This window comes from Soonwooa sp. (assembly GCF_032062245.1).
In the GTDB taxonomy this organism is placed as follows: domain Bacteria; phylum Bacteroidota; class Bacteroidia; order Flavobacteriales; family Weeksellaceae; genus Soonwooa.
The window spans coordinates 1-57,671 of the sequence record NZ_DAMBQF010000015.1; the positions used below are offsets into that span (position 1 = coordinate 1).

Annotated in this window: 45 protein-coding genes, 5 tRNA genes and 1 other RNA gene (1 of these 51 running past the window's edge); 11 read left to right on the forward strand and 40 right to left on the reverse strand. The window is 36.0% G+C overall.

Annotation, left to right across the window (positions count from 1 at the left end; translation table 11 throughout):
* The first annotated feature begins 533 nt into the window (after positions 1–533).
* Both RT037_RS08555 and RT037_RS08560 read left to right on the forward strand, forming a co-directional pair.
* Positions 534–1,661 carry a serine hydrolase domain-containing protein gene (locus tag RT037_RS08555; RefSeq protein ID WP_313030013.1) on the forward strand — a complete coding sequence of 376 codons (1,128 nt, stop codon included), beginning with the start codon at positions 534–536 and terminating at the stop codon, positions 1,659–1,661.
* 66 nt (positions 1,662–1,727) lie between these two features.
* Complete coding sequence (locus RT037_RS08560; RefSeq protein WP_313030015.1) at positions 1,728–3,431, forward strand: OmpA family protein; 1,704 nt, start codon at positions 1,728–1,730, stop codon at positions 3,429–3,431.
* Between the two features lie 55 nt (positions 3,432–3,486).
* Here RT037_RS08560 and RT037_RS08565 read toward each other — a convergent pair whose 3' ends face one another.
* From RT037_RS08565 to rpoB, 4 genes are all read right to left on the reverse strand, one after another.
* Positions 3,487–4,755, reverse strand: a complete 1,269-nt coding sequence (locus RT037_RS08565) for an ectonucleotide pyrophosphatase/phosphodiesterase (RefSeq protein WP_313030018.1) — start codon at positions 4,753–4,755, stop codon at positions 3,487–3,489.
* A gap of 463 nt (positions 4,756–5,218) precedes the next feature.
* Positions 5,219–5,524: a DUF3467 domain-containing protein gene (locus RT037_RS08570; protein ID WP_312321753.1), complete on the reverse strand. Its 306-nt coding sequence runs from the start codon at positions 5,522–5,524 to the stop codon at positions 5,219–5,221.
* A gap of 89 nt (positions 5,525–5,613) precedes the next feature.
* A complete protein-coding gene (rpoC, locus tag RT037_RS08575; RefSeq protein ID WP_313030022.1) occupies positions 5,614–9,879 on the reverse strand; it encodes a DNA-directed RNA polymerase subunit beta' in 4,266 nt (1,421 codons plus the stop codon).
* 109 nt (positions 9,880–9,988) lie between these two features.
* Positions 9,989–13,816 (reverse strand): DNA-directed RNA polymerase subunit beta, encoded by a 3,828-nt coding sequence (gene rpoB, locus RT037_RS08580; protein ID WP_313030023.1) that lies wholly within the window; start codon positions 13,814–13,816, stop codon positions 9,989–9,991.
* Positions 13,817–14,637: 821 nt separating this feature from the next.
* Between rpoB and RT037_RS08585 the strand changes: the two genes are divergently transcribed.
* Complete coding sequence (locus tag RT037_RS08585; RefSeq protein ID WP_312321758.1) at positions 14,638–15,450, forward strand: tail fiber domain-containing protein; 813 nt, start codon at positions 14,638–14,640, stop codon at positions 15,448–15,450.
* 83 nt (positions 15,451–15,533) lie between these two features.
* Entirely contained in the window at positions 15,534–21,194 is a 5,661-nt protein-coding gene (locus RT037_RS08590; RefSeq protein ID WP_313030026.1) for a hypothetical protein, read from the forward strand.
* Positions 21,195–21,384: 190 nt separating this feature from the next.
* Here the strand turns inward: RT037_RS08590 and RT037_RS08595 are convergent, their stop codons facing one another.
* From RT037_RS08595 to RT037_RS08735, 29 genes are all read right to left on the reverse strand, one after another.
* Positions 21,385–21,945, reverse strand: coding sequence for a hypothetical protein (locus RT037_RS08595; RefSeq protein WP_313030029.1), 561 nt, complete (start codon positions 21,943–21,945; stop codon positions 21,385–21,387).
* 5 nt (positions 21,946–21,950) lie between these two features.
* The gene (locus tag RT037_RS08600; RefSeq protein WP_313030032.1) at positions 21,951–24,332 is read right to left on the reverse strand and encodes a hypothetical protein; all 2,382 of its coding nucleotides are present in this window, start codon (positions 24,330–24,332) and stop codon (positions 21,951–21,953) included.
* Positions 24,333–24,410: 78 nt separating this feature from the next.
* The gene (locus RT037_RS08605) at positions 24,411–25,076 is read right to left on the reverse strand and encodes a hypothetical protein (RefSeq protein ID WP_313030034.1); all 666 of its coding nucleotides are present in this window, start codon (positions 25,074–25,076) and stop codon (positions 24,411–24,413) included.
* A 109-nt stretch (positions 25,077–25,185) separates the two neighbouring features.
* Entirely contained in the window at positions 25,186–25,554 is a 369-nt protein-coding gene (rplL, locus tag RT037_RS08610) for a 50S ribosomal protein L7/L12 (RefSeq protein ID WP_079667294.1), read from the reverse strand.
* A gap of 48 nt (positions 25,555–25,602) precedes the next feature.
* On the reverse strand, positions 25,603–26,172 hold the full coding sequence (gene rplJ, locus RT037_RS08615; RefSeq protein WP_313030039.1) for a 50S ribosomal protein L10: 570 nt from the start codon (positions 26,170–26,172) through the stop codon (positions 25,603–25,605).
* 12 nt (positions 26,173–26,184) lie between these two features.
* Positions 26,185–26,877, reverse strand: a complete 693-nt coding sequence (gene rplA, locus RT037_RS08620; protein WP_312323392.1) for a 50S ribosomal protein L1 — start codon at positions 26,875–26,877, stop codon at positions 26,185–26,187.
* Between the two features lie 5 nt (positions 26,878–26,882).
* Complete coding sequence (gene rplK, locus RT037_RS08625) at positions 26,883–27,326, reverse strand: 50S ribosomal protein L11 (protein WP_313030042.1); 444 nt, start codon at positions 27,324–27,326, stop codon at positions 26,883–26,885.
* 155 nt (positions 27,327–27,481) lie between these two features.
* Positions 27,482–28,600 carry a DUF6080 domain-containing protein gene (locus tag RT037_RS08630; protein ID WP_313030046.1) on the reverse strand — a complete coding sequence of 373 codons (1,119 nt, stop codon included), beginning with the start codon at positions 28,598–28,600 and terminating at the stop codon, positions 27,482–27,484.
* 128 nt (positions 28,601–28,728) lie between these two features.
* Positions 28,729–29,274 (reverse strand): transcription termination/antitermination protein NusG, encoded by a 546-nt coding sequence (gene nusG, locus RT037_RS08635; protein ID WP_312323386.1) that lies wholly within the window; start codon positions 29,272–29,274, stop codon positions 28,729–28,731.
* An 11-nt stretch (positions 29,275–29,285) separates the two neighbouring features.
* Positions 29,286–29,492: a preprotein translocase subunit SecE gene (secE, locus tag RT037_RS08640; RefSeq protein WP_079667288.1), complete on the reverse strand. Its 207-nt coding sequence runs from the start codon at positions 29,490–29,492 to the stop codon at positions 29,286–29,288.
* A gap of 14 nt (positions 29,493–29,506) precedes the next feature.
* Positions 29,507–29,577 (reverse strand) — tRNA-Trp (locus RT037_RS08645).
* 53 nt (positions 29,578–29,630) lie between these two features.
* Positions 29,631–30,815 (reverse strand): elongation factor Tu, encoded by a 1,185-nt coding sequence (gene tuf, locus RT037_RS08650; RefSeq protein ID WP_312323385.1) that lies wholly within the window; start codon positions 30,813–30,815, stop codon positions 29,631–29,633.
* Between the two features lie 184 nt (positions 30,816–30,999).
* Positions 31,000–34,101: a CusA/CzcA family heavy metal efflux RND transporter gene (locus RT037_RS08655; protein WP_313030054.1), complete on the reverse strand. Its 3,102-nt coding sequence runs from the start codon at positions 34,099–34,101 to the stop codon at positions 31,000–31,002.
* Positions 34,102–34,219: 118 nt separating this feature from the next.
* Complete coding sequence (locus RT037_RS08660; RefSeq protein WP_313030057.1) at positions 34,220–35,305, reverse strand: efflux RND transporter periplasmic adaptor subunit; 1,086 nt, start codon at positions 35,303–35,305, stop codon at positions 34,220–34,222.
* A gap of 2 nt (positions 35,306–35,307) precedes the next feature.
* Positions 35,308–36,549: a TolC family protein gene (locus RT037_RS08665; RefSeq protein ID WP_313030060.1), complete on the reverse strand. Its 1,242-nt coding sequence runs from the start codon at positions 36,547–36,549 to the stop codon at positions 35,308–35,310.
* Positions 36,550–36,786: 237 nt separating this feature from the next.
* Complete coding sequence (locus tag RT037_RS08670) at positions 36,787–38,079, reverse strand: ATP-binding protein (protein ID WP_313030064.1); 1,293 nt, start codon at positions 38,077–38,079, stop codon at positions 36,787–36,789.
* A 66-nt stretch (positions 38,080–38,145) separates the two neighbouring features.
* Entirely contained in the window at positions 38,146–38,829 is a 684-nt protein-coding gene (locus RT037_RS08675) for a response regulator transcription factor (RefSeq protein WP_313030067.1), read from the reverse strand.
* Between the two features lie 150 nt (positions 38,830–38,979).
* Positions 38,980–39,531, reverse strand: a complete 552-nt coding sequence (locus RT037_RS08680) for a hypothetical protein (protein WP_313030069.1) — start codon at positions 39,529–39,531, stop codon at positions 38,980–38,982.
* A 42-nt stretch (positions 39,532–39,573) separates the two neighbouring features.
* Positions 39,574–39,939 (reverse strand): hypothetical protein, encoded by a 366-nt coding sequence (locus RT037_RS08685; protein WP_313030072.1) that lies wholly within the window; start codon positions 39,937–39,939, stop codon positions 39,574–39,576.
* Positions 39,940–40,177: 238 nt separating this feature from the next.
* A tRNA-Thr gene (locus tag RT037_RS08690) sits at positions 40,178–40,249 on the reverse strand.
* A 48-nt stretch (positions 40,250–40,297) separates the two neighbouring features.
* A tRNA-Gly gene (locus RT037_RS08695) sits at positions 40,298–40,370 on the reverse strand.
* Between the two features lie 76 nt (positions 40,371–40,446).
* Positions 40,447–40,527, reverse strand: a tRNA-Tyr gene (locus RT037_RS08700).
* Positions 40,528–40,541: 14 nt separating this feature from the next.
* Positions 40,542–40,615 (reverse strand) — tRNA-Thr (locus RT037_RS08705).
* 239 nt (positions 40,616–40,854) lie between these two features.
* Positions 40,855–41,145 (reverse strand): HPF/RaiA family ribosome-associated protein, encoded by a 291-nt coding sequence (locus RT037_RS08710; RefSeq protein WP_313030074.1) that lies wholly within the window; start codon positions 41,143–41,145, stop codon positions 40,855–40,857.
* Positions 41,146–41,201: 56 nt separating this feature from the next.
* On the reverse strand, positions 41,202–42,083 hold the full coding sequence (locus tag RT037_RS08715) for a tyrosine-type recombinase/integrase (RefSeq protein WP_313030078.1): 882 nt from the start codon (positions 42,081–42,083) through the stop codon (positions 41,202–41,204).
* An 85-nt stretch (positions 42,084–42,168) separates the two neighbouring features.
* The gene (gene rpsU, locus RT037_RS08720; RefSeq protein WP_079667281.1) at positions 42,169–42,366 is read right to left on the reverse strand and encodes a 30S ribosomal protein S21; all 198 of its coding nucleotides are present in this window, start codon (positions 42,364–42,366) and stop codon (positions 42,169–42,171) included.
* Positions 42,367–42,689: 323 nt separating this feature from the next.
* Positions 42,690–43,673 (reverse strand): pyruvate dehydrogenase complex E1 component subunit beta, encoded by a 984-nt coding sequence (locus tag RT037_RS08725; RefSeq protein WP_313030081.1) that lies wholly within the window; start codon positions 43,671–43,673, stop codon positions 42,690–42,692.
* 109 nt (positions 43,674–43,782) lie between these two features.
* Positions 43,783–44,202 carry a DUF2147 domain-containing protein gene (locus tag RT037_RS08730; RefSeq protein ID WP_313030083.1) on the reverse strand — a complete coding sequence of 140 codons (420 nt, stop codon included), beginning with the start codon at positions 44,200–44,202 and terminating at the stop codon, positions 43,783–43,785.
* A gap of 130 nt (positions 44,203–44,332) precedes the next feature.
* Positions 44,333–46,252: a sulfatase-like hydrolase/transferase gene (locus tag RT037_RS08735; RefSeq protein ID WP_313030085.1), complete on the reverse strand. Its 1,920-nt coding sequence runs from the start codon at positions 46,250–46,252 to the stop codon at positions 44,333–44,335.
* A gap of 99 nt (positions 46,253–46,351) precedes the next feature.
* On the opposite strand from RT037_RS08735, the gene RT037_RS08740 reads away from it, so the two are divergent.
* From RT037_RS08740 to RT037_RS08755, 4 genes are all read left to right on the forward strand, one after another.
* Positions 46,352–47,086 carry a CDP-alcohol phosphatidyltransferase family protein gene (locus RT037_RS08740; RefSeq protein WP_313030087.1) on the forward strand — a complete coding sequence of 245 codons (735 nt, stop codon included), beginning with the start codon at positions 46,352–46,354 and terminating at the stop codon, positions 47,084–47,086.
* Positions 47,087–47,169: 83 nt separating this feature from the next.
* Positions 47,170–47,934, forward strand: coding sequence for a 3'-5' exonuclease (locus RT037_RS08745; RefSeq protein ID WP_313030090.1), 765 nt, complete (start codon positions 47,170–47,172; stop codon positions 47,932–47,934).
* 38 nt (positions 47,935–47,972) lie between these two features.
* The gene (locus RT037_RS08750; RefSeq protein ID WP_312323863.1) at positions 47,973–48,581 is read left to right on the forward strand and encodes a fumarylacetoacetate hydrolase family protein; all 609 of its coding nucleotides are present in this window, start codon (positions 47,973–47,975) and stop codon (positions 48,579–48,581) included.
* 127 nt (positions 48,582–48,708) lie between these two features.
* Positions 48,709–49,152: a universal stress protein gene (locus tag RT037_RS08755; protein ID WP_312323862.1), complete on the forward strand. Its 444-nt coding sequence runs from the start codon at positions 48,709–48,711 to the stop codon at positions 49,150–49,152.
* 72 nt (positions 49,153–49,224) lie between these two features.
* Here RT037_RS08755 and RT037_RS08760 read toward each other — a convergent pair whose 3' ends face one another.
* Positions 49,225–49,458: a hypothetical protein gene (locus RT037_RS08760; RefSeq protein ID WP_312323860.1), complete on the reverse strand. Its 234-nt coding sequence runs from the start codon at positions 49,456–49,458 to the stop codon at positions 49,225–49,227.
* A gap of 43 nt (positions 49,459–49,501) precedes the next feature.
* On the opposite strand from RT037_RS08760, the gene RT037_RS08765 reads away from it, so the two are divergent.
* Entirely contained in the window at positions 49,502–50,410 is a 909-nt protein-coding gene (locus RT037_RS08765; RefSeq protein WP_313030094.1) for a DUF6427 family protein, read from the forward strand.
* Between the two features lie 2 nt (positions 50,411–50,412).
* Complete coding sequence (locus RT037_RS08770; protein ID WP_079667271.1) at positions 50,413–50,994, forward strand: DUF3109 family protein; 582 nt, start codon at positions 50,413–50,415, stop codon at positions 50,992–50,994.
* A 10-nt stretch (positions 50,995–51,004) separates the two neighbouring features.
* Here RT037_RS08770 and rnpB read toward each other — a convergent pair.
* From rnpB to RT037_RS08795, 5 genes are all read right to left on the reverse strand, one after another.
* Positions 51,005–51,311, reverse strand: an RNA gene (rnpB, locus tag RT037_RS08775) — RNase P RNA component class A.
* 46 nt (positions 51,312–51,357) lie between these two features.
* On the reverse strand, positions 51,358–51,873 hold the full coding sequence (locus tag RT037_RS08780) for a hypothetical protein (protein WP_312323738.1): 516 nt from the start codon (positions 51,871–51,873) through the stop codon (positions 51,358–51,360).
* Positions 51,874–51,962: 89 nt separating this feature from the next.
* A complete protein-coding gene (locus tag RT037_RS08785) occupies positions 51,963–54,254 on the reverse strand; it encodes a TonB-dependent siderophore receptor (protein WP_313030101.1) in 2,292 nt (763 codons plus the stop codon).
* A 185-nt stretch (positions 54,255–54,439) separates the two neighbouring features.
* Entirely contained in the window at positions 54,440–55,516 is a 1,077-nt protein-coding gene (locus RT037_RS08790) for a PorV/PorQ family protein (RefSeq protein ID WP_313030104.1), read from the reverse strand.
* Entirely contained in the window at positions 55,516–56,421 is a 906-nt protein-coding gene (locus RT037_RS08795) for a DMT family transporter (protein WP_313030107.1), read from the reverse strand. The genes RT037_RS08790 and RT037_RS08795 overlap by 1 nt, the downstream gene beginning before the upstream one ends.
* Before the next feature lie 70 nt (positions 56,422–56,491).
* Here RT037_RS08795 and RT037_RS08800 point away from each other — a divergent pair, with 70 nt between their 5' ends.
* Positions 56,492–57,277 (forward strand): TerC family protein, encoded by a 786-nt coding sequence (locus RT037_RS08800; protein WP_313030110.1) that lies wholly within the window; start codon positions 56,492–56,494, stop codon positions 57,275–57,277.
* A 165-nt stretch (positions 57,278–57,442) separates the two neighbouring features.
* Here RT037_RS08800 and RT037_RS08805 read toward each other — a convergent pair whose 3' ends face one another.
* Positions 57,443–57,671: the final stretch of a response regulator transcription factor gene (locus RT037_RS08805; RefSeq protein ID WP_312322656.1), read on the reverse strand. It continues 443 nt past the right edge of the window; 229 of the gene's 672 nt are visible here — the last part of the coding sequence; its start codon lies off the right edge, out of view; it ends in the stop codon at positions 57,443–57,445.

Below are 57,671 nucleotides of genomic sequence, written 5' to 3' on the forward strand. Positions count from 1 at the left end.
TTTTACAATACAAAATGAGGGTATAATTCTGTCCAACGTTTGGGGAGACTTACAGCTAAAAGTGTTTCCTGAAACAAATCGAGCGCATCTATATCAAAATAAATTTTATTTGCTTTATCGTAAAAAAACTTCCAGGCAGCAGTATCATTAAGTTTTTCGGTGTTTGTTCTAGCGAGGTTAATGTAATATTGACTTCTAGCAAAGTTTTCAGTTTTTAATTGATTTGCGATTTTAAGACTTAAATCAACTATTTTACTTTTTTTTTAAAGTGACAACCAAACTATCAGTTAGTGCAGATATTGGACTTTGCGAATTGACACACAGAAATAGTAAAATCAATATTAAAATTGATATTTTTTTTAAAAAAAATATCATAAAATAATTATTTATCATCTGATAAAATTAAACAAAATTATTTTTTGATATTAATTTCTATTCATTTTTAAAGCCAAAAGATTTTTTAACTTTAAAGCAATAATATGTTGGTCAATCAAATTAAAAAATAAGTATTTCCGTAGAAAACACAGTAGAATATGAAAAAACAGTTGCTTTGGATTTTATTGATTTTTACTTTTTTTGGAGCATGTAAAAAAACTGAAGAAGTCGAAGCTCAAAAAATTATTGATCAAAAACGCATTGAAGACAGTATTTCGCTCGTCAAAAAATCAGCGGAAATCACACCGCTTTTAGATTCAATTATTTTAAAAAATAAGTTTAACACCATTGTGTCTGTAGATTGGGATAACAAAAAAATCTATGAACGCGCCAATGGTTTTTCTAATTTTAAAACTGAAACAAAAATTGATAACCAAACACTTTTTCCCATTGCGTCGAACAGTAAGCAGTTTGCTGCTGTTTTAATCCTACAACTTCAGGAGCAACAAAAACTTAATATCGAGGATAAAGTGTCAAGGTATCTACAAAATTATAAGACAAAAACTTATCAAGAAATCACGATTGCTCAATTACTACATCACACTTCTGGCATTAATTTTACTGGAGAGCGACTTCTTTTCAAACCAGGGAGAGCAATGCATTATTCTAATGATGGTTACAAAAGTCTAGGCGATATTGTTGAGAATCTTACTGGAAAATCTTACGATGATAATGTAGTGGCACTCTTCCAAAAATTAGGAATGACACATTCTTCAACAGGAAATCTCTTTAATGGAAACAATTTTGCAAGTGCACATCTTGGCAGTTTAAAACAAAATGAAGAAGTCCCAAACATGCCAAAACGTCTGGATAAAAATAGTATTTCGATTGCAGCTGGTGGAATTTTGTCAACAGTTGATGACCTTCATCTTTGGAATAGATCTTTGTATAACGGAAAAGTATTGAGCGATTCGGCATTTCAAACTTTTGTAAAGCCTGCCAAAACTTTTGATCACTATATTTTAGGAAAGGTAAAATACGGTTGCGGAATTATGATTCACGAAGAAGACCCGAAAACTTACTTACACACCGGCTATGTTAAAGGCGCACCTTCTTTGGTGATGTATTATCCCGAATCCAAAACTTCAGTTGTTATTCTATCCAATATAGCTAACGAAAAGCTTGGTAAAAAAGCCATCTACAAAAGTCATCGCAAGATAAGAGCAAAAATAGATTCTTTACAAATGCTTTGGACAAAAGAAGAAACAAAAAATTCAAATAACTAAACTGATTTACAAAATATAGATACTACAGGTGGTAGAAAAAACTGTATTTTTACAAAAATTATTTCTGTGAAAAAAATCTATACTTTTTTATTGTTAAGCTGTTCACTTATTGTTACAAAAGCGCAATATTATGGCGACTATGACAATAACTTCCGAATCGGAATCTATGGCGGAATTGACGCACCTTCTTTGGATAACAAAACGCCATTTATCAATTATAAAACAGGTTTTAATGTCGGCGCAAATGTTGACTATTTCTGGACTTGGTTCGGGTTGGGCGCAGATTTTAATTATCTAAGTAATTCTACAAAAAGCACCTACCCTACTGATAATTTATTTTTAAACAATATTAAATTAAATAACATTCAGCTTTCAGAAAATTCTCTCAATCGAATGTTTGTCGGTATTGGTCCTAATTTTAAACATGATTTTTCTGATGAGCTTTCGATGATTTTCAAACTTCGTGGTGGCATCAGTATTTTGAAGAATGGCGATATCAAATTGACAGGAATCGCAAACAATCAAAATATTGCGCTTAGCGAGCATAATAGTTACGATGTGTCAAGTGTTGCGAGCGCAAAAGCACAACTGGAGTTTAATTATTTTTTCACTGAAAATCTTGGGTTCAATTTTGGTGCCTATTATCTTCAGCATTTCCAAATTAAAGAAAACGGAACAGGTACAATCGCAGGCTATTATCCATATTCGGAGGTTAATGGACAAAACAATCTCAACACACAACAAGGCTTCCAAGGTCGTAGCACGCTGGAGCACGAGGCGCATTCTGTCGGGGCTTTCGCTGGTTTGGTGTACCGTTTCGGAAACACATACAATAACAAAAAGTCCAAAGTTGCGACGGGCACTTACAAAATGGAAGTTTTAGTAAAGGATAAATATTCAGGCGAAGTACTTCCAAATTCGGAGGTTGTATTATTTAACAGCCAAGGTCAACGCGCTTATTATGGCACTTCTAATAAAGACGGAAAGGTGACCTTCAACAATGTAAAACCTGATGATTACGAGCTTAAAGGAAAATATCGCGACATTAATTTGGTCACAAAAAAAATTGAAAAGACAACTATTTTCACATTAACACCTTTGTATTTCGAATTAGAAAATGAGGATGAAAGATTCTTTATCGAAGGAAAAGTGACTGATTGTAACACAAAAAAAGCTTTACCTTATGCTAATGTTAGTCTTAAAAATGAAAAGACTTCGGAGGTTAAAAACCTAAAAACTTCGGCGAACGGAACTTTCAGTTTTATGGCTTCAAAAGAGGAATTGTATAGCATCTATGGCAAAAAAGGAAACTACTTTTCACAAACCGAAAATCTTGACGGCAAAAAGAATGATCGAACTAAAAAAATGTTTATCAATCTTCAAGTTTGTATGGAGGAAGCGACTTGTGACAAAGCGATTAACTTGCAAAACATTAATTACGATTTTGATAAAACCACAATTCGTGAGGATGCAAAACCAGAACTTGACAAACTTTATCAGTTCTTGGCAGAAAATCCTACGATAAAGCTTGAATTATCGTCACATACCGACTCCCGCGGTTCTGAAGATTATAACCTAAAGCTATCACAAGGTCGTGTCGATTCGGCGGTTAATTATTTAGTATCAAAAGGACTTAGCCGAAGTCGCGTCATCGCAAAAGGTTATGGCGAAACGAAATTATTAAATGAATGTAAAAACGATGTTAACTGCTCCGAAGAACAACATCAACACAACAGAAGAACAGAGTTCAAAGTTATTTGTGCTAAATAAATATAATTGAAAAGCCTTTCAGGGTTTGGAACCCTGAAAGGCTTCTTTTAAAAAATTATTTCAAAATCTTATCTGCTACTTTTTCTTTACCGTCAATTGGTGAAGTGATTTTAAGACCTAAAATCTTCGTCACAATTGGATAAACATTAACATTATCAAAATGCGAAATCTCAAAATCAGATTTGAAAGCTGGTCCCCAAGCTCGGAAAACGGCACGCATTTCAGGAACTTTTTTAGGATCAAAACCATGTTTTCCGATGCTTGTTGTCTTAGCTTTTTCAAGGAAAACTTTTGGCGCATTAGGAACTAAGAGGATATCACCTATCCTATCAAATACGTCATCTTTTTTACCATAATGCAATCGGCTTGGGAAGCAAGATTCTTTATAAACTTTATAATCACCGGTTTTGTTTCTTTTAAGTTCTCTATAAACGAGTTTGAACTCATCAGGATTTTTAACTTTTACGCGCAACAAAGTATTGCTATTAAAGTAATCGAAACGCGATTTATCTTTCAGAATTTCGGGAATGTCGATAGCATTTTCTTTATCAACCTTTATCATTCCATGATCGGACACGAAAACGAAATTCACATTTTTAAATCCAAGATTATTGACTTTGGTAACCAAATCTCCAATTGCTGCATCGACAGATTTTACAGCCTCTTCCGTTTCTTTAGAATCTGGTCCGTGATGATGCCCATTCGCGTCAACTTCGGGAAAATACATCGTAATAAAATGTGGACGTTGCGCTTCTGGAAGTTTGAGCCAATTAAGAACAATGCTTATTTTTTGCTCATTATTAAATTTTTCGTGGTAGTTGTAATAATAAGTAGGTCGCGTTTTCCCCGCATCGGACTGAGAACTTACCCAAAACAAAGACGCAGACAAAAGTCCTTGCTCTTCAGCTAAACTCCAAAGTGGTTTTCCGCCGTACCAAGAACCATCGCTAACGATTTTTCCGTCATTCATTTTGTAGGCTTCGTTTCTTTTGTAGTCATAAAAAAAATTGTCTACCAAACCGTGATGCGCAGGATACAAACCTGTGATTAAGGTGTAATGATTCGGAAATGTTATTGAGGGAAAACTCGGATTCATGTAATCGGCTGAAACGCCTTGTTTTGATAATCTATTGATATTGGGTGTCGCATATTTTGTAGGATAATCGTACCTAAAACCATCCACCGAAATCATAATAACATAAGGTTTATCTTGAAAATCTGCTACGGTATTAACACGATTAGGAACTACAATTTGTGCTGTGTCTTTTTGTGCGCTTATAAATGCGAAGAGCAACACATTTAGGAAAAAAAATAACTTCTTCATTTTGTTAAAAATAATGAACAAATGTAGTTTTGATTTTTGAAATTTGAGTTAAATAATGGTCAATTTTTATAATTAACCTCTGATTGAAATAAAGTACTTTTCTTTAAACGAGTCTTCACTTTGAATAAAAATTTGAAAGATTTTGTATCGAGAACTTTTTAATACAAGTTCTCGATACGATTTTTGCAAAATCTACTCGAACTGACGTTAATTCTTTATTCTGAACTCAGGTTAATTATCCCGAATCTGCGTGAGGGCGAAGCGCATTGTGGAGCTCGTGATGTGAGGGGGCAGAGCGCAGCGGAGCCGTCCGGGCATCACAGCGACTGCGCGTAGACCGACACTGGCGGCGAGAGAGGCGCGAGCGCAGCGAGCGTCCGAACGAGCCGTCATGTGGCACGCCCAAAATAAAAAAGTCCCGTCTCTTGGTAGAATCGGGACTTATCATATGTTAAGAAAAATCTTAAGCTTGTACGTTGTTACTTCCTAATACGAAAGGTTCAACTTCTTTGATTTCTCCGTATTGTTGCTCGTAGTTAGCGATGTTTTGTTGTAACGCAGCTAATACTCTCTTCGCATGAAGTGGAGCTAAGATTACTCTTGATCTTACGTTAGCTTGTTGTACACCTGGCATCAATTGGATGAAATCCATTACGAACTCTGATGGAGAGTGGTTAACTAATGCTAAGTTACAGTATACACCAGCAGCTACCATTTCGTTAAGTTGGATGTTGATGTTGTTAGGATCTTGATTTTGATTGTTGTCCATTTTAAATTTTGTTTTTGTTTAATATTTAAAGTTTCAGGTTTGCAAGATATGACTTTCATCTTGAAACCTGAAACTAAAAACTAAATATTTTAGTTGATGTCTTCGAATTCTTTTTTAGAACCAACGATTACGTTTTGATATTCTTTAAGACCTGTACCTGCAGGGATTCTGTGTCCTACAATTACGTTTTCTTTAAGACCTCCTAAGTAATCTACTTTACCAGACACTGCTGCCTCGTTAAGTACTTTAGTCGTTTCCTGGAAGGATGCTGCTGACATGAATGACTTAGTCTGTAACGCTGCTCTTGTAATACCTTGTAATACTGGCGTTGCTGTTGCAGGAAGTGCTTCGCGTACTTGTACTAAAGCTAAGTCTTCACGCTTCAACTTAGAGTTTTCGTCACGTAACTCTCTAGCTGTGATCATCTGACCTGGTTTTAAGTCTTTAGAATCTCCAGCGTCAACAACTACTTTAAGTCCAAATACTCGGTTATTTTCTTCTAAGAAGTCATACTTGTGCTCTAAGGCTCCTTCTAGGAACTGCGTATCGCCACCATCTACAATCGAAACTTTTGTCATCATCTGACGAACGATAATTTCGAAGTGTTTGTCGTCGATTTTTACACCTTGCAAACGGTAAACCTCTTGGATCTCGTTCACTAAGTATTCTTGTACCGCAGTTGGCCCTTTGATGTGTAGGATATCGTCTGGCGTAACTGATCCGTCTGATAATGGAGAACCAGCTGTTACGAAGTCATTCTCCTGTACCAAAATTTGGTTAGAAAGTTTAACTAAGTATTTCTTGATTTCACCAGTTTTAGCTTCTACAACCAATTCGCGGTTACCTCTCTTAATCTTACCATAAGATACTACACCATCGATTTCTGTAACAACCGCTGGGTTAGATGGGTTACGAGCTTCGAACAATTCGGTAACTCTCGGAAGACCTCCGGTGATATCCCCCGCTTTTGCAGATTTTCTTGGGATCTTAACTAAGACTTTACCAGCCTTAATTTTCTCTCCGTCGTTAACCATAAGGTGGGCACCAACTGGAAGGTTGTAAGCTTTTTGTTCAACACCTTTAGAGTCTACAACTTTAAGTGTTGGTACAGCTTTCTTATTTCTAGATTCAGAGATAACTTTCTCTTCGAATCCTGTTTGTTCATCAATCTCAAGAGCAAATGAAACCCCTTGGATAATATCTTCGTATTCTACTTTACCAGCAGTTTCCGCAATAATTACCGCGTTATATGGATCCCATTTAGCGATCATTGTTCCTTTAGAAACTTTCTCACCTGGTTTTACAAATAATGATGAACCATAAGGTAAGTTAGCAACCATGATAGGTGTACGAGCTTCATTATCCATTACCAAACGGAATTCTGTTGAACGAGACACAACGATTTCTGCTGTATTTCCGTCTTCGTCTTCCGTAGTAATAGTTCTAACTTCGTCCATCTCAACGATACCATCACGTTTTGCAACGATAGAAGGATTTTCTGAAATGTTACCTGCAGTACCCCCTTGGTGGAAAGTTCTCAATGTTAACTGTGTACCTGGCTCACCAATAGATTGTGCAGCGATTACACCAACTGCTTCACCCATGTGGATCATCTTACCTGTTGCAAGGTTACGTCCATAACACTTAGAACAGATACCTTTTTTAGCTTCACAAGTTAATGGAGAACGTACTTCTACAGACTCGATACCAGCAGTTTCGATTGCTTTAGCCAATGCTTCGTTAATCAATTCTCCAGCTTCTGCGATTAATTCGTCAGATTCTGGATCGTAGATATCGTGAAGTGACACTCTACCTAAGATTCTTTCAGAAATCTTCTCAACGATTTCGTCATTTTTCTTAAGTGGTGTAACTTCTGTACCTCTTAATGTTCCACAATCTTCTTCAGTAATGATAACATCCTGAGCAACGTCAACCAAACGACGTGTTAAGTAACCAGCATCGGCAGTTTTAAGAGCGGTATCCGCAAGACCTTTACGAGCACCGTGGGTAGAGATAAAGTACTCCAAAATCGAAAGACCTTCTTTAAAGTTCGCGATAATTGGGTTTTCGATAATCTCAGCACCAACAGAACCAGCTTTTTGTGGTTTTGCCATCAAACCTCTCATACCTGATAACTGACGGATCTGTTCCTTAGAACCCCTAGCACCAGAATCAAGCATCATATATACAGAGTTGAAACCACCTTGGTCAGTTTTCATTCTGCTCATGATCATTTCTGTTAAAGAGGCATTGGTATTAGTCCAAACGTCAATAACTTGGTTATAACGTTCTGTATCGGTAATAAGCCCCATGTTATAGTTAGCCTTAATTTCGTCAACAGATTCGATAGCCGAAGCAATCATTGTTTTCTTCTCAGCAGGAACTACGATGTCACCTAATGAGAAAGAAAGACCTCCTTTGAATGCGTTAGAATAACCTAAGTCTTTCATATCATCCAAGAATTTAACAGTTGTAGGGAAGTCTGTATCTGCAAGGATTCTACCGATAACGTTTCTAAGAGACTTCTTAGTCAACAATTCATCGATATAACCTACTTGCTTAGGAACAATTTGGTTGAAGATAATTCTACCAACAGTTGTTTCGATTAGTTTAGTAACCAATTCGCCATCAACTTTTACTGGTAGTTTGCATCTTACTTTAGCATTCAAAGAAACTTGTCCTTCAGCGTAAGCAATTTCTGCTTCTTCTGGAGAATAGAAAGCAAGACCTTCACCTTTAACTTTCATAGTTTCTGTAGAATCCAATTGTTTTGTCATGAAGTAAAGACCCAAAACCATGTCCTGAGAAGGTACCGTAATTGGAGAACCGTTCGCAGGGTTTAGGATGTTTTGAGAACCTAACATCAATAACTGAGCTTCCAAAATTGCTTCTGGACCTAAAGGTAAGTGTACCGCCATCTGGTCACCATCGAAATCGGCGTTGAATGCCGTTGTTACCAATGGGTGAAGTTGGATTGCTTTACCTTCGATCATCTTAGGCTGGAATGCTTGGATACCCAAACGGTGAAGCGTAGGTGCACGGTTCAAAAGAACTGGGTGACCTTTCATCACGTTTTCTAGGATATCATAAACTACAGGCTCTTTTCTGTCGATAATTCTCTTAGCAGATTTTACTGTTTTTACAATTCCTCTCTCGATTAGTTTTCTAATGATGAATGGTTTGTAAAGCTCAGCTGCCATATCTTTTGGAAGACCACACTCGTGCAATTGTAGGCTAGGCCCAACAACAATTACCGAACGAGCAGAGTAGTCAACACGCTTACCTAATAAATTTTGACGGAAACGACCTTGCTTACCTTTCAATGAATCTGAAAGCGATTTCAATGGTCTGTTTGATTCCGACTTAACTGCAGAAGATTTTCTTGTGTTATCAAATAATGAATCAACCGATTCTTGAAGCATACGCTTTTCGTTTCTTAAGATAACTTCTGGGGCTTTGATCTCCAATAATCTCTTAAGACGGTTGTTTCTGATGATAACTCTTCTATAAAGGTCGTTAAGATCCGATGTTGCAAAACGTCCACCATCCAACGGAACTAATGGTCTTAATTCTGGTGGTATAACTGGAAGAACACGCATCACCATCCACTCTGGACGATTGATCATTCTTGTATTAGCACCTCTAAGGGCTTCAACAACATTTAATCTTTTTAATGCTTCAGTTCTTCTTTGCTTAGAACCTTCGTTGTGAGCTTTGTGACGAAGATCGAATGACAATGCGTCTAGGTCGATTCTCTTCAACAATTCTTCAACAGCTTCGGCACCCATTTTAGCAACGAATTTGTTAGGGTCAGAATCGTCAAGATATTGATTCTCCACAGGAAGCGTTTCTAGAACATCTAGATATTCTTCTTCTGTAAGGAATTCTTTATCCTCGAAATCTGAACCGTCTGCTTTTTTAGCAATACCTTGTTGGATCACTACATATCTTTCGTAGTAGATGATCATATCTAGCTTCTTAGAAGGAATACCTAATAAGTAACCGATTTTGTTAGGTAAAGAACGGAAATACCAAATGTGTGCAACTGGCACAACAAGTCCGATATGTCCAATTCTTTCACGTCTTACTTTTTTCTCTGTAACTTCTACACCACAACGGTCACATACGATACCCTTGTAACGGATACGTTTGTATTTTCCACAAGCACATTCGTAGTCTTTTACAGGACCAAATATTTTTTCGCAGAACAAACCATCTCTTTCTGGCTTGTGCGTACGATAGTTAATTGTTTCTGGTTTTAGAACTTCCCCTCTAGATTCTTGAAGAATAGATTCTGGTGAAGCTAAACCGATAGTGATTTTACTAAATCTACTTGATTTATTTTTATTTGACATTTGTTAAATTTTAGATTAAAAGATTAAAAGATTGAAAGATTACTTTCTTTCCTTTTTATCTTGGAGATTAATTAATTTCTTTAATTTTTTAATAATTAAATCTTTTAATTTACTCCTCCAATCTTACGTCAAGTCCAAGACCTTGTAACTCGTGAAGTAATACGTTGAAAGATTCTGGAATACCTGGTTCTGGCATTGCCTCTCCTTTCGCGATCGCTTCATACGTTTTCGCTCTACCAATCACGTCATCCGACTTAACAGTCAAGATTTCTCTAAGGATATTAGATGCACCGAATGCTTCTAATGCCCAAACCTCCATCTCTCCGAAACGCTGACCACCGAATTGCGCTTTACCTCCTAACGGCTGTTGCGTAATTAATGAGTAAGGCCCGATAGAACGTGCGTGCATCTTATCATCTACCATGTGTCCTAACTTAAGCATGTAGATTACCCCAACTGTTGCCGGCTGTGTAAATCTCTCACCTGTACCACCATCGAATAGATAAGTGTTACCATAAGCAGGAAGTGATGCTTTGTCTGTGTATTCAGTAATCTGATCTAGCTCTGCACCATCAAAGATTGGTGTTGCGAACTTCAATCCTAACTTCTTACCAGCCCAACCAAGAACGGTTTCGTAGATCTGACCAATGTTCATACGAGAAGGTACCCCAAGTGGATTCAATACGATATCTACTGGTGTTCCGTCTTCTAAGAATGGCATATCCTCTTCACGAACGATTCTTGATACGATACCTTTGTTACCGTGACGACCTGCCATCTTATCACCAACGTTTAGTTTACGTTTTTTAGCGATATAGACTTTCGCCAACTTCATGATACCTGCAGGAAGTTCGTCTCCGATAGAAAGTGCGAATTTTTCTCTATTTTTCACACCTTGGATATCGTTATACTTAATTTTATAGTTGTGGATTAATTGTTTGATTAATTCATTCTTGTCAACATCAACTGTCCAGTCAGAACCACTAATGTTAACATAATCCTCAACGCTTGTCAATAACTTCTGAGTGAATTTAACACCTTTACCGATTACTTCTTCATCCAAGTCATTTTTAACACCTTGTGAAGTTTTTCCTGATACTAAAATGTTAAGTTTTTCGATCAAAGTATTTCTTAAATCATCGAATTTAGCTTTGTAAGTATTTTCGATTTCTTCAAGTTTGATTTTCTCTTCAGATCTTTTCTTTTTGTCTTTAATGTTTCTAGAGAACAACTTCTTGTTGATAACAACACCTCTTAAAGAAGAGTCAGCTTTCAACGAAGCATCTTTAACATCACCAGCTTTATCACCGAAGATTGCACGAAGAAGTTTTTCTTCTGGTGTTGGATCTGACTCACCTTTTGGTGTAATCTTACCAATCAAAATATCACCAGGCTTAACTTCTGCGCCGATACGGATCATTCCGTTTTCGTCAAGGTCTTTAGTAGCCTCTTCAGAAACGTTAGGGATATCTGCTGTCAATTCTTCCATACCTAATTTGGTATCACGAACTTCTAGCGAATACTCATCAACGTGGATTGACGTAAACCAGTCCTCACGAACTACTTTTTCGTTAATTACGATTGCATCCTCAAAGTTGTAACCCTTCCAAGGCATGAAAGCAACTACCAAGTTTCTACCCAAAGCTAATTCTCCGTTTTCAGTTGCGTAACCGTCACAAAGGACTTGACCTTTCTCAACAACGTCACCAACTCTTACGATTGGTTTCAATGTGATTGTTGTAGATTGGTTGGTTTTTCTAAACTTAGTTAAGTTATAAGTTTTAGTACCTGTATCGAAAGAAACTAGATCTTGATCTTCGCTTCTGTCATATTTAATAGTAATCTTGTTAGCATCAACATATTCTACAGTACCAGTACCTTCAGCATTGATTAAGATTCTAGAATCTCTAGCAACTTGCTTTTCTAGACCTGTACCAACGATAGGTGCTTGTGGTCTAAGTAGAGGAACGGCCTGACGCATCATGTTAGATCCCATCAACGCACGGTTCGCATCATCATGCTCCAAGAAAGGAATCAATGAAGCCGAAATACCAGAAATCTGGTTAGGTGCAACGTCGATAAGGTCAACTTGCGCGGGCTCAACAACTGGATAATCACCATCTAGACGTGCAATAACACGATCTGTAGAGATTTCTCCATCATCCTTCATCTCAACGTTCGCTTGTGCGATTACTTTATCTTCTTCGTCTTCTGCGTTAAGGTAAATTGGCGCGCTGTCCAAATCTACTTTCCCGTTTTCTACTTGACGATAAGGTGTTTCGATGAAACCTAATTGGTTAATTTTTGCATAGATACCCAATGAAGAGATCAAACCAATGTTTGGTCCTTCTGGCGTCTCGATTGGACAGATACGTCCGTAGTGCGTGTGGTGAACGTCACGAACCTCGAAACCTGCTCTTTCTCTTGATAAACCGCCAGGCCCTAGTGCAGAAAGTCTACGCTTGTGCGTGATTTCTGAAAGTGGGTTGGTCTGGTCCATGAACTGAGATAGCTGGTTGGTACCAAAGAATGAATTAATAACTGATGTTAAAGTTTTAGCATTAACAAGATCTAGTGGTGTAAAGATTTCGTTATCTCTAACGTTCATTCTTTCTTTAATCGTACGAGCGATTCTTGAAAGACCAACACCGAATTGTCCTGATAATTGCTCACCAACTGTTTTAATTCTTCTGTTAGATAAGTGGTCGATATCATCAACTTCAGCTTTAGAGTTTACCAACTCGATCAAGTGTTTAACGATAGAGATAATATCTTCTTTTGTTAAAACTTGAATATCTTCAGCGATATTAAGACCTAATTTTTTATTCAATCTGTAACGACCAACTTCACCTAAAGAGTAACGTTGCTCTGAGAAGAATAATTTTTCGATAATTCCTCTAGCAGTTTCCTCATCTGGTGCATCTGCGTTACGAAGCTGACGGTAGATATATTCTACGGCTTCTTTCTCAGAGTTAGTTGGGTCTTTCTGTAATGTATTTTGGATGATTGAGAATTCGTTAGAATTTTCGTTGTGGATAAGAATTGTCTTAACCCCAGATTCCAAAATAATATCAAGATGTTCTTTTTCTAGAACAGTCTCACGGTCAAGGATAATTTCATTTCTTTCAATAGAAACAACCTCACCTGTATCTTCGTCAACGAAATCCTCGAACCAAGTATTCAATACTCTCGCTGCCAAAGTTCTACCTTGTACTTTTTTAAGGTTTGCTTTGTTAACTTTAACCTCTTCTGCAAGGTCAAAAATCTGAAGAATCTCTTTATCAGACTCATAACCAATCGCTCTAAGAAGCGTTGTTAAAGGTAACTTTTTCTTACGGTCGATATACGCATACATTACGCTGTTGATATCGGTTGTAAATTCCATCCAAGATCCTTTGAAAGGGATAATTCTTGAATAATACAACTTTGTACCATTCGCGTGGTAAGTTTGACCGAAGAATACACCTGGAGATCTGTGCAACTGTGTTACAATAACACGCTCAGCTCCATTGATGATGAAAGATCCTGAAGGCGTCATGTAAGGAACTGGCCCTAAATAAACGTCCTGAACAACCGTTTGGAAGTCCTCGTGTTCTGGATCTGTACAATACAATTTCAGTCTAGCTTTTAACGGAACGCTGTACGTCAAACCTCTCTCAACACACTCGTCGATAGAATAACGTGGCGAATCTACTAGATAGTCTAAGAATTCTAAAACGAATTGGTTTCTAGAATCTGTAATTGGAAAATTCTCCTGGAACGTAGCATAAAGGCTCTCATTAAGACGTTGTTCAGGAAGCGTGTCTAACTGGAAAAAATCCTTGAAAGACTGGATTTGGATATCCAAAAAGTCAGGCGTTACAATCTTACCTTTCGCAGAAGAAAAGTTGATTCTTTCAGTCCCTTTGATTTTTGAATTTGCCTGTGTTTCACTCATAAAATTACAAGAAAAAGGTTAAAAAATATTTTGTTTATCTCAAAAATATCGAAGCAGAAGAAGAAGTCTGAAAAAGATGAAAAACACTCGATTTTTGGGCTATCAGAATTGGTTTTAAATCTTTATCTTAGTTCTCGATTCTAATTCTAAGCAACGCTGGTATATCTTTTCACAACGTAATGCAAAATATTCTTTTCTAATTAAAATTTTGGGAAACAAATAAAAACTTACAAAAACAACAAAATCCCTTGTAGCCGAAGACACAAGAGTTTTACAAAAATTGTCACTAGATAAATTTATTTTTTAAGCCCAAAATGAGGTGCAAAGATACAACTTTACATGCTGAATTGCAAGAAAATATTAATAAATACTTTTTTCCTGATCAACATTTAAAAGCGATAATTCCAAACCTAATTTATGTAAAAGCATCTGTTTAACAAAAACGCAACCCGTTAAAACCCTAAAGCCATTAACGAATTAACAAAAACAAGGCTTTTTATTGTAAATTAAATAATTAAAGAACAACTCTTTACACCTGCAAAATACTGTAATAAAATAAAACTCATACGAAACAGAAACTGTGAATCAATAATACCTGATAAATATTATTTTTAATAAAATTATGCGAAGCATTGTTTTATTACTAGAAAATTTACTTTTTTTTTATCTTTGCAACAAATAACAAAATGTTTATTTCTCTTAAAAAATTTATCTTATTTAAGGCTTGCGAAATTGTCACGAAGCAAGATTTTTTTTGAAAACTAACCTACTGAATTTAAAAAAAATATCTGATCTATAAATCAAACCAATCAACTACCTTCATGAAAAAATTCTACTCAATTGTAGCAAGCATCACCTGCACGTATATATTTGCGCAAGTCGGCATCAACACCACAACACCAAAGTCCACTCTGGAAGTGGTCGCCAAGACCAATGGTGATACCCAAGCCGAAGGACTCATTATCCCGAGATTAACGGGAGATCAAATAAAAACCATGACCGATAATCTGCAATCAGGAACCGAATCTTTAATGATTTATGCTACTTCTGCCCCTGCGGTTTCTAATGCTAAAGTTGATAAAATTACACAAGCCGGATATTATTATTGGAACGGCAGCATTTGGGAAACTATTGGTGGACTTACATCTAATATTTATACCGCCGATGGTACAATTACCACCGCACAAGCAGCCAGAAATGTAGAACTGAATGGCAAAAACCTTGTCTTCTCCGGTGTTGGAAGTGTTGGGATTGGCGTTGCGAATCCATCAGCAAAGCTGGATGTTGCAGGAACGGTGAAAGCCAGCGCAGTGGACTATAATTCGGATGCAAGATTAAAACAAAACATCACTCCGATTACAAATGCAGATGAAATAATATTAAAACTAAATCCTGTTTCTTATTTCTGGAACGAGAACGGAAAAAAGAAAGGTGGAAATGCCCAGCTTCAATACGGGCTTATCGCTCAGGAAGTAGAAAAAGTACTTCCCAATATCGTAAACAGCGATTCGGAAACCTATAAATCGGTAAACTATAACGAACTGATTCCTATTTTACTGAAAAATGCTCAGGATCAGAATATCAAAATCAAAGAATTACAAAAAGAAATAGAACTCCTGAATAAAGGAAAATAATCCAAAATTAATTCTGTACAATCTATTTATTCAGTTGAAGATTAACTATTCTTCAATTCTTTATTTAATGTAATTCTGATCAAATGAAACTAAAACTATATCTCATTTTCTTTCTGGCTCTCTGTCAACAGATCCTTGCACAAAGTGATTACTATTGGGTTGGCGGTGCAGGATCCTGGAGTGACCTCAACCATTGGCGGATCGGCTCGTCATCGGGACCACAAGCGACTATTATTCCTTCCAAATATGACAATGTTTTTTTTAACAACAACAGCGGTTTTACAGCTTCGGGAGTTACTTTAAACGTCTCACCTTCTGCCACCTGTAAAAACTTCATTGTAGATGATAACTTTTCCAGTAGTATCCGTTTTTCACCAGGAAGCATATTAAACATTTATGGAAACTTAAAATGGCGAGGAAATATAGCTGCATACTATAATATAACATTTAACCTCTATTCCGATAGCGGGAATACATTGCCTAACCTTATAGATATTACAGGAAAACTTATAGATCTGAGTTGGATTTCTACGACTTATCTCTCCTCCGTTAACTTTTTGGGAAATGGTAGTTTTAAGTTAATCAATGATTTTAACAGCAACGGCTATTTCTCTTTTAATGTAGGAGAAAGTGCATCCCTAGACTCTAACAACAAAAATATAACTGTAGATCGCGAAATTACCTATACCTCTTCTGCGGTATCCGATTTTGGAACGTCGCAATTGAAATCACTTAGTTATAGTACAGCCGCAACTTCGACCTTTAATGCAAATGTCAATCTTACGCAAGCTTCCATCACAGCATATTCCTTAAGCTTTCCAACAACACAGAATGTAAAAAATATATCGTTCACAAAGAAAATTACGGTAGGTACTTACCTGAAAACAGAAAATATTACGGGAGTATCGAATGCCGCATTAGAAACTTCCACAGGTACGGGAGGATATGAGATCGGAAACCTAAACATACCAACTAGCAATTCTTCTTGGACTTATATTGGAAGCAGTACACCTACCAATAATATAGCGACGCTGAAAGTGGGGACTCTGACAATGGGAGGAGATGGTAACCGATATTTTTATGCATTACGAAATGACATTTCCAATCTTACATTAGGTAGTGGAAATAGTGCTTTTTCTACGGGGAAATATAATATCGACAATCTTATATTGAATGGCGGGAATTACTTTATTTCGTCTGCATCTGGTGACGAATTCAAAGTAAATCAAAACCTTATTGCTAATGCTTCCTGCGCTGGTACAATTCCTAGACTTACAGGGGGCAATGTCGTCATCCCAGCAACGGCTAATGGCGGTGCAGTTATCGATTTTCCGAGATATATGTTTCAGAACGTAAAACTTACTGGAGGAGCTTCTGTAACGGCGGCAATAGATAATGGCGGCAATACGGGGAATATCAGCTTTGTCGGCGCAGCATCCCGGACTTTTTACCGTATTGGAGGTGGTGGCAATTGGGATGATTATGCCAAGTGGTCTTTCATTTCTGGAGGAACGTCTGCGAATTGTCTGCCAACAAGATTTGATGATGTCATCTTTGATGAGAAATCTGGCTTTACAGCAGGTAATAATACCCTGACAGGAAGTTCTACCTCATTGGAGGTTCGTAATATGACCTGGAACAATACTCCCGGAAACCCTGTATTTAATCCTGGGTTTTCTTATGTCAATATTTACGGGAGTCTTTATTTACAAAAAGATATGACAGCTTCCAACGCAACGTTTAGCTTTTTTAAAATTAGTCCTGCAGATCCGCCGATAGACCGTTATCTGAGCTTTGAAGGGCAGAAAATTAAGACCTTATATGTAAGTGAGTTGGCAAATGACAATTTTCACTTGCAACCGGCAAGCTGGGCAGCACCTTATGATGTAGAGGTAGTGGAAGGTTTTAGCTTCAATGTAATGAACAATGGTATTTGGCAACCTGCCAATCTATATGCCAATAGTACAAAGATTAATGCAAACTCTGTTTATCTTGGAGGTAAATCTGTATTCATAGATCATACGCTCATCCGTACCCCTACGCTTTGGATGTACACCCAGCAGCCTGTAAATGCACCAGCTTCTACACTATATATTGCAAAAGAGTACAATGGTAAAAAAGACACCTATACTCATGCTAATCATTTCTTTGGCAATCTCTATATGGAGGGTACAGCAACAGGTACTTTTTCAGCGGTAAAATCCAATTTGTTCCAGATAAATTCTGGGACAGATATTAGCATTACCGATGCAACAACTAATATATTGAATGTCAACGCTGGAAATAAAATATCTTTTACAGGAACTGATTTCGTAAAGAATTTTAATGTTAATACAGCAGTTGATTTGGTTATTAATCTACTTACTAATTTGACTGTTACCGACACCTTTTTGTATAAGCGTTTGGATTGCGATATCGTAAAATCCTTTACAGGAGCAGGAAACAGTAATCTTATTTTAGGAAATACTATTAACGGTAATGGTTTTGTAGAGCTTAATCGTTTATCAGTTTCTTATATCCGTGCGTCCTATGTGACACCGGTTGCTGGTTCCAATCCTATTAATGCCAACAATTCTATAAATAATACAGGCAATAGCGGTGTAAATTTCACATTACCTGCTCCCAAAAACTTTTATTGGAAAGGTGGCTCTGGCAATTGGAATGATATCAATCACTGGTCTCTGGATTCTTCCCCGGCAAGAGCTACCAGCACTTGTGGGATTCCTTCGCTATACGATAATGTATTTTTTGATGAATATTCTGGAATTGCTACGGTTGGTACAACGAATGTTGAAACACAAAATCCCGTTTATGTTAATAATATGACATTTAGTGGGCTTCCAGCAACTGCAATTTTTAATATTACAAATAATAATAGTTATCAGACTTATATAAACGGTGATCTTACACTATATCCCGGATATGGAGCCGTATACAACAACAACCCTGGGTTTACCCTGATTAACAGAAATAAGCCGGCAGGCATCAACAAATCGGTGTACCCGAACGGAGCAGGTGCAAATTTAATTTTTACGGATAATGCCAACTGGAAAGTGCATCACGGGACAGAAGCTGTAGATATGTCATCTGGCTCAATTAATCAACAGTATATTGCTAGGCTGGATCTTAGCGGTACGGTGTTGAGGCTGAATCAACTCTCCACAACCGGAACAGAAATCCTATTAGACGGATCAGATATTTCTGCAAGCACGATTAATATTAGTCCGCAAACCCCAGTTAATTCGCTTAATAGTATTTTGAAAGGTGGTTCTATTAAAACCAATTCTCTTGCTCATTATTTTGAGAGGATCGATATACGCGGTTATTATAGCAATTATACTGACCAGTTTTTGACCACTATTGATTTACCAAATACCAAAGTAAATCTTCTGAATATTTTAACAAATAGTAATAGTAGCACCCCTATAACTACTACATACGCGACTGTAAGATTTGCCAGTCTGAAGGAAGTAAATCAACTGAACATTGAGAGATCAAATATCATTGAGCTGGCAAATAATATCAAGGTAAACCAGTCTATGTTGTTGCAGGGAGGATGTACGGATGCGGATCAGCTGCTGATACGGGGATATAAAAATGCGCTAAGGCAAATCATTATCCCTGCATACAATACTACAGATTTTATCATCTACCGAGTAAGGTTAAACTATATATCATCTTCCGACGGACAAAGCTACACCGCGACCGAAAGTACGAATGTGGGCGGAAACTCTGGGATTAATTTTGTTGCATCTCCTTCCAAGGATTTGTATTGGGTAGGAGGGCAAGGTAACTGGAATGACGGAAATCATTGGTCGCTAACCTCCGGCGGAACTCCTGTCGGGAGTTGCGGTTTCCCCAGCGCAAAAGACAATGTGTTTTTTGATGCTAATTCAGGTTTCACGACGACACACAAAACCGTAATCGTTGGCGGTAATCAAAGTTCCCTTGCCAATAATGTCACTTTTAACAGTGATCCTAATTCTCCATTAATAAATGGAGCTACATATTCTATTGAGAGAAATCTTCTAGTTTATGGAAACCTTGTATTACAAAACAATACAACACTTGGCTCTTCTATTGACGTTACTATGCCGCAAAGTACCACACCTGGACAAACCAGGTATATTGACACTAAAGGAGTAATGGGAATGAGGATTAGCATAAACGCGTCTCAGGATTATTTTGAGCTTCAGAGCCCTTATAAAGGTTCAATATACGGAACGAATGTAAAAGGTTTCAAAACCAATGCCTATGCAATGGATATTAATAATTATGGGTTGCAGTTCCATTACACACAGAACATTAATCAGGTATTGGATTTCGGACAATCCGTAATTACTGATGCTTCATCAGGTAGCGGTATTGTTATTTCATCAGGTAACAATTATCCTGTAACGATAAATGCCGCGAATGCTAAGATAGCAACCGGTAACTTTGTCATCAATGTTCCGAACCAGAATAGCTTTGGCGATATTACCATCAACAAAAACGGAATATTTAATGCGGGAACAACAATACACAACTTCAACAAGGTAACTTTCCTGGGAATCCTGACGCCTTCGGCAACCAGTACGCTGGCTTCTGCTGGGAATTATAAGACTCTGTACTTCTCTCCCGGAAATTATAAAATAGCTTCGGGACAAAACATTTCCGAAAACCTGTTTATGACAGGAACACCATGCAACAGGATCAATATAAGTAGGACAGCAGATTCCGGGCAAAGTCTTATCAATTTGAATATGGCAGCAAGCTATACATTGTTTTACGCTTCTATTCAGGATATGAATTTTTCAAGAACTGTAAATGCCTATGGAAACAGTCAGGATTTGGGTAACACCAACAACCTTACTATTGTACCCACCAATGTACAGGCTGCGGGATTTGGGAGTAAAACACTTTGTGCTTCTGATTTCCCCAAAACCTATGATGGATCAGCTTTATTTGGTACAGACCCTAATGCAACTTATACGTGGACAAAGATGGGAACACCTGATGTGGTGATCAGTACTCAGCCTATTGTTACCTTTACCCAACCGGGAAGCTACAAGGTAAATGTAACTTACAGCCAAGACGGATGTAACATTACAGAAAACTTTACGGTTTCTTCTGTTGCTTTACCTGTAGATAATACTACTGTGTCTACTACTAGTGTATCCCAGTTGCCTATGGGAAATGTTCCCGTTATTTTCAAAGGAAGCCAGACCAGCCAGACCTATATCTTTACATACAGTATTAACAACGGTCCCGATATGGAAATCACTTCCAATACAAATGGGGTTGCAACAATTAATCATCCGAGAAATGTCGCGGGCACTTTTGTGTATCATCTGAAAGGGATTCGTTTTGCTAATGGAATGGCTTGTCCAGTTGTTATTAGTAATAAAGATATTGTTGTTCAAATTAATCCTGATTGCCCAACACCCGGAGTTGTTCAGATGTATGGCACCGAATTGATGGGATGTACAGCAAGTAAGGGAGCAAAAAGACTCGCAGAGGCATCCCCGATTAGCATTACAATTCCTTCTTTGGATCTCAATATAGCACGCTTCATCCCAGAAACTGGCATTATTGTTAAAGAAGGTACAGATATTTTCCTGCTTAGAAACAGCAATGCTTCACCTGAGACTTTAACAGGACTTCCAGCCTCAAAACCTCATGCAGTAGGTGCGATACTCTACCATAACGATCATTTTTATGAAGGCGTAGAAAACGGAAAATGGATACGGATTGATAATGATTAAATAATGGCTCAAAATTTATAATGATTATTGAATAAGCAATACCATTCGTAAAATAACCTGAGTTCGGTTTAGGCAAAGTCTAAAAATACTTGACCGTCATTTACTTTTTTCAAGTTTAATGGCGGTTTTTTTTGGAAAGAAAAAAACCACTTCACAAAGAAGTGGTTTAGAAATATTTAGATTTAAAATCTTAAGGCTTAGTCCAGAAAGTCCATTCTCTACCGTTGTACAAAGCCAATTGCTGTGTTCCGGTTACATAGACCATCATTCCAGCTGTTGGATTGACGATATCTGTGTGTGAATTCACTCTCGGTAAGATCATCGCTTTATTTGTATCCCCTAAGACCAAAATCCCAGAAGTTGTATCTGTAGCCGGCGTTCCACCAATCAAGGTTTTCGCTGTTGAATTTTCAGTATTAGTATCTGGAACGTTGGCTGTTGTTGGTGCATAGGCACCTGCCGACAAATCTCCCCAACTAGTCACAGCAGTTGCATTAGCTGTAGCTGCAGTTCCAAATTTAACTTTCTGATCAGTACTATCAAAAATTATAGTTCCTGGAACTGCAGAAGTTACACCTGCTGCAGAAGTCACCCAAGGCAATACAACTCCTCTCGCGCCTCCAGCTGCATTTCCAAATTCTAAGGACACTGTTGCGTTAGCCGCTGTATATGGACTCGCTTTACCAATAGTAACTTGAGCAAAACTAAGGTTAGAAACTAAAATTATTAGTGATGTTATATATGTTTTCATCTTAATTATGGATTTGAATCATTACAAGTTTGTTTAGTATAACAGTTCCAAGATGTCCCGTCATAAATCTTAAGACAATTGACAGTTGTGTCATATACCATCATTCCTGTTACTCCAATAATAGAGGACAATGCAGAAGTCGGAACTCTGTTGATCACGAAACCTTTTGTTTTCGCGTCTAATACTGTATATGCTCCGTTCATTCTAACTGGCCATTCACCAGTATTACCTCCAGCTCTAGCAAGTGCAGTAATACCGTGTTTAGTAGGCAATGTTGTTCCTGTAGTCGTAGCAGGGCGGAAACAACGATCACAATCTGGATCTCTTACAAAACTATTTTGAGAACTTCCAAAATTTTGACCAATATCAGCCGTACCATCTGTATTGTCAGAAATACCTGCTAAGTTGGATGGGTTTGTAGTTGTATTCAAGTTACTTCCTGCAACATTCACCAATTGAGGAACTCCGTTAGCTCCCGTAGATGTACTAATGATCTGAGCCGGAGTACCCGTTGTTGTGCCATTATAAGTCACTTTTATTTGACCACGGTATGGATAATTCGCATCTGTTATAGGTAGAGATAATGAATGGATGTGAGTTCTTCTTACAAATTCTGACCCCTCCAAAGCATCTGCACAACCATCATTGTCTGAATCTACGTCAAACTGATTGGAAATACCGTCATTATCTGGATCACAGAAACCATTTTTGACTCCATTTGCTCTTCCAGTAATATAGGTAGGTCCTTGAACGATCTGACTTAGAATAACCGTGTTAGATCCTGTCCTATTCCAAGTGATATTATTAAATGTATTTCCATTATAAAGCTGAAGAGGAAACAACTGACCTCCACTAACTTTACTACCATACATATTAACCGATCCATTTTTATGAATAATAATTCTAACAAGTGGATTAGTAGCATTTCCTGTCATGTTATAAATATGGGGTATGCTTCCAATACCATATCGATCTCCATTAAAAAACCTTACGTTATCCGTTTGATCCGGCTGAAACTGCAATTCACTTGTTGTTAAATTTGTACCATTTATATTCAGTGTAAATGAATTATCTAATGTGTAAACATCAAAGATAAATCCTAAATCTGCAGCAGGCGCAGAGAAGTTAACCGTAGTTCCGTTTGAAGTATTATAATTAACAGTTCCTACTGCATCTCCACATTCAAAAATATCTAATATACCATCATTATCAGAATCTAAATCTTGATAATCCGGAATAGTATCTTTATCAGTATCTTTTTCTACAACAACATTTACACTACAAGCAGTTGTGCTTCCGTTCAGGTTAACGCTTATTGTTCGTGTTCCCGAACTCCCTCCTCCATCATATACAAGAGGAACAGAAATAGAAGTGGTTGTAGAGGTTACAGTAGTAGTATATGAGCTGTTAAAATTAGCTCCAGAAATATTTATAGTATATGTTCCAGGTCCATAAACATTAGTAATTGGAATATTAAGAGATCTTTCGCCATTGCTTGCAACACCTTCAACAAATGGTGTTGTAGGGCTTTGTGTAATACCACTACATGTTAATGTAAAAGGGACATAATAAGGAACTGACGCTAAATCGAGATTGGAATAAGAAGAACTAGTATAAGTAGCTGATAATATTGAAGTACCATCATAGATATTAATTCTACGGATTTCAATATTATTATTGGTTGTATTAACACTTGCAATATATACATACCCTTGTAGATAGGCCATCCCCTGAATCCCTCTTGATGTAGGTAAATTAGTCTGATCCGCCTGTCCAGTAATAGCTGTAGAAATAGCTTTTGTCGCAACCCCCGTAGCAATAGAAATTTTGAAAAGATATCTTGCTGTGCCATTATTCACAAACATGTATATATTATTCTGATAATCAAAGAATGTATCGGTTCCAAACGTAGTTCCATTATTCCAATCAGTATCTGTACTGGTAATAGGTATAGCAGATCCGGATGGATAAATTGGGTAAAGAGTCTTGGTACCAGATCGGAAACCATAAACATTTCCAAAATAAGGACCTGGAACGTTATTGGTTGCTATCCCTCCAATTTCTACACCAGGAATAGTAGTTCCAGATATAGCAGTTCCATTTTTATACAATGTAGAACCTGCTGCAATATTAGAATTAATGAAAACAAGTGTTGATGGATTCCCGCCAGGCTGATCATAACCAACAGCTAAGTTGCTTATATTTGAAGGTGTTCCACTTGAATTAGGTATTGTTAGAAGTATTGGCGAAGCTCCACCTGTTATATCATAAACTCTACCAGTTGACGCAGTTGATAAATAAAGTCTGTCTGCGGCGGCTTGAGAAAATAGCATTCCACTAGTCATAAGTAGAAATACTGATATATAAAGTAGATTTAATTTTTTCATAAAAGATTATTATTAATAAATATATAATTTGCCTTGGAAAATTATTCGCAAAGAAAATGTCTAGTAAAAAACTTATGATTAAATTAAATCCGGCGGTGGCCTGACAGAATAGCCAACTGGATTGGTTTTTAAGTTGTAATTACTATGAGTATAAAAATAATCCGCCGAATAAAGAAAATCTAATGAAACGGTTTTGGACTGCTCATTAGAAAGAACAATGCATTTAAAATATTGATAATCGTTATTTGGTGAAATAAAAGAAATATCTCCAGATCTCTTTCCTGTTAAGAAGCGACTACCATCAAGACCATTAGAAATCTTCAAAGTGATTTCTTTTTTTGGCAAATCAGCTAGTGATTTCGCCATTTTTTCTTCTTTAGAAACCAACAGTTTCTTTTTCGGATGAAGTTCTTCCGCGCTTTGCTTTGCAGGAGATTCGGTTGTAGAATTTTTAGCAATAAGTTTGATCTCATCGTCGTTAAGCTTAACGACTTTTGAGTATTGCTGTATGCTTTTGCTTTTAGATATCTGCTGGTTGAAGGATTCATCTTTGGAATAGATGACCGCGTCTCCAACCACTACAATTCCTGGAGGAGCAGACTCATTATGGCTTATTTCTTGAGCCGAAACAGAAAAAGAGCCTAATGAAAAAAAGAAGAATAAAAGAGAAAACTGCCACAATTTAAAATTTAAATTGGCATAATCTCTTGCTTGCACCGAGGTAGGCAATAAACTTTTTTTCATTTTGCAAAAGTAATAAAAATAATGGCTTAGTATCAACAATAACAAAACTTAACATAAAAAAAGCGACTAGGTGTAAACCTGTCGCTTCTATTATATTATTGAGTAATGATTACTTCAATTCTACTTCAGCACCAGCTTCTTCAAGTTGTTTCTTAAGAGCTTCAGCTTCGTCTTTAGATACACCTTCTTTGATTGGAGAAGGAGCTCCGTCTACGATATCTTTAGCTTCTTTAAGACCAGCACCAGTTAAATCTTTTACTAATTTAACAACAGCTAATTTAGAAGCACCAGCTGACTTAAGGATTACGTCGAATTCAGTTTTTTCCTCAGCAGCATCACCAGCACCACCAGCAGCTACAACTACAGCAGCAGCAGCAGGCTCAATTCCGTACTCATCTTTAAGGATTGTAGCTAATTCGTTAACGTCTTTTACAGTTAGGTTTACAAGCGTTTCCGCTAAATTTTTTAAATCTGACATTGTATTAATGTTTTGTTTGTTGAACTTATTTGATTGTTTTGAGTTTAATTATTCTGCGCTAGCTTCAGGAGTTTCTGTAGCTGGAGCTTCTTCTGCGTTTACTTCTTCTACAGCTGGCGCTTCTACTTCTGTAGCACCTTCTGCTTTGTTTTGTAATGCAGAAACCAATCTTTGGATTGGTGATTGAAGTAATCCAATGATTTCTCCGATCATCTCCTCCTTAGACTTGATGTTAGCAAGAGTGTCTAGGTTGTTATCACCAACGTAGATAGTCTCTTGTAAGAATGCAGACTTAAGTGCTGGTTTTTCAGCTTTCTTTCTGAATCCTTGGATTAATTTTGCAGGAGCGTTAGCGGTTTCAGCGATCATTACTACTGAATTCCCTTTGAAAGTTGGGAACATTTCAGAATAATCAACACCTTCAACTTGCTCCATAGCTTTTTGTAAAAGTGTATTTTTAACAACTTTTACTTTGATATTTTGCTTGAAAGCTTGTCTTCTAAAATCTGAAGTCTGACCAGCATTCAATCCTTCAAGATCAGCTACATAAACAACTTTAGCATCTTGTAGTAGATCTTTTATATCTTGTATTACTAATACTTTTTCTTCTTTTGTCATTTCTTCTCGATTTTAGTTTACAGATTTCGTGTCAATGGCAATACCTGGACTCATAGTAGAAGAAAGGTAGATAGACTTAACGTAAGTACCTTTAGCCGCGGTTGGCTTTAACTTCATTAGAGTTTGGATCAATTCCTGAGCATTTTCCTTGATTTTATCAGCATCGAAAGATACTTTACCGATAGCAGCATGGATAATACCATATTTATCAACTTTGAAGTCGATTTTACCAGATTTCACTTCAGAAACTGCTTTACCTACTTCCATTGTAACAGTACCAGATTTTGGGTTAGGCATTAGACCTCTTGGACCTAACACACGTCCTAAAGGACCTAGTTTACCCATAACTGCTGGCATAGTAACGATAACGTCAACATCTGTCCAACCATCTTTTATTTTTTGTAAGTACTCATCAAGACCTACATAATCAGCACCAGCTTCTTTAGCTTCAGCTTCTTTATCTGGAGTTACTAAAGCAAGAACTTTAACATCCTTACCAGTACCATGAGGAAGAGATACAACACCTCTTACCATTTGGTTAGCTTTTCTTGGATCAACGCCTAATCTTACAGCGATATCTACAGAAGCATCAAACTTTGCAGTGTTTACTTCTTTCACTAAAGCAGAACCTTCTTCTAAAGAATAAACTTTGTTCTTTTCTACTTTTGCTAAAGCTTCCTTTTGCTTTTTTGTTAATGTTGCCATAATTCTTACGCGTTTGTTGGTTTAGTTCCTGTTACTCTTAATCCCATAGATCTTGCAGTACCTGCAACCATACTTAAAGCTGAATCGATTGTAAAGCAGTTAAGGTCTGCCATTTTATCTTCAGCGATTTTTTTAACTTGATCCCAAGATACAGATCCTACTTTGTTTCTGTTTGGTTCTCCAGAACCTTTCTTTACCTTAGATGCCTCCATCAACTGAATAGCTGCTGGAGGAGTCTTGATTACGAATTCGAAAGATTTATCTTCGTAAACCGTAATAACTACTGGTAAAACTTGTCCTGGCTTGTCTTGAGTTCTTCCGTTAAATTGTTTACAAAACTCCATGATGTTAACACCTGCAGAACCCAATGCTGGACCTACTGGTGGCGAAGGGTTTGCTGCACCTCCTTTCACCTGAAGCTTAACCATTTTAAAGACTTTCTTAGCCATTTTGATTTGTTTTTGTGTGAATAATTAATGAATTTGGAAGCATTATTTATTCATACCATATTGTTGTCTCACCTAACAAGATGGTATTTCGGATTGCAAAATTATAAAATATTTTTTAATCTACAAACACCAAATCGTTAAAAATCAATAAGTTTTTAATTTTTGTAGAAATACAAAGCAAAATGATACAATTCGTAAAGTGATTGACTATTCAAAATAGCAAAACCAACAAAGAAAAACATCAAAATACCAACGTATAGTTTTCTGAATTTATGAGAACTAATATTTTTAAATTCTATTCCGAAAATAATTGGAAAAATAAAAGCATAATTACCAGTAAATATATAAGCTTCGTGAATGCCCAGACCGAAAACAACATGGATAACAATATCAACCAAGAAACTTACAATTAAAAAGCGCATCCATATATTACTTCTATTTTTTAAAACAATAAAAACTAAAAATAAAAACAAACTATAGTATAAAACATTTGGAAATATCGCCGAATAAGAACCACCAATGACTGCATCAATACTACATCCATCGATATACAAGATTCTAGTTGTTACAACTCTTGGTATTACAAAAACACTTCCCAAAAAGAATTGAAAGTAATAACTGAAATCAAAACTTGGTCCGTATAAATGTGACTTCATAAAACTTAAAGAAGCTTGAATCTTGTCATAAAACACAATAAAAATACCTAAAAACGAGCAACCAATTAGAAATAGTTTTGATAAATAATCTTTTTTAAACTTAGACAAAAAAGAAACTAATAGTATTTTAAAAAAATTGGAAACCGTAATACCAGCAACAATAACGGTTGACAAAATAAATAATGGCGTCGACAATTCTTTGTTTTCCTTTTCTCCTTTAAAAAAGTAATAAAAGAAAATTGGCAATACACAACTCGTAAACACATAAGAATCGAAAGTGAAACTTAGCAGCAAATTCCCAGCAAAAGTCATGAAAAACAAGCTTAACCAAAGTGAACTTGTAGTTGTTAAACCAACAATTTTATTTAAAATTTTAAAAATGAACAAATTCTGAAGACTTAATAAACTGGAACAAATCGTAACTAGCACAACAGAACTTGTTTTAACACTAGAACCAATCAGCAAAAGATTAAGACTTTTTGAAATAAGTTTAAGTAAAGGATGTCGAACAAAACTTGCTTCATGCAAAGCATTATCAAATCCGAAATACAGATCACATATATAATTAGGGTGGTAGACCAGCTTGGCACTTAATCCAAAACACAAACCAACTGACATATAAAAAACAAAGGAAATAAATACAATCAGAACACTGTACTTATGAAAGTTTTTATCAGAATTAATTTGAGAATTGAGCATAAAAAAAAACCACTCGATCGAGTGGTTTCAAATATAGTATAATTTTTTTATCCTACTTTTTCTACTTGTACGAAGCTCAGCTCCATAGGTGTCTTACGACCAAATATCATAACCGACACTTCAAGTTTTTTCTTCTCTTCAAGAATTTTTTCGATAGTACCGTTAAATCCGTTGAAAGGACCATCAATAACTTTCACATTCTCTCCAACTACGTAAGGGATTTCAACATCTGTTGCAAATTCTGACAACTCATCTATCTTACCTAACATTCTGTTAACCTCAGATTTTCTCATCGGTACAGGATCTCCACCTTTAGTTAAACTTAGGAAAGAAATAACCCCCGGAATGTTTTTGATGATGTGAGGCACCTCACCTACTAAATCCGCTTCTACCATTAGATAACCTGGATAATAAGGTCTTTCTTTAGGAACCTTTTTACCATTTCTAATTAAGATAACTTTCTCCATTGGAATAACGACCTGAGTAACATAAGACTCCATGTTAAGTCTTCTCATTTCGTTCTCAATATAGTTCTTAACTTTATTTTCCTGCCCGCTGATTGCTTTCAGCACATACCATTTCAACTCACCCATCGCAGAAAACCTTAGTTAAATATATTAATTAAAGAAGATACAAAATTCTTAATTGTCGTACTAAACAAAGTATCTACACCGAATGTAAACATAGCTAGAATAACAGTAGATATTGCAACAACGATAGTTGAAGATTGCAAATCTGGCCACTTCGGCCACTCCACCTTATCTTTAAACTCTGTGTAAGAACCTTTCAAAAAATCAATTAGCGAACTCATAAAATTCTTATTAGCACGGGCACAAGGACTCGAACCCTGATCAACGGTTTTGGAGACCGGTATCCTACCATTGGACGATGCCCGTAGATTAAAAAGTTCCGCAAGTTTCCTTACGGAACTTTAGTTATATTTAGATGATTAGTCTAAGATTTCAGTTACCTGACCAGCACCAACTGTTCTACCACCTTCTCTAATCGCAAATCTAAGACCTACGTTAAGAGCGATTGGTTGTAACAATTCTACTGTAATAGTTAAGTTATCACCAGGCATTACCATCTCAACACCTTCTGGTAAGAAGATCTCACCTGTAACGTCAGTTGTTCTTACGTAGAACTGAGGACGGTATTTGTTATGGAATGGCGTGTGACGACCACCTTCTTCTTTAGAAAGGATATAAACCTCTGCTTTGAATTTTTTGTGTGGCGTTACTGAATCTTTCTTAGCGATTACCATACCTCTCTTGATGTCAGTTTTTTCAATACCTCTCAACAATAGACCTACGTTATCACCAGCTTCACCTCTATCTAGGATCTTTCTGAACATCTCAACCCCTGTAATAGTAGAAGTTAGTTTTTCATCACCCATACCAACGATATCAACTGGATCACCAGTGTTGATAACACCAGCCTCGATTCTACCAGTTGCTACAGTACCTCTACCTGTAATAGAGAATACATCTTCGATTGGCATCAAGAATGGCTTATCTTGATCTCTTTGTGGTTGCTCAATCCAAGTATCAACAGCTTCCATTAACTCATCAACAGTTGCAACCCATTTTGGCTCACCGTTAAGTGCTCCTAATGCAGAACCAGCGATTACTGGAGAATCTTCTGAATAGTCATAAGTAGATAATAAATCTCTTAATTCCATTTCAACAAGTTCTAACAATTCTGGATCATCAACCATATCCACTTTATTCATGAATACAACAATTCTAGGTACGTTTACCTGACGACAAAGAAGGATATGCTCTCTAGTTTGAGGCATTGGACCATCTGTTGCAGCACATACTAAGATTGCACCATCCATTTGAGCAGCACCAGTTACCATGTTCTTAACATAATCGGCGTGACCTGGACAGTCTACGTGAGCGTAGTGACGGTTTTCAGTTTCGTATTCAATATGTGAAGTATTGATAGTAATACCTCTTTCTTTTTCTTCTGGTGCAGAGTCAATCGCAGAGAAATCTCTTTTCTCAGCAAGACCTTTATCAGCTAATACTTTACTGATCGCAGCAGTTAAAGTAGTTTTACCATGGTCAACGTGACCAATAGTACCAATGTTCAAGTGGGGTTTGTTACGATTAAACGTTTCCTTTGCCATGACTTTAATATTTAATTATTTAAAATTCAATTTTTAGGTGTGCAAATATAGTGATTTTTTTTATACCAAAATATTTTTTGATATTTTTTTTAAGAATTCACCAACATTTACACCTATTTAATTTTCAGATGCAAATTTACAAAAAAAATTCACTTTCGAAAACTTATTATTAATTAGTTCAAAATTATTCGAAAGATATTTCTTTTTTACCTCTGTTAAACATCCAAAATATGATCGGGAATATCAACAAGGTTAATACTGTTGCAGTTATCAAACCGCCTATAATAACAATAGCTAGAGGTTTTTGTGACTCAGAGCCAATACCTGTTGACAAAGCAGCAGGCAATAATCCAATCGACGCCATCATAGCGGTCATCACCACGGGACGCGTCCTAACTTTAACACCTTGGAAAATGGAATCCTCCAAACTTAATCCCAATTTGACGTTATGATGAAACTCTGTTATTAAAATAACACCATTTTGGATACAAATCCCAAGCAAGGCAATCATCCCAACGCCAGCCGAAATTCCGAAATTCATGTTGGTGAGATGTAGAGCCAAAATCCCGCCTATTAAAGCAAACGGAACATTGGCTAAAACCAACAACGAATCTTTCATGTTCCCAAACAGAATAAATAATAAAAAGAAAATCATTATAAAACTAATCGGCACCACTTGTCCAAGCCTGTGCGTCGCACGTTGTTGATTTTCGAACTGCCCTGTCCAACCAACCGAATAGCCTTCTGGCAATTTGATGTCAGCAACTTTCTTTTGTGCATCAGCGATAGTGCTTCCCAAGTCGCGATCACGGATAGAAAATTTAACACCAATATAACGTTTGATGTCATCTCTATAAATAAACGCCGCGCCGTTATCCTTCTCAATAGTAGAAATTTCTTTTAAAGGAATTTTGGAACCATCTTGCGTCGGAACCATCAACGATGCGATATCGGTTTCGTTCTTTCGATATTCTTCGGAGTAACGTAATCTAATCGGGAACTTCCTTTCACCGTCAAACATTTCCGAAGCTGTTTTCCCCCCGAAAGCCATTTCTAAAACCGCTTGCGCATCCGATGCCATTACGCCATAAGCCGCCATCTTGTTACGATCAAGCACCACGACAACTTCTGGCTGACCAACATTTTTAATAATTCCGGCATCTTTAACACCATCAACATTTTTAATCGATTTTAAAACATCTTCTGCCAAACGATCTAAGGTATTAAGGTTATCGCCATAGATTTTAATACCATTTTCAGCTTTAAAACCTGCAACCGCCTCAGCAACGTTATCGGAAATAGGTTGAGAATAATTAAATGTTATCCCTTGATAATTTCTAAGCTTAGCATCAATCTCTTCAATAAGTTCGTCGTAAGTTATATTGCGCTTCCACTGATCGCGTGGCGCAAGATTAACCGCAAACTGCACGAATCCAAAACCGTTAGGATCGGTCCCATCGTTACTACGTCCTGTTTGTGCCAAAACGCCAGTTACTTCCGAAAAGCTCATGATATCTTTTTTAAGCTCATCCGCTGTTTTCAGAGATTCTTTAAGCGAAGAGCTCATCGGCATCTCCGCAGTTATCCATAACGAGCCTTCATTAAGTTGTGGAAGAAATTCGGTACCAAGGAATTTTGCAGAAAACAAAACACTTCCCAATACACCAAGTGCGATAATGATGCTTTTCTGTTTATTCTTAAAAGTGAAAGAAAATCCTGCTAATACAATTCTGTCCCAAAAATTAACAAACAGATTATTTTTTTCTTTTACATTTTTATTTAAAAGTAAATGTGATAAAACAGGAACTAAAGTCAATGTAAAAAGTAGTGCGCCCACCAACGCAAATCCCAAAGTATAAGCTAAAGGCGAAAACATTTTGCCTTCAACTTTTTGGAATGCAAAAATCGGCAATAAAGATGTGATGATAATTAATTTTGAAAAGAAAATCGCTTTTCCAAGTCCAGTTCCGGTTTGTTTAATCCAACCGCCTTTTGCCATTTTGTTAAAACGATCCATTCCATATTTATGAGCACGATGGTCGAGCATTACAAAAAGTCCTTCTACCATGACGACGGCGCCATCGATGATAATCCCGAAATCGACCGCACCTAAAGATAAAAGATTGGCGCTCATCCCAGCAAGATTAAGACACAGAAACGCAAACAACAAAGACAACGGAATAATAATCGACACGATAAAGGTCGTTCGCCAGTCCGCCATAAAAATAAAAACAATAACAGTTACCAAAATAATCCCTTCGATAAGGTTATGCATCACCGTTTTTGTCGTAAAATCCATAAGGTCATCGCGATCATAGAATGTCACCATCTTCACACCTTTTGGAAGAATCTTTTCGTTAAGCTCTTTAATTTTTGCTTTGACACCGACCAGAACTTCGCGTGGGTTTTCACCCTTCCTCATGACAACAATTCCTTCGACTTTATCTGGATGATGGTTAAGTGACGCCTGCCCTACTCGCGGCATCGACGACTCGTGGACTTCTGCAATATATTTAACCAAAACTGGATTTCCACTATCATTCTGAATGCTAATATTTTCAATGTCTTCGATCGATTTCGCAAGTCCAATCCCACGAACAACATAAGCTTGCCCGTTTTTTTCGATGACGTCACCACCGACATTCAGGTTACTTTGTGTCACAGCATCATAAACTTGTAGCGGTGTCAAATTATATTTATCCAAACGTCGTGGATCGATACTCAACTCGTAAACTTTCTCTTGACCACCAAAAACATTGATGTCCGCAACGCCAGGAACGCCACGCAGCGCACGATCAACCACCCAATTCTGAAGTGTTAGTAATTCTCGAGAATCTTTGGTTTCGCTTTCTAAAGTATATCTGAAAATTTCACCAGTTGGTCCATAAGGCGGCTGCACTTCAGGATCGACTTCGTTAGGAAGACTAACTGTTCGAAGTTGGTTGTTAACCTGATTCCGCGCAAAGGTGTCATCTACGCCGTCATCAAACAGAATTTTAACAATAGAAAGTCCAAACATTGTTGTACTTCGGACGCTTGTTTTTTTCTGAACCGAGCTCATCGCAAGCTCAACAGGCGTGGTCACAAAACGTTCTACTTCTTCGGCGCTTCGACCATTCCATTGGGTAATGATAACAATCTGCGTATTGGTTACATCAGGAAATGCTTCAATCGGCATATTTTTAAAACTGATAAAACCCGAGACCGCCAAAATAGCCACCCAAATAAAAGTAAAGACTTTATTTTTTAATGAAAATGAAATTATATTTTTAATGAATTTGTTCATAATAATTTTTTGAAAGTTTTCAGAAATGTTGGTTAGTAGCATCCTGAACAATTAGAAATAATTGCTCTAAATGCTTTCAAAAAAAGAGAAAAATGAAAAGAAAGTTTAAATCAAATTTCTAAACAATTAATGATCGATAGATTAAAAGCTGATTATTGGTTATCACTTCTTCGCCTTCGGCAACGCCTTCGGAAATGTAAGTGACTTCGCCAACTTGTTTAAGAATTTTAACCTCTTTGACTTTGATGTTAGTTCTTGATTTAAAAACCACAACAAAATAGCGGTTGTCATCATAAATCACCGCTTTGGAAGGAACCGCAAGAGCAGTCGTACTATCGGTAGAAGTCACTTTTATCGTTGCTTTACTATCTGGAATAAGTAGACCGTCAGAATTATCCAAAATGACTTTGGCTTGCATCGCATTGGTATTTGGATCAATGATTTTAAAAATTTTGTCAATTTTACCGAAGAAAGTTTTGTCAGGATATGTCAAAGTCGAAACTTCCGCTTTCATACCCAAATGGATTTTATCAATATCAGCTTCATTGATGTTCATAATCGCCCAAACCTCTTTGGTATTCGCTACATCAAAAATATTTTCACTTCTGTCGCTTCGCAATTGCATATCTTTATTGATATCTTTATGAACGATGTAACCGTTAATCGGGGCCAGAACTGAATAAATATTTCCTTTTTTAACATTGTAAACCGTACTAACAGCATTGGCGCGTTGCATTTGATCTTGTGCTTTTTTCACTTGACTTTTAGCTTCCAGCACATCCTTTTCTGTGGTTAGTTTGCCTTCGTACATTTCTTTAGCCACACGAAGATTATTTTGCGCCACCACCAAATCGGTTTTTGCATCGCTAACATCCTTCTGAACTTCCGCAAGCTCTGTACTTCTAATAGTCGCCAAAACTTGTCCTTTTCGGACATAGTCGCCAAGTTCTGCATTAACACTCAAGACATTACCGCCAACCAAAGGAAACACATCGATGTAATTGTTTTTGTCGGCAGCAATTTTTCCAAAAAAACTGATTTCGTTTTCTATAAATTTCTTTTCAACTTTTGCGAATGTGGTGGTTGCATACATTGTATTACTAAGTTCAAATCCTTTCTGTATCGGCGCTTTGACGTCTTTCTCGTTTTTAGAACAAGAAAAAAGACCAATAATAACCGTCGGAATAATGATTAACTTTTTCATAATTAATAGAAAATTTTTGTTTGTACTAATTGATTTAATTGCTCGGCTGACAAAATAACTTGTCTTCGCATATCGTAAAGTTGTAGCAACGTCTCGCGATAACTGTCCATAAAGTCGGTGAACTCAATAAGGCTGATGTTAGAATTTCTAAAATTCTTCAACATGCCATTATACACGGCGTGTAGATCTTTGATATCTTCCTCGGTAATGCTTTTTAATTGGTCGTAATTATTCTTCCAAGTGTTATAAGACGACGCAACTTGTGTTTCTAAATCCAATTTTTGAAACTCTGCATTCTTTTGATTTTGTTGAATCGCAAAGTTGGCTTTGTCAACATTTCCTGTATTACTTTTCCAAAGCGGAATCGGAATACCAACATTTAGATTAAATTCATTTCTGAAAGTCCCTCCGTTTTGATCCCACGCCGCACCGAGATTAAGATCTGGAACATTGAGCGACTTCTGCCATTGCGCATAGAGTTTCGCATTGTCTATCAAACGTAGAGCGTACTGATAGTCTGCATTATGAGTCACAGCTTTGGATTTAATCTGTTCCAGATCATCAGCTGTTGAAAGATCTAGAAGTTGCGCAGCATCAAGAGATTCGACATCTGGCGTTATATCTTCGAAAATCCCTGTTAAAACTTTTAGGGTCTTTTGAAGTGCTAATATCTCGTTATTAGACGCGATTTTATCATTATTTAATTGAATGACGAAACTTTGCAAACGCACTTTGTCTTTTAAAGAAATATTGCCTTTTTTAACTTGAACATTGTAAGCTGCCAAAAGTTCTTCCATGTAGCCAAGCTGATGTTGGACATTTTCTAGTTTCTTGTTTTCGAAATAAAGACTGAAAAAAGCAACTCTCAGCTGCGCTTTAAGATCAACCAACAATTGATTGAACTGTAACATCGACAATTCTTTATTTGACTTTGCAAAAGCGATTTCGTTTTTCTTTTTACCACCAAGGAAAATAAGTTGCGACACGCTCACACTTTTCGAATGTGCAGCATCAAATACTTTTTTGTCCTCAGGATTGTAAGCGTTGACTTGCAAACTAAGTTCGGGTAACGGCCAAATCTTTGACTGTACAATATCAGCATCTGCCATACTCAGATTGTATTGCTCTGCTAATAGTTGCAAATTGTTTTTTTGAAAGGCGACTTCACAGTCTGCGAGAGTCAGTTTTTGTTGGGCTCCAAATAGGCCACTGAACACAAAAATTAAGCTTTTTACATATCTCATCTCATAGGCTTTGAGACAAAAGAGCACTTCTCAAATTAAAACCTCCTTAAAATTCAATTAAAAAAACATTAAATTATTTAATTACGACTAAACAAATCCGTACCCAACAATCTGATTTAAAACAAATTAAAATACAAAATCAATAGAATGAACATTAGTTAATTTTAGAAATAAAAAGAGGTGTTCTTTTTGGGAAAATTTAGAAAAAGTCATGAAAAAGTATAAAACAACTTAAATCTAAAATGTAATTCTGAAGAGATTTTCGTTTTCGGATTTTGCGATGTAATAAATATCGGCGTTATGATATTCCAGAATTCGTTTAGTAATGCGAAGTCCAAGTCCAGAGCCAGATTTGTTTTGCGTATTGTCACCTCGCATAAAAGCTTCGTACAATCGAGATTGCTCTTCTTCGCTAAGCGTTTTTCCTTTAGAACAAACATCTACAACCAAACGATTATCGATTTGCAAAATGTCCACACTAGCCTTTTGATCTTCGGAATAGATGGCTGCGTTTTTCAATAAATTAATAAAAACAATTTCTAAAAGCGACTTAACACCACGAAGTTCTAAAATATCGAGATCGTCGATACTATCCAAAATTTCGAAATCCATCTGCAATTCTGGAAAGTTACTTTCAACATTTGCAAAAGCATCAAACACGACTTCGTCAATTCTCACAAGTTCGAAAATACTTCGGATGTTTTCTTTATCAAATTTGGTTAATAGCAACAGCGAATTCGTTAAATCAGACAATTGATGGACGTCGGTGTGCATCCTCTTTAACGATGCTAAAACTTCATCATCATGTTTTTGAAGCTTTATTAAATTCTCCAACTGAAAAGACATCCTCGTCAACGGCGTTCTGATCTCGTGCGATGCACTTGCTGTAAAGTCTCTTTGTGATTGGAAAACATCATTAAGCCGTTTAATCATCGTATTAAAAGACCTTGTCAACACACTTATTTCGTCTTTAAAATTCTGCTCTGGTATTTGATCGGTTAATTTGTGCGCCGTAATCTCCGAAACTTGAGCGTTAAGTTCTTCTAGCGGCTTCAAAAACTTCCCAACGATATTGTAGCAAAACAGCCAAAGAATAAGCAAACTAACTGCGTAGGAAAATATTAAAAGATATTTAAGAAACAACAATTTCGAGTTACCATTAACATCAACCGCAGTTGTTAAAATGTAATATTTGGTGTTATTAATCTCACGAAGCGCCGCGTAGATTTCGGGAGAAGCACTTTCGTCGTAGATAATTTTCTTATTTTCCAAGTCGTCCAAAATCCGGCTGTCCCAACTCACCTTCCGATCTTTAATCGTGCTGTAGATTAGTTCTCTTTTAGCATTAAAAATAAGAATCTGCTCATTAAGCAACACGTTATCAGAATTTTCATCAAAAAACAAAGGCGCTTCTTCCTCAAAGTTTTTAGACTTTTCAATAAAAGTAATTGTAAAATCAAGTCGCTTTCTGAATCGCTCTTTAAATTCTTCTTTTCTAAAACCATTAAAAAGAATATAAATAACAATCATTACCAACCCAAATAAAATTGAAAAGGCGATACTTAGATTAAGCGCTATCTTTCGTTTTAGAGTCATCTATTGTACAAGGCTAAGATAATAGCCAAAGCCAGAACGCGTATGGATCAATTTAACAGGGAAATCTTTATCGATTTTCTTTCTTAAAAAATTAATGTAAACTTCTACAGTATTGGTATTCGTACTAAAATTATGCTCCCACACTTGTTCGGTTATCTGCTGCTTAGACACTGTGCGACCTTGCGCTTCTGCTAAGAAAACCAAAAGTTGAAATTCTTTAACTGTTAAGTTAATTTCTTGATTTCCGCGAAAAACTTTGTGATCAGCTTTGTTAATCTTAAGATCACCAATTATGATGACATCTTCAGAAGGCGTATCCGTAGACACTTTTCTACGCAACAAAGAGTTAATGCGCAGTAACAATTCTTCAAACTGAAAAGGCTTAACTAGATAATCGTCCGCCAAACGGCTATAAGCATCTTTTTTATCTGATAAATCCCCGTAAGCAGACAAGATAATGATAGGCGTTGTTTTGTCGTAAGAACGTATCGTCTCGCAGACTTCTAGCCCATTAATTTTAGGAACATTAATGTCTAGAAGAAAAAAATCATAATGTTGCATTTTGGCTTGATCTAAAAATGCTTCGCCATCATAGACCTTATCACAAGTAAAATCGTTAGCTGTCAAAAACTTAGCAAGCTCTTCTGATAACACCAAGTCATCTTCGAGAATTAATACCTTCATCCAAAAAATTTTTCTGAAAATTAACGAAAAATAAAGACATAAAAAAAATCCTAGTATTATTTTAGGATTTTGATTAGTTTAAATCTTCACTAAAAACGCAAACCTTTTTTAAAGGTTTTGTAGTGGTGTGAATATAGTGTGAAAATTAGGTTACCAATTGTCATTTTTTTCAATTCCTTTTGCAATATAATTTGACAAATCCCCATTCATAGAATTATAGTATTTTGGGACAAGCCTAAATAATTTTTCGACTGATGATCTAACCGATTTATCTTTTTTATAATACGTCTTATCTTTGAAATCTATTTCCATATATTCAACCCCACCACCAAATCTTGGAACCAACATTGATGTACTTAAAACATCAAATTTATATCTGCCATCTTTAAATGATAATTCAACAACAGACTTCACTGTATAACAATTGAATAAAAGTTGGTTTTTATCATTTTGGCAAAAATAATTTTTATCAACTGTTTCAAATCTTATGTAGTCGTTAACAATATCGCCTTTAGTTACAAAGTCAGGATTTTTAAAAGTTCTTTCAATCCACTCTTTTGATTTACTATAAATTTCACTTTGTTTTTTTTCAGGAACATTTGTAATCACGAAATCTGTCAATCCTTCCTCTTGGTTAATTGTAAATTGCCCAAAGACAAACCCCGACACGATCATAAATGTAAGTAGTAAATATTTTTTCATATAATTTAGATTTTAACGTATAACAAAATAACTTCTTCTGGATTATCCGAATCTGTTATCAAAAATAAAATATATTAATTTTTCTCCTTCATATTGAAGTTGGTAAGTCCTACTTATACCTTCATTATCTATTCCTATTACACTATAAACACCTTGCTTATCTTTTTCTATTTTTTCTATTTGTAAAGGATAGGTATTGCCATTCATTTCCAAAGCTAATGAGCCTTGATTTTTATAATATGCTAAATTCAACTCTGAAAACTGGTCTATTGTTTTACCGCTTTTTGTTTTCAAATTAAAAAATGAGAACTGGTTAAATTTTTTACTCACAAATAATTCTGATACTTTTTCCTGACTAAAAATGCCAATTGAAGATAGTATAAGAAAAAATAGTATAGACTTTTTCATTTTATATTGTTTGTAGATATGATTTTAAATATGGCATGCAATTCCCACTACTTCTGTTTTAGTTTGTAATATATCTTAATCTAATTTCAATAATCATTTTTGCTTCATGCATGTGATATAGTGTATGTAAAAAAAAATTATTTAGTAATCTTTTATATACATTTTACAAAGTAAAAGTAATAAAATTAAGAAGAAAGAGCAAAACAAAAAAACCGCTATAAAAGCGGTTTGTATAGAGAGCCAACAATGAGATTTGAACTCACGACCTCTTCCTTACCAAGGAAGCGCTCTACCCCTGAGCTATGTCGGCTTGGATAAAAAAAAATCACATTCCAGAAGAGGTTTGTGATTTTAGTTGAGCGGAAGACGGGGGTCGAACCCGCGACATTCAGCTTGGAAGGCTGACGCTCTACCAACTGAGCTACTTCCGCAATTTTGTTTCCAAAAATGTTGGTAACGGGAGCAAATTTAAAAATTAAATTTTGAATTTGCAAAATTAAAAAAACGTGGGGAGAGCAGGATTCGAACCTGCGAAGCCGAAGCAACTGAGTTACAGTCAGTCCCATTTGACCGCTCTGGAATCTCCCCAGTATTTTCAATAGAGCCTCCAGAGGGATTCGAACCCACGACCCCGAGATTACAAATCACGTGCTCTGGCCAACTGAGCTATGGAGGCATTTACTATTTAAGAACTCTTATCTTGCTGTGGTTAAGCGGTTGCAAATATAAAACTTATTTTCTTATTTCCAAAAACTTTTTCAAGTTTTTTTTTAATTTTTATTTTTTTGTGACTTTTTGCAAAGCCTTATAAAAACTGAGGATTTCAAAAAACTTTCGTTCTGTTTTGCGAGTGCAAATATAACGTAGTTTTATTGAAATCCCCAAATTTTTTATTAAGTTTTTTCAAACTTTTTTCTAAGCCATTTCTTTTCTCTTGATTAACAATTTCTTAGCGGTGTCCGCACAAAGATCAAGACTTTCTTCAAAGCTAGCGCAAGTCTTCTTAACAACGATATCGTCGCCCGGAATTTTTACGATAAGCTCGGTAGTTTTATTTTCTTTGTTCGAAGTATTTTCTACTTTTAAGAATACTTGACACTCGACAATTTTGTCATAAAACGTATCTAATTTGTTTAATTTGTTTTCAATTCTTTCTTCTAATGGTTCGTGAGGTGTCAACCCCATTGCCTGAACTGTGATTTTCATAACAACATTTTTTTTGAAAATTAATATTATGGATGTGATGGTGTATCACATTCTTCCTATTTCTTTAGCGCTCTTGGGTGCGCTTTGTTAAAGACCTTCTTCAATTCTTCTATATTAGCTTCGGTATAGACTTGTGTTGAGGCTAAACTGGAATGTCCCAAGATTTTTTTTACTTTAGAAATTTCAGCGCCGTTGTTCAAAACATGTGTAGCAAAGCTATGTCTAAGAATATGCGGACTTCTCTTTTCTTTTGTAGTAACAAGACTAAGGTACTTATTTACCACAGAATAAACAAATCTTTCACCGAGTTTTTTGCCCTTTTTGTTAACAAAAAAATATCTTTTATTTTCTTCATCAGGATGACGCACTTCGGCATAATTTTGGAGGTCACGATGCAATCTCTCTGAAATAGGAACTACGCGCTGCTTATTTCCTTTACCAATAATCTTAAATTCGGATTTGCTAAAGTCTACGTTTTCAAAAAGGAGATTGCAAAGTTCTGCCTTTCTCATCCCCGTTTGATACAAAGTCTCTATAATCAATTTTTCTAATAAAGACATGGCTGACTTGTTTTCAGTCTTCTCCTGCAACATAGTCATCTCATCTTGAGAAAAGGCTTGTTGCTTTTCTGCATAGAACTTAAGGGAAGAGATACTTTCCATCGGTGAGATTGTAATCTCGCCAATTCTGAGTAAATAAACATAAAATCCACGTAAGGATGAGAGCTTTCGGTTGATACTTCGTTTGCTAAGCTTATTCTCGCTAAGCTGTACTATAAAATTACGAATTACCTTCTTGTTAATGCCGCGAAGATCTGCGGTGGCTTCGGTTTCTAAAACAAAGGAAGCAAAGTCTTCTAAGTCTTTTTGATAAGATGTTATGGTGTGCGCGGAATATCGCTTTTCGATACGGATGTAATCCAAAAATTTTTCTAACATCGACAGAATGGGTTAGGTATAAAACAAAAAATCACTCTCAAATATACGAATTCGAGAGTGATTGTATGATTAGCTAAAAAGAATATTAAGCTTGTTCTTCTTTGCTTTGTAGTCTTTGTTTATGAGCTGCTTTTGCTAAAGCTTGTCTGTTAGTTACAGAAGGCTTGATAAATTGTTGTCTTGCTCTTAGTTTACGAACAACACCTGTTTTATCAAATTTTCTTTTGTACTTTTTTAAAGCTCTGTCGATAGACTCTCCGTCTTTTACTGGAATTATTAACATATTTTACATCTCATTTTGAGTTGCAAAAATAGAACTATTTTTTGAATCTGCAAATTTTATTTTCTTTTTTTGAAGAATTATTATCAAATCTACGGATCTCGCGTGAGCGATGTTAGCGAAAATCCTTTGGCTTGGCGCGAGGCGGCGGAGCGTAGCGGAGGCGGCGGAGCGTAGCGGAGCCGTCCGAGCGTCAAGCTAAAGATTGTAGCGGACGTAGCGACCCGAGCGAGGAAATTGAGGTGCGCAGCGAAGCAAGCACCAAAAGTTACCGAGCAAAGGGACACGCCATAAAAAAACTCCCAACAGAATCGGGAGTTAATTGTTTATGCTTTGATGTACATTGCTTTTTTGATTTCAGCTTTTACAGTTTCTAGTTTCGGGAACCATTCTGCAAATAATGCCGCTGAATATGGTGCAGGCGCATCTGGCGTCGTAATTCTCTTAATTGGAGCATCCAAATAATCGAAAGCTTTTTGCTGAACCATATAAGTTATTTCTGAAGCGACAGAACCAAACGGCCAAGCTTCTTCTAAAATCACCAATCTGTTTGTCTTTTTAACCGAAGCCAAAACAGTGTCGTAATCCAAAGGTCTAACTGTTCTAAGGTCGATAACCTCAACAGAAATGCCTTCTTTTTCTAAATCGGCTGCAGCTTGCATCGCCAACTTCATGATTTTACCAAAAGAAACTAAAGTCAGATCTTTACCTTCTTTTTTGATATCGGCTTTCCCAATCGGGATATAATATTCTTCTTCTGGAATTTCCATTTTGTCGCCATACATCTGCTCTGACTCCATGAAAATAACTGGATCGTTATCCTGAATTGCTGTTTTCAAAAGCCCTTTCGCATCGTAAGGGTTAGACGGTACAATTACCTTAAGCCCCGGACAGTTAGCATACCAACTTTCGAAAGCTTGCGAGTGCGTCGCCCCTAACTGACCTGCTGAAGCTGTTGGTCCACGGAAAACGATTGGCACATTCCACTGTCCACCGCTCATCTGGAACATTTTTGCAGCGTTGTTGATGATCTGGTCAATAGCAACCATCGAGAAGTTAAAGGTCATGAATTCTACGATTGGGCGATTCCCATTCATAGCTGATCCAACTGCGATACCAGAAAAACCTAGCTCTGCGATTGGCGCATCGATGATTCTTTTAGCTCCAAATTCGTCCAACATACCTTTAGAAGCTTTGTAAGCTCCGTTATATTCTGCAACCTCCTCTCCTACTAAGTATATGGATTCGTCCTTGCGCATCTCCTCGCTCATAGCTTGAGCAATGACTTCACGAAAAGTATATTCTTTCATTTATTGAAAAATTTTAGAGTACAAAAGTAAGATTTTTTTATTATTTGCATAGCATAAAAAAGCAAGCTCCTAAGAACTTGCTTTTTTTGATATTAAATTTTAACTAATATTAGTCTACTTTGTACCAAGTTTGGGTTCTTCCGATAAGAGAGATTCCCATGTAACCTCTTACATTAAGCTTGTCTCCATCTTTAGTAATTGTACACTTGTAAGTTTTACCGTTTTTAGGATCTGTGATTGTCCCTGCAGTAAATTCGTTACCGTCTTTTGATAGTCCACGGATAACTTCCATACCCAAAATTGGTTTTCCTTTGCGATCATCTTTACAACCTGTACAATTAGGATCCGATGGTTTAATCAATAACTGAACAACTTTTCCGTAATATTTACCATCTGACTTTTTAAAAATCTCAACATAAGATTTCGCTTTTCCTGTTTCGTCATCGATAGTTTTCCATTTTCCTTCGATTTGAGCGAAAGACATTGCACTAATGAATATTGTTGCAAACGCAAGCATGTATTTTTTCATAATTTTAAATTTATTAACAATGTTATGATATAAAGAAGTTGTTAAAGTTAAATTAACATTCGATAAAAATAAATAAATATTCTATACCAACAAGTATTTTTCCATTAATGATTCAAAAAGTAATATGCATCTAATACAACTTTTTGTTAATCACACGATTCATATAATCTTGATACCAAGCTTTTACCTTCATCATATCCAATTCTTGCTGCTTAGATTTTGGTTTGTTAATTTGATTATTGGCCAATCCTAAATCGGTGTTATCATAGATTCCGGTTACTTCTTTACCATTAAAAGTATAAATAAAATCCCGAATAATCATTTGCTCTTGGATAGAATCAGAATTCACAATAATGCTCGGTTCCTTTTTATCAGAAACCAAACTTCTTCCCCAACTTCGGATTGGCTTATTGTATCCCATCAAATCTGCTAAAGTTGGATAAATGTCTATCTGCTGAACAAAATCTTTATTGACACCTTGAAGATTATATTTCGGGTTTGGAGAATAAAACAACAACGGAATTGCAAAGCGATTCATTGTTTTTTGATATTCTGGATAATGTATCATATTGGTATGATCCGCCGTAATAACAAAAATAGTGTTTTGGTACCAAGGTTTTTTAGAAGCGGTTTCAAAAAACTTTTTGAGAGACATATCCGTGTATTGAATAGGTTCATGTATCGCCAAAGGTCCTTTTTTGAATTTCCCTTTATATTGTTCTGGAATCTTAAAAGGATCATGTGACGAAGCTGTGAAAATCGTTGACAAAAAAGGTTGTTGTTTCCCGATATTACTTGCGAAATACTGGAAAAATGGCTCATCCCAAATTGACCAAATCCCATCAAAATCTTTATCATTATTATATTCGTCTTTTCCGAAATAATGTTTGAAACCCAAAATATTTCCAAAACCTAAAAAGCCCATCGAACCATTTGGTGCACCATGATAAAAACTCGTGTCGTAACCCAAATCATTAGCAACAGAAACAATCGACTGAATTTTTTGGTTAGAATATGGCGACGACGTAAAAGCATCCGTCAAACTCGGAATCCCCGCTAACACAGAACTCATCCCATGTATCGACTGGCGACCATTAGCAAAAGCATTAGTGAAGATCAAACTATGTTGCGCCAAACTGTCAACAAAAGGCGTATACGACACATAATCTTTAATTTTTGTTTCTTTATTAAATGCTCCAGAATATTCTTTTCCCAAGCTTTCAACAATAAAAATGACAACATTAGGTCGCGATTCAACTTGTCGATCATAATGTTTATAAGGTTGAATTTCCTTTTCGATAAAGGATTCATCAACGAAATGAACAATTTTAAAACTGTTCGTATTTATCGTTCTAAAAAACGAAAAAACACTATTAAGAACAACATTGGCTAAAGTTGGATTCTTGACGTGCTTGTTTGCGTCCACCAAATTAATCGGTCGCGTACTATGTCTAAAATCGCCACGAATACCACCAACAACCAAAACCGCTGTTCCACACAATATCAAAATACTCGAAATAAAATACACCACTAAATTCTGTGATTTTCGATAGTGGACTTTAACGCGTTTGTATAAAAACACCCAAAGCGCCATACATAACACAAAACTTATCAAAACCATGGGATTCTGAATAGTTGAATTCAAAAAAACCTTGGCTAAATTACTTTCGTGCTCAACAACAGAAAGTACCGAAGATGTCAAACGCGATTGACTGAATCTGAAATAAACAAAATCTCCAAAATTAAAAGAAAATGCAATCCCATTTGTGATAAAATACCACCAAAATAAAAACTTTTGATATCCGGCTTTAGAATTAACAATAATTGGTATTAAACTCAACAATATAAATACCGAATTGACATACAAAATCGCGGTCGTATCGAAAGCTGTCCCATGATAAGCTATTTTAAAATAATCACCGACGCTATCGATTTTTAGCAAGTCTCGGTTAAAAAACCAAAACAAAAATCTCGCAATTTGATAAAAAAAGTAAACCAAAAAAAGGCGATACATCAGGATTAAAAACTCCTGCCATCTTATTTCTTTCATATTGCAAAAATACATTTTTTACATGTTCAGTAAGTATTTCCTGACTTTTCTTCTTACAAATTGTCATTGCCCAATATCAATATTTTGTACTTTTGTGCTATGAACTTCATTAAAAATAATCTTGCCAATGCCTTTACGCTTGGCAACTTGTTCTCTGGCTGCGTCGGGATCATCCATTTGTTGAACAACGACTACCAGACCACTGCGCTCTGCATTATCATTTCGTTGGTTTTGGATTTCTTCGATGGATTTGTTGCACGAGCGCTTAAATCTAATAGCAATCTTGGCGTCCAATTGGATTCTTTGGCCGATATGGTAAGTTTCGGATTTTTACCAGGCGTTGTCCTTTACAAATTTTTAGAAGTTTACGGCAACACCGCATTTGGCATCGATTTCCCTTTTGAATTAAAATATTTAGGCTTTTTTGTAACGCTTTTCTCATGTTTGCGATTAGCTATTTTCAATCTTGACGAAGACCAAAAATATTATTTCAAAGGCCTTAATACGCCAACTAATAGCGTTTTCCTTTTTGGATTATATTATATCGCTCAACAAAACTCAACCTCAGGATTTTTTAATGCTGAACAATTAAAAAATCTGCTATCACCAGCAGTTTTATTAATATTGACGGCACTTTGTAGTTGGCTTTTGATAAGTCCAATTAAGATGATTTCGATGAAGTTTAAATCCATGAAATTAGAAGACAATTATCCAAAAGTTGCATTATTAATTGGTGGTATTATTTTATTAATAGCTTTAGGCGTTAATGCAATTCCGCTATTGGTTGTGTATTATATTTTGATTTCTTTGGTATTTCAGAAACAGCTTAAATAGTTAAATTAAATTTGAGATTTGAAGTTCAACATTTGACATTCATAAATCTTAAATAAAAAATCGTAAATCTTAAATAAACAAAAATGAATTTAAAACTGCATAAACCGCTTTGTGTTTTCGATCTCGAAACAACAGGCACCAACGTATCGACAGACAGAATTGTAGAAATTTCGATTCTAAAAGTTAATCCCCACGCATCCAAAGAAACCAAAACTTGGCTTGTAAATCCCGGCATGCCGATTCCAGAACCTGCGAGTTTGGTACACGGCATCTACGACAAAGACGTGATGAATGCGCCAATCTTTAAAGATATCGCACCCAAAGTTTTAGAAATGATAAAAGATTCAGACTTGGGAGGATTCAACTCCAATCGTTTTGACATTCCTGTTTTGGCGGAAGAATTATTGCGTGCTGGGATGGATTTCGATATAACAAAACATAAATTTGTTGATGCGCAAACAATTTTCTTTAAAAAAGAACCTCGTAATCTTGCCGCAGCTTATCAATTCTATTGTGGAAAAACTTTAGAAAATGCACACTCTGCCGAAGCGGATACTTTGGCAACTTTTGAAGTTCTGGATGCGCAAATCGGCAAATACGATGATCTTCCGAATGATATTTTGGGTCTAAGTGAATATTCTTATCATCAAAAAAACGCGGATTTAGCAGGTTTTATCGGTTTTAATGACAAGAATGAAGAAATCTTCAATTTCGGAAAATACAAAGGACAAACTGTGAAAAGTGTCTTCCAAAAAGATCACGGTTATTATGGCTGGCTTCAAAACGCTGACTTCCCGTTGTACACGAAGAAAATCTGGACAAAAATTCAATTAATGAGCAAGTTTTAATCTTGCTTTTTTATTTTAATTAAACTTAAAATCAAAACATGAAAATCATTTGCATAGGTCGCAACTATTCCGAACACGCTAAAGAACTTGGCAACGAAGTCCCTGAAAATCCAGTAATTTTTATTAAACCTGATACAGCGGTTCTAAAAAAAGATTCCGATTTCTACATCCCAGAATTTAGTCAGGATGTTCATTATGAATTGGAAGTTGTTGCGAAAATCTCAAAAGGCGGAAAATACATCCAAAAAGAAAACGCCAACAAACATTATGACGAAATTGGTTTGGGCATTGACTTCACCGCACGCGATTTACAAAGCGAACTAAAAGCAAAAGGACTTCCTTGGGAACTTGCGAAAGGATTTGATGGATCGGCTGTCGTTACAGATTTCTTTAACAAAAGCGATTATGATTTATCATCATTGAATTTTTCTTTGACAAAAAACGGCGAAAAAGTCCAAACCGGAAATACGCGTGATATGATTTTTGATATCGATAGTATTATCGCTTTTGCATCGCAATATTTCACGTTGAGAGTTGGTGATTTAATCTTTACGGGAACGCCAAAAGGTGTAGGCAAAGTTGAGGAAAATGACATTCTTGAAGGCTTTTTAGAAGATAAGAAACTTTTATCATTACGCATTCAGTAGAACTTTAATTTAGAATTCTTATCTTTATAAAAGAAAAAAAGATTGATTTAAAGTTAATATTAGTGAATTATTAATTCCGAATTAACATCATATCTTTAAGATAATCATTAACCTGAAAATTATAGTCATGAAAAATATTATCCTTCCCATTGACTTTTCTGATAGCACAGAAAAACTTGTAGATTATGCCATTTCTTTCGCAAAAGATGTTAATGCTAAAATCCACCTTATCCACGTAAGTCCGACTGACATTGGATTTGTAATAAGCGACATGGGTTACCAATACTTCCCAGAAGTTGAGGAAAACGAATTAAAATACGAGCTGAAAGAACTCAACAGACTCGAGCAATATATTATTGCTCACGATGTTGACGCATCACACATCTTAAAACAAGGCAACGCATCGGAAGTGATTATGGATTATGTTACTGAAAAAGCTGGAGATTATATCGTGATGGGATCACACGGCAGAAGCGGAATCTACGATGTTTTTGTTGGATCGTTAACTAAAGATTTGACTAAAAATGCCAACATCCCAGTTGTTGTAGTCCCTTGTAGAAGAGAAAAATAAGAACATTATTTTTTAATAAAATAAAGCCCACATTATGATAATGTGGGCTTATATTTAATATAATCAATTTATTTAACCTTCGTTCTTGTAAAGTTTTGGATCGTAGTAAGGGAATTTACCTTCTGTTTCAGAATGATACTCTTTATCCTTATCACCACCTAAAGTAACTACCAAAATATAGCACCAATAAATGAAAAATCCAGATGCTACGATAAATAGTACCCAGTTTAGGAAATTACCTGCAAAATCAAAGAACCCGAAAGTCCACTTGAAAACACTACTTAAGAATAACCAGAAAGATGTCATTGCTCTTCTTTTTTTAAATTAACTTTGCACAAATTTATAAAAAATGTTTCGATTACTTTCTAAAGAAAGCAATATTTTTTCTATTCCTGTTTACATTGGATTTTTACTGTTAATCATCATTGCATTTAACGCCGTGGATATCAACAGGTTGGATGCCATATCTGCGGTTATTACATTTGCTGGAATTTCGTTGGGATATTTTTTATTTAACAAGCTAGATCTCACATATCAGACGCATTTGCCGTTGTTCTTATACACATTTTTTGTATTTGCATTCTATCCAGGTGACCTCAGCATCGGTCTAGCAGTCACCTTGTTAATTAACTCGTTTTTACTTTTAATTTTAACCTCAACCAGCGACAAGCTGCGCAAAGGATCATATCTTTTAGTAGGTGCATTATTGTGCGTTAATTATCTTTTTCTACCGATATTTTGGCCGATGATATTTTTTGTTATCATCCATGTTTTTGTAACATCAGGAAAAGCTTTTGCTAATTTATTTAGATTAATTTTCGGTGCAATGTTGGTTCTAATCGCTTACTTCAGTGTGATGTATTGGATTGACTATAGAAGTTGGGATCCCGATTATTTACCGTTTACAAAAGAGTTTAAACTTGTTGATAAATTCACGAATTTGCTATTTATAAGCCCGATAATACTTATGGTAATCTATGGTATTATGGACCATTTTAAACATTTTAATGAAAAAAGTCCCACCAGTAAATACAAATACACATTTTTACTACTTTTTTCTTTAGCATTATTAATATCCGTAATTTTGTACATGGGAACTAATTACAAAATGCTTTTGGTTTTAGCACTTCCCGTGACAATTATCCTAAGCCGAATGTTAAAATTTCTTCCCAAATATTGGATGCAAGAAGTTGGCGTTTGGTTAATTTTGGTGTCATTATTTATTTTTAAAATAGCACCATTTATATTTCATATTTAGACATGATTCAGTTAGAAGATAAATTAATTTCTGAAGATATTTTTTCTGAAGAATTTGTATGTAACCTTTCCAAATGTAAAGGTGCATGTTGTGTAGATGGCGATACAGGCGCGCCTTTGGACGAAGACGAACTTCCGATCCTAAAAGAGATTTTCCCAAAAATAAAACCTTATCTAAGACCCGAAGGCATCAAAGCGATTGAAGAACAAGGTACGCATGTTATCGATAGCGAAGGCGATTTAGTAACAACTTTGGTCAACAATTCGGAGTGCGCTTATGTTATTTTTGACGAAAAAGGTTGGACAAAATGCGGTATCGAAAAAGCTTATGAAGACGGTGTTATCGACTGGAAAAAACCAATCTCTTGCCACCTTTACCCAATACGTGTAACCAATTACAGAACCTTCACAGCGCTTAACTACCACGAATGGCCAATTTGTGATGATGCTTGTACGCTTGGGAAAGAATTAAAAGTAAAAATCTATCAATTCTTAAAAGAGCCTTTAACAAGAAAATACGGCGCTGAATTCTATCAAGATCTAAGCAATGCTGCCGAAGAATGGGAAAGAGAATATAATTCTTAAGAATTTTTAAAATAAAAGAAGTGCTATAAGCCGGATTCTGTGCCCTCCTAGGAGGGCGCTTGTTATTTATCTGATTTGCAAATTGCTTTGCAACTTTAGCTGCTTACCCCTCGCCAACGACCGAGCCGACCTTAACTGGCGATATACTTAGCATTGCACCACATAGAGTTTACCTGGTTTCACTACAGCCGAACTGTACTTGCTTTCTGTTGCACTTGTCCTACGCTCACGCGTGACGGATGTTATCCGCTATGTTGCTCTTTGGTGTCCGGACTTTCCTACCTTCTCGAGAGAAAATCAACAAGCCGCACTTCTTTTATGCTGCAAAATTATCGTTTTCTGAAACAAGTTCAGATATTTTTTTTAAATAAATAGCATCGCTAAAGCTAATACCAAACCAATTGCAGTGAAAATCATCCCACGTTTGAAAGCTTTGGTCTTAGGATTAAACATCCAAAAACTCGAAATTACAAAGAAGAACAATGAAATTCCAAAGAAAGTATTGAGCGGCGACAATGTATCTTTGGATTGCGACTTGTGCAGTTTTGTCATTTTATCTAAAACGAAAGGCAATTCTTTTTTAGAATATTTAGCTTCACCCGTTGCGATATTATAAGTCCCTTGTTTGAAGTACATCATGCCGTTTTCAGTCTTATCAACTTCAAAACCTTTGATTTTTATTACTTTACCAAGTGCTTTTTCATCAAGATTAGCCTCGAATTTCTTTTCGTATTTAACTTCTTTTTTAAGAAAATCGGTATCGCGATAGACCAACAAAATCCCGCTAATGGCATACACCGTCATTATTCCTGCTAAAAAATAGCCCAAATAACGGTGTACAATTCTCATGAAGGTTTTGGTGTTTTTAATCTTATCCATTCTGTATTTATTTTTTTATTTGAAAACCCAAAAAGTGGAAGCTAATAAGCCTCCACTTTTTGATATGAAAAATTTAATTCTAGTAAATATTATAATTTGTATGTCAAAGTAACATAATAATTTCTAGGTGCAATAGGATTAACCGAATAATTCTCATGAACATTGTAATTAACCACATCGAACAGGTTGTTAACTTTCGCTTGGATCATGAATTTCTTCCACTCATAACCAGCAGAGAAAGATACTGTTGTGTAATCTTTAAGATCCATCATTCGAGAAACATCTTTTCTATTAACAGTTGTAGATTTAGAATCATTCCATCCAGCAATACGATCACCGATGTAATAAGCTCCAGCACCTAATCTAAGTCCTTTTAGCGTATTTTCGAATTTATAAAATACTGACAAATTAGCTGTTGTTGCAGGCGTTCTTACCAATCTTTGGTTTTCAACATATCCTTTTTCCGGTGTGTCTAGATACACAGAGTTGTTATAAGAAAAACCTCCAATAATAGATAAGTTTTGTGTAGGATTACCAGTAATATCTAACTCCACTCCACGGCTTCTCATTTTACCAGCTTCTTCTTTTAATAGTGAATCTGCGGCATTTTGAGCAGGAGTTGCAGGCTTGCTAGGATTTAAAAACCAGAATGTTTGGTAATAATTATTATAATTAATTTGGTATAAACTTAAATTAATAGCAACAGCATTGTTCCAGAAATTCTTTTTAGCACCAATCTCATATTGATCTACAGTTGTCGGTTTGATAGCTTGTTTTGGAAGTTTATTCAATGCTATATTTATATCGTCTGCACTTTGAGAAAAATCAACAGTATTGATTTGATCTGACGTATAACCAGCATTAGTTGCAAACGAATTGGTATAAGTTGCGAAAACAGACAAATCATCATTTGGCATATACACAATACCTAATTTTGGAGAAAATGCTTGATCTGAAGTTGACGAATTTTTAGTAAAAGTCTTTGTACCGCTTGCAAATACAGTGTTAATAGTCGGCATATTCTCAATATATGACCATCTTAGACCTGCAATAACTTTCCATTGGTTAGTAAGACTAATAAAATCCTGAACATATGCACCAACGCGTCTAGTTCTTGATCTATTGTTTTGATTAAGCGTCGCTGTTGGCTTATCAATATCTGTATTACCCCATGTTGATGCATCATCTAAATAAAGAATTCTGTTAGGCGTATTTGTTAAATTGTAAGTGTAAGAATCTGCTTGATTATAATCTGCATCAGCACCAATTAACACTTTGTGTCCAATACTTCCGGTATTAAATTCACCATTAATATTAGCTTGCACAGAACCATAATTTTGCTCCGCATAAGCTTTATTAAATGGCATTTTCCAAGATAATCTAGTAGCTGCATCTGATGCATAGCTCCATGCTACTCTTTCTGTTGAGAAGTAATCTTTTGTATAGTTTTGATAAGTACCAATAACATTTAAAGTCCACTTTTCGCTTAACTGATGATTAAATGTAACATTGGTTGATGTTTGTTGTACATTTTGATACTGCCAATCAGTACCGAAAAAAGTATTTCTTGGTATCCAATCGATCAATTTGTATCCACCATTTCTTTCTGTAATCGATCCAATTCCGAAGTCTGGCGTAGAATCGTTTTTAAGATAATCAGCTTCAACAATTAATTGTGATCTTTCTCCTAAATTAAATATAAACGACGGGTTGAAATAAAATTTTTCTGAATGAACAACATCACGGAAACTATCTGCATACTCGTAAGCACCATTCACACGAAAAGCAACATTCTTAGACAAAGGTCCATAAACATCGATAGTTGGCTTATAAGTATTCCAACTACCAACACTTGCCGAAGCACTTCCTCCGAAATGGAAACGAGGTTTTTTTGTAATTAAGTTAATAACACCTCCAGCAGCCGTATTACCAAACATCATTGCATTAGCACCTTTCAGCACCTCAACTCTTTCTAAACCGCTAACCTCTGGGAAAACACCACTATTCATTCTACCTCCATTTTTGAAGATATTATCATTTCCTAATTGGAAACCACGACCTCCAAAACTGTCTTGCGAATTACCACGAGAAGAAGTAATATATACACCGTTAACGTTTTGCAAAACATCGCTTAACTGCTTAGACTGTTGCTGCTCAATAATCTCGTGCGTTACAATCGCTACGGGTTGAGGCGTTTCCATCATAGTCAAGTTAGACTTCGACGACAAAGGTTTTGCTTTGTTAGGATTACCAGTTTTATGAAGAAGCACGTCTTCAATCTGTTGAATCTTCACTGTATCACTTACCGCTTCATATTTCATTTGACTGAAAACCAATCCTGAAATTGCGATTAAACCGAGGCTAAATATTTTCTTGTTCACGTTATATTTATTTAGAAAGATTTAAAATAACGATGCGAATTTATAAATATTTAACATTTCTGCAAATTTATTTTTAATAATTCTAAATAAACGATCAATAAAAAAGTCTAACTAATTGATTTAGCCAGACTTAAGTTAATATGACATTTCTCAACTTTCTTAAAATCTAGAAAATAAGTGAAAATTTAGTTTCTAAAATCCTGCATATCCAGTTTTAGAGAAAAGAAATTTGAATAAAAATTAGACCCGCCAATTCCAGAATTTGTAATGGCGTAATCTAAAGTCAGACCTTTGTATTTTATACCGATACCAGCGCTCGGTTGGAAGGACATTTTTCGTTTTAAGCTTTCGATGTCTGTAATATTACTAAATTGGTTAACTCCCAATCTCACAAAAATCATATCTTGAAAAGTAAGTTCGGCACCAGCATAAGGCGTAATACTCGCAAAATCGGTCGAAATCAAAGAAGGTGTTTTAGCAAAATCAACATTAATTCCAGCTTCGGGAAGAAGTTTCAGATCACGATTAATCTCGAAAAGTCGGCTTGCTCCAACATTAAGCTTTGGCATCGTAATTTCCATTTTATCTTTTGGCGCAGGGTTAAACTCTTCTCCATTAACAACTGTTGATAACTCTTTCTGATTAACTGTCCAGAAGTTAACTGTTGTTGTTGCATCGCGCAACATGGCACCATAATTCCAGCCAGATTCGCTTTTATAGATTGCACCAAGGTCAAACCCGAATCCATAACCACTCGCAAATTTACCAACATTACGGTAGACAATTTTGACATTAGCACCCAAACTTAATCTTTGATTGCCCGCAGGATAAAAAGCGTAAGACAAAATTGCTGCATAATCTGCCGTCGAGAAAGAGGATATTTTATCATAATCGATGTTCCCTTCCGGATCGATCATTTGCGTCGTATTAAGAATATTATCTACGCCAAGACGCACTAACGAAATCCCAAAAACTCCACTTTCTACAGATTTTGCAAAAGCAACGTAATCGTATTTAGCAATAGACTCAAAATATTCTGCGTGCATTGCAGATGCTTGCCAATCTCGGTCTATACCATTAAGTCCAGCAGGATTCCACATTGGCGCATAGACATCTTCTTGGTTAGATATAACCGCGCCGCCCATCCCGAGACCACGTGCACCAGCTCCAATATTTAAAAATTCATTAGAATATTTTCTAATAATCTGAGCTTCTACTAAACTAAGCGCCAACAGGCATATAAAAAATAAATATTTTTTCATTAATCAACGATCTTATTGGCTTCCAGCAATTCTGCGGTTTTCTTCCCTTTAGATTTTATTAAACCATTAACGACAATGGACAAAATCATCACAGCTGAGGCGATATAAAAAATCGGACTCATATGTTCTGACGATCCAAAGATAAAAAAAGCTAAAATAATCCCATAGACTGGTTCTAGATTAACCGTTAATATTAATGTAAATGGCGAAATATACTTCATTAGCTTGATACTTTCGAACATTGGATATGCTGTGAAAACACTTGCTAATAAAATTACTAACGCATAATCATGCAAACTTATTTCATGCGCAAAAGATAATTGTCCTGTTAACAAGAAAACCGCCGAAATGACAAGCCATCCTCCAAAGATTTCATAAAAAATAATATTGCCCGAAGATGTTTTACCAAACATTTTACCATTAAGAACTGAGAAAATAGTTCCGCAAAGCGCACAAAGTATTCCATAGAAAATCCCAAGCTTATATTTAAACTCCGCATTGAAAATCAAAAAAATACAAGCAACAATGACAACACCAATAAGAATCTCAACCCAATCCACTTTTCGTTTAAAAATAATAGGTTCGATAACTGCCGCAAACAAAGTCGACAATGACAAGCACGACAATGCAATCGATACATTCGACACTTTAATGGATTCAAAAAAGAAAAACCAATGTGCAGCCATCACACTTCCAATGGCTACTAAACGGAGCAAAGTTTTTCTATCAATTTTTAAACTTTCCTTTTTAAAAAACCTTAAATAGATAAATAAAAAAAATGCTGTGAAAAGCATTCTGTAAAAGACTAATGACGAAGCATCTATCTGAATTAACTTTCCTAAAATTGCGGTGAATCCCCACAAAAAAACTATTAAATGTAATCGAAATAAATGCGAACTGAACATTATGAAAACGGGCTTTTAAAATTTAATACAAACTTATGCATAATAAACTTATTTTTGCAAAAATAAAAGAATGGAATTTTTACAAATTTTCACCTCTGTAGATGCGCTCATTGCACTACTGACCCTAACATTTTTGGAGATTATCTTAGGGATTGACAATATCATTTTTATCTCCATTGTCACCGGAAAACTTCCTCCCGAAAAACGCAAACGTGCCACAAGAATTGGACTTTTTTTAGCGATGTTCATGAGAATCGCTTTATTATTCGGGATTACATGGCTTATCGCGATGAAGACAACACTTTTCGGATTCGATTGGGGATGGTTTCGTGCAGATTTTACTGGTCAAGCGCTGATATTATTAGCTGGAGGTATTTTCTTAATCTATAAAAGTACAAAAGAAATCCACGAAAAAGTTGACGCCAAAGGCGAGCAAGAAAGAGAATTAGCAACCGGATCTGGCGCAAAATCTTTCGGAAATATTATTTTTCAGATTTTGTTAATCGACTTGGTATTCTCGGTTGACAGTATTTTGACGGCAGTTGGGATGACAAATGGCTTACACGGCGCACTTCCGATTATGATAACGGCCGTTGTAATTTCGGTTGGTGTTATGATGTTATTTGCGGTGCCTGTTGGTAATTTCGTTAATCAAAATCCATCGATCCAAATTCTTGGATTGGCTTTTTTAATTCTAATCGGTTTTATGCTGATCACAGAAAGTATGCATTTGTCAGGTGCTGTATTAGGCGGACAAGAAGTTGGTGCTGTACCAAAAGGTTATCTGTATTTTGCAATTTTCTTCTCGCTGGTCGTAGAATTCTTAAATATGAGAATGCGTAAAAAGAAAGTTTAATCTATAAAAATAAAATCCCCACCTCGATTGAAGTGGGGATTTTTGGTTAATTAGTTTTTAAAAATGTTTTCTAGGCTATTAGTTTCTGTGTCAAAATTAGACATTGATTTTAACAAAAATTTAAGTAAAAACCCCTCAATTTTAAAATGAGGGGTTTTTACTATTTTATTGAAGTGGCAATTCTTCGAGTTTTACAATATTCTTCTGTAACGCATAGACAACCAAACCAGTAACATTCTTAACACCGATTTTTGCAAACAATCTCGACTTGTGACCTTCTACCGTTTTTTGAGAAATAAACAAAGTTTCGCCGATTTCTTTTGCTGTGCGTTGTTGGCAAAGCTGCCTGATGATTTCTATTTCTCGATCCGAAATGCTTTCGTCAGATTCTAAA

Bases quoted from the DNA above. Each gene is read 5' to 3' on its own strand.
- RT037_RS08725 (WP_313030081.1), bottom strand. From the start codon at position 43,673: ATGAAAGAATATACTTTTCGTGAAGTCATTGCTCAAGCTATGAGCGAG.
- RT037_RS08710 (WP_313030074.1), bottom strand. From the start codon at position 41,145: ATGAAAATCACAGTTCAGGCAATGGGGTTGACACCTCACGAACCATTA.
- RT037_RS08770 (WP_079667271.1), top strand. From the start codon at position 50,413: ATGATTCAGTTAGAAGATAAATTAATTTCTGAAGATATTTTTTCTGAA.
- RT037_RS08745 (WP_313030090.1), top strand. From the start codon at position 47,170: ATGAATTTAAAACTGCATAAACCGCTTTGTGTTTTCGATCTCGAAACA.
- RT037_RS08765 (WP_313030094.1), top strand. From the start codon at position 49,502: ATGTTTCGATTACTTTCTAAAGAAAGCAATATTTTTTCTATTCCTGTT.
- RT037_RS08675 (WP_313030067.1), bottom strand. From the start codon at position 38,829: ATGAAGGTATTAATTCTCGAAGATGACTTGGTGTTATCAGAAGAGCTT.
- RT037_RS08590 (WP_313030026.1), top strand. From the start codon at position 15,534: ATGAAACTAAAACTATATCTCATTTTCTTTCTGGCTCTCTGTCAACAG.
- rplL (WP_079667294.1), bottom strand. From the start codon at position 25,554: ATGTCAGATTTAAAAAATTTAGCGGAAACGCTTGTAAACCTAACTGTA.
- RT037_RS08790 (WP_313030104.1), bottom strand. From the start codon at position 55,516: ATGAAAAAATATTTATTTTTTATATGCCTGTTGGCGCTTAGTTTAGTA.
- RT037_RS08595 (WP_313030029.1), bottom strand. From the start codon at position 21,945: ATGAAAACATATATAACATCACTAATAATTTTAGTTTCTAACCTTAGT.
- RT037_RS08800 (WP_313030110.1), top strand. From the start codon at position 56,492: ATGGAATTTTTACAAATTTTCACCTCTGTAGATGCGCTCATTGCACTA.
- RT037_RS08680 (WP_313030069.1), bottom strand. From the start codon at position 39,531: ATGAAAAAATATTTACTACTTACATTTATGATCGTGTCGGGGTTTGTC.
- RT037_RS08555 (WP_313030013.1), top strand. From the start codon at position 534: ATGAAAAAACAGTTGCTTTGGATTTTATTGATTTTTACTTTTTTTGGA.
- RT037_RS08665 (WP_313030060.1), bottom strand. From the start codon at position 36,549: ATGAGATATGTAAAAAGCTTAATTTTTGTGTTCAGTGGCCTATTTGGA.
- RT037_RS08585 (WP_312321758.1), top strand. From the start codon at position 14,638: ATGAAAAAATTCTACTCAATTGTAGCAAGCATCACCTGCACGTATATA.
- RT037_RS08780 (WP_312323738.1), bottom strand. From the start codon at position 51,873: ATGGATAAGATTAAAAACACCAAAACCTTCATGAGAATTGTACACCGT.
- RT037_RS08760 (WP_312323860.1), bottom strand. From the start codon at position 49,458: ATGACATCTTTCTGGTTATTCTTAAGTAGTGTTTTCAAGTGGACTTTC.
- rplA (WP_312323392.1), bottom strand. From the start codon at position 26,877: ATGGCAACATTAACAAAAAAGCAAAAGGAAGCTTTAGCAAAAGTAGAA.
- RT037_RS08605 (WP_313030034.1), bottom strand. From the start codon at position 25,076: ATGAAAAAAAGTTTATTGCCTACCTCGGTGCAAGCAAGAGATTATGCC.
- rpoC (WP_313030022.1), bottom strand. From the start codon at position 9,879: ATGTCAAATAAAAATAAATCAAGTAGATTTAGTAAAATCACTATCGGT.
- rpsU (WP_079667281.1), bottom strand. From the start codon at position 42,366: ATGTTAATAATTCCAGTAAAAGACGGAGAGTCTATCGACAGAGCTTTA.
- nusG (WP_312323386.1), bottom strand. From the start codon at position 29,274: ATGGGTGAGTTGAAATGGTATGTGCTGAAAGCAATCAGCGGGCAGGAA.
- secE (WP_079667288.1), bottom strand. From the start codon at position 29,492: ATGAGTTCGCTAATTGATTTTTTGAAAGGTTCTTACACAGAGTTTAAA.
- RT037_RS08660 (WP_313030057.1), bottom strand. From the start codon at position 35,305: ATGAAAAAGTTAATCATTATTCCGACGGTTATTATTGGTCTTTTTTCT.
- RT037_RS08600 (WP_313030032.1), bottom strand. From the start codon at position 24,332: ATGAAAAAATTAAATCTACTTTATATATCAGTATTTCTACTTATGACT.
- rplJ (WP_313030039.1), bottom strand. From the start codon at position 26,172: ATGACAAAAGAAGAAAAAGTATTAGTAATACAAGATATAAAAGATCTA.
- RT037_RS08670 (WP_313030064.1), bottom strand. From the start codon at position 38,079: ATGATTGTTATTTATATTCTTTTTAATGGTTTTAGAAAAGAAGAATTT.
- RT037_RS08655 (WP_313030054.1), bottom strand. From the start codon at position 34,101: ATGAACAAATTCATTAAAAATATAATTTCATTTTCATTAAAAAATAAA.
- RT037_RS08565 (WP_313030018.1), bottom strand. From the start codon at position 4,755: ATGAAGAAGTTATTTTTTTTCCTAAATGTGTTGCTCTTCGCATTTATA.
- rpoB (WP_313030023.1), bottom strand. From the start codon at position 13,816: ATGAGTGAAACACAGGCAAATTCAAAAATCAAAGGGACTGAAAGAATC.
- RT037_RS08740 (WP_313030087.1), top strand. From the start codon at position 46,352: ATGAACTTCATTAAAAATAATCTTGCCAATGCCTTTACGCTTGGCAAC.
- RT037_RS08755 (WP_312323862.1), top strand. From the start codon at position 48,709: ATGAAAAATATTATCCTTCCCATTGACTTTTCTGATAGCACAGAAAAA.
- RT037_RS08735 (WP_313030085.1), bottom strand. From the start codon at position 46,252: ATGAAAGAAATAAGATGGCAGGAGTTTTTAATCCTGATGTATCGCCTT.
- RT037_RS08795 (WP_313030107.1), bottom strand. From the start codon at position 56,421: ATGTTCAGTTCGCATTTATTTCGATTACATTTAATAGTTTTTTTGTGG.
- RT037_RS08730 (WP_313030083.1), bottom strand. From the start codon at position 44,202: ATGAAAAAATACATGCTTGCGTTTGCAACAATATTCATTAGTGCAATG.
- RT037_RS08570 (WP_312321753.1), bottom strand. From the start codon at position 5,524: ATGGACAACAATCAAAATCAAGATCCTAACAACATCAACATCCAACTT.
- tuf (WP_312323385.1), bottom strand. From the start codon at position 30,815: ATGGCAAAGGAAACGTTTAATCGTAACAAACCCCACTTGAACATTGGT.
- rplK (WP_313030042.1), bottom strand. From the start codon at position 27,326: ATGGCTAAGAAAGTCTTTAAAATGGTTAAGCTTCAGGTGAAAGGAGGT.
- RT037_RS08715 (WP_313030078.1), bottom strand. From the start codon at position 42,083: ATGTTAGAAAAATTTTTGGATTACATCCGTATCGAAAAGCGATATTCC.
- RT037_RS08685 (WP_313030072.1), bottom strand. From the start codon at position 39,939: ATGAAAAAGTCTATACTATTTTTTCTTATACTATCTTCAATTGGCATT.
- RT037_RS08750 (WP_312323863.1), top strand. From the start codon at position 47,973: ATGAAAATCATTTGCATAGGTCGCAACTATTCCGAACACGCTAAAGAA.
- RT037_RS08630 (WP_313030046.1), bottom strand. From the start codon at position 28,600: ATGTCAGTTGGTTTGTGTTTTGGATTAAGTGCCAAGCTGGTCTACCAC.